The 57,671-nt window shown below is 35.2% G+C and carries 61 protein-coding genes (2 of these 61 cut by a window edge); all 61 read right to left on the bottom strand.

What is annotated here, in order from left to right:
- On the bottom strand, positions 1 to 255 hold the start of the coding sequence (folD, locus tag GX308_01765) for a bifunctional methylenetetrahydrofolate dehydrogenase/methenyltetrahydrofolate cyclohydrolase FolD (GenBank protein ID NLK20820.1). The gene continues 588 nt to the left of window position 1, outside the view; only the first 255 of its 843 coding nucleotides appear in the window; its start codon is at positions 253 to 255; the stop codon falls past the left edge of the window.
- Positions 256 to 264: 9 nt separating this feature from the next.
- On the bottom strand, positions 265 to 1,935 hold the full coding sequence (locus GX308_01760; GenBank protein ID NLK20819.1) for a formate--tetrahydrofolate ligase: 1,671 nt from the start codon (positions 1,933 to 1,935) through the stop codon (positions 265 to 267).
- Between the two features lie 56 nt (positions 1,936 to 1,991).
- The gene (locus GX308_01755) at positions 1,992 to 4,358 is read right to left on the bottom strand and encodes a DNA translocase FtsK (GenBank protein ID NLK20818.1); all 2,367 of its coding nucleotides are present in this window, start codon (positions 4,356 to 4,358) and stop codon (positions 1,992 to 1,994) included.
- A gap of 106 nt (positions 4,359 to 4,464) precedes the next feature.
- Complete coding sequence (locus tag GX308_01750) at positions 4,465 to 4,692, bottom strand: hypothetical protein (GenBank protein NLK20817.1); 228 nt, start codon at positions 4,690 to 4,692, stop codon at positions 4,465 to 4,467.
- Positions 4,689 to 5,414, bottom strand: coding sequence for a translocation-enhancing protein TepA (locus GX308_01745; protein NLK20816.1), 726 nt, complete (start codon positions 5,412 to 5,414; stop codon positions 4,689 to 4,691). Before GX308_01745 ends, GX308_01750 begins: the two co-directional genes overlap by 4 nt.
- A gap of 115 nt (positions 5,415 to 5,529) precedes the next feature.
- Positions 5,530 to 6,123, bottom strand: coding sequence for a dipicolinate synthase subunit B (locus GX308_01740; protein NLK20815.1), 594 nt, complete (start codon positions 6,121 to 6,123; stop codon positions 5,530 to 5,532).
- Positions 6,120 to 7,004, bottom strand: a complete 885-nt coding sequence (gene dpsA, locus GX308_01735; protein ID NLK20814.1) for a dipicolinate synthase subunit DpsA — start codon at positions 7,002 to 7,004, stop codon at positions 6,120 to 6,122. The genes GX308_01740 and dpsA overlap by 4 nt, the downstream gene beginning before the upstream one ends.
- Before the next feature lie 161 nt (positions 7,005 to 7,165).
- On the bottom strand, positions 7,166 to 7,618 hold the full coding sequence (dut, locus tag GX308_01730) for a dUTP diphosphatase (protein NLK20813.1): 453 nt from the start codon (positions 7,616 to 7,618) through the stop codon (positions 7,166 to 7,168).
- On the bottom strand, positions 7,603 to 8,871 hold the full coding sequence (locus GX308_01725; protein NLK20812.1) for an insulinase family protein: 1,269 nt from the start codon (positions 8,869 to 8,871) through the stop codon (positions 7,603 to 7,605). The genes dut and GX308_01725 overlap by 16 nt, the downstream gene beginning before the upstream one ends.
- Positions 8,872 to 8,970: 99 nt before the next feature.
- A complete protein-coding gene (locus tag GX308_01720; protein NLK20811.1) occupies positions 8,971 to 11,100 on the bottom strand; it encodes a polyribonucleotide nucleotidyltransferase in 2,130 nt (709 codons plus the stop codon).
- A gap of 182 nt (positions 11,101 to 11,282) precedes the next feature.
- A complete protein-coding gene (gene rpsO, locus GX308_01715; protein ID NLK20810.1) occupies positions 11,283 to 11,546 on the bottom strand; it encodes a 30S ribosomal protein S15 in 264 nt (87 codons plus the stop codon).
- 148 nt (positions 11,547 to 11,694) lie between these two features.
- Positions 11,695 to 12,618, bottom strand: coding sequence for a bifunctional riboflavin kinase/FAD synthetase (locus GX308_01710; GenBank protein ID NLK20809.1), 924 nt, complete (start codon positions 12,616 to 12,618; stop codon positions 11,695 to 11,697).
- Positions 12,619 to 12,629: 11 nt separating this feature from the next.
- The gene (gene truB / locus GX308_01705) at positions 12,630 to 13,541 is read right to left on the bottom strand and encodes a tRNA pseudouridine(55) synthase TruB (GenBank protein ID NLK20808.1); all 912 of its coding nucleotides are present in this window, start codon (positions 13,539 to 13,541) and stop codon (positions 12,630 to 12,632) included.
- 5 nt (positions 13,542 to 13,546) lie between these two features.
- On the bottom strand, positions 13,547 to 14,500 hold the full coding sequence (locus GX308_01700) for a bifunctional oligoribonuclease/PAP phosphatase NrnA (protein NLK20807.1): 954 nt from the start codon (positions 14,498 to 14,500) through the stop codon (positions 13,547 to 13,549).
- Complete coding sequence (gene rbfA, locus GX308_01695) at positions 14,500 to 14,871, bottom strand: 30S ribosome-binding factor RbfA (GenBank protein ID NLK20806.1); 372 nt, start codon at positions 14,869 to 14,871, stop codon at positions 14,500 to 14,502. Before rbfA ends, GX308_01700 begins: the two co-directional genes overlap by 1 nt.
- Positions 14,872 to 14,908: 37 nt before the next feature.
- A complete protein-coding gene (gene infB / locus GX308_01690; protein NLK20805.1) occupies positions 14,909 to 17,017 on the bottom strand; it encodes a translation initiation factor IF-2 in 2,109 nt (702 codons plus the stop codon).
- Between the two features lie 4 nt (positions 17,018 to 17,021).
- Positions 17,022 to 17,333: a 50S ribosomal protein L7ae gene (locus tag GX308_01685; protein NLK20804.1), complete on the bottom strand. Its 312-nt coding sequence runs from the start codon at positions 17,331 to 17,333 to the stop codon at positions 17,022 to 17,024.
- Positions 17,326 to 17,598, bottom strand: coding sequence for a YlxR family protein (locus GX308_01680; GenBank protein NLK20803.1), 273 nt, complete (start codon positions 17,596 to 17,598; stop codon positions 17,326 to 17,328). The genes GX308_01685 and GX308_01680 overlap by 8 nt, the downstream gene beginning before the upstream one ends.
- A 15-nt stretch (positions 17,599 to 17,613) precedes the next feature.
- Positions 17,614 to 18,708 (bottom strand): transcription termination/antitermination protein NusA, encoded by a 1,095-nt coding sequence (nusA, locus tag GX308_01675; GenBank protein NLK20802.1) that lies wholly within the window; start codon positions 18,706 to 18,708, stop codon positions 17,614 to 17,616.
- Positions 18,709 to 18,746: 38 nt separating this feature from the next.
- A complete protein-coding gene (gene rimP, locus GX308_01670) occupies positions 18,747 to 19,211 on the bottom strand; it encodes a ribosome maturation factor RimP (protein ID NLK20801.1) in 465 nt (154 codons plus the stop codon).
- A 203-nt stretch (positions 19,212 to 19,414) separates the two neighbouring features.
- Positions 19,415 to 23,743 carry a PolC-type DNA polymerase III gene (locus tag GX308_01665; GenBank protein ID NLK20800.1) on the bottom strand — a complete coding sequence of 1,443 codons (4,329 nt, stop codon included), beginning with the start codon at positions 23,741 to 23,743 and terminating at the stop codon, positions 19,415 to 19,417.
- Between the two features lie 55 nt (positions 23,744 to 23,798).
- On the bottom strand, positions 23,799 to 24,830 hold the full coding sequence (rseP, locus tag GX308_01660; GenBank protein NLK20799.1) for an RIP metalloprotease RseP: 1,032 nt from the start codon (positions 24,828 to 24,830) through the stop codon (positions 23,799 to 23,801).
- 5 nt (positions 24,831 to 24,835) lie between these two features.
- Positions 24,836 to 25,972, bottom strand: a complete 1,137-nt coding sequence (locus tag GX308_01655; protein ID NLK20798.1) for a 1-deoxy-D-xylulose-5-phosphate reductoisomerase — start codon at positions 25,970 to 25,972, stop codon at positions 24,836 to 24,838.
- 57 nt (positions 25,973 to 26,029) lie between these two features.
- Positions 26,030 to 26,845: a phosphatidate cytidylyltransferase gene (locus GX308_01650; GenBank protein ID NLK20797.1), complete on the bottom strand. Its 816-nt coding sequence runs from the start codon at positions 26,843 to 26,845 to the stop codon at positions 26,030 to 26,032.
- A gap of 17 nt (positions 26,846 to 26,862) precedes the next feature.
- A complete protein-coding gene (locus tag GX308_01645) occupies positions 26,863 to 27,597 on the bottom strand; it encodes an isoprenyl transferase (protein NLK20796.1) in 735 nt (244 codons plus the stop codon).
- 111 nt (positions 27,598 to 27,708) lie between these two features.
- A complete protein-coding gene (frr, locus tag GX308_01640) occupies positions 27,709 to 28,266 on the bottom strand; it encodes a ribosome recycling factor (protein NLK20795.1) in 558 nt (185 codons plus the stop codon).
- 12 nt (positions 28,267 to 28,278) lie between these two features.
- Positions 28,279 to 28,980 (bottom strand): UMP kinase, encoded by a 702-nt coding sequence (pyrH, locus tag GX308_01635; protein ID NLK20794.1) that lies wholly within the window; start codon positions 28,978 to 28,980, stop codon positions 28,279 to 28,281.
- 155 nt (positions 28,981 to 29,135) lie between these two features.
- Positions 29,136 to 30,056 (bottom strand): elongation factor Ts, encoded by a 921-nt coding sequence (locus GX308_01630; GenBank protein ID NLK20793.1) that lies wholly within the window; start codon positions 30,054 to 30,056, stop codon positions 29,136 to 29,138.
- 115 nt (positions 30,057 to 30,171) lie between these two features.
- Positions 30,172 to 30,888 carry a 30S ribosomal protein S2 gene (rpsB, locus tag GX308_01625; GenBank protein NLK20792.1) on the bottom strand — a complete coding sequence of 239 codons (717 nt, stop codon included), beginning with the start codon at positions 30,886 to 30,888 and terminating at the stop codon, positions 30,172 to 30,174.
- Positions 30,889 to 31,116: 228 nt separating this feature from the next.
- Positions 31,117 to 31,602, bottom strand: a complete 486-nt coding sequence (locus GX308_01620) for an endolytic transglycosylase MltG (protein ID NLK20791.1) — start codon at positions 31,600 to 31,602, stop codon at positions 31,117 to 31,119.
- Positions 31,603 to 31,607: 5 nt separating this feature from the next.
- A complete protein-coding gene (locus GX308_01615; GenBank protein NLK20790.1) occupies positions 31,608 to 32,102 on the bottom strand; it encodes a hypothetical protein in 495 nt (164 codons plus the stop codon).
- A gap of 14 nt (positions 32,103 to 32,116) precedes the next feature.
- Positions 32,117 to 32,419, bottom strand: a complete 303-nt coding sequence (locus GX308_01610) for a hypothetical protein (GenBank protein ID NLK20789.1) — start codon at positions 32,417 to 32,419, stop codon at positions 32,117 to 32,119.
- 17 nt (positions 32,420 to 32,436) lie between these two features.
- Positions 32,437 to 34,080: a DUF342 domain-containing protein gene (locus tag GX308_01605; GenBank protein NLK20788.1), complete on the bottom strand. Its 1,644-nt coding sequence runs from the start codon at positions 34,078 to 34,080 to the stop codon at positions 32,437 to 32,439.
- 12 nt (positions 34,081 to 34,092) lie between these two features.
- Positions 34,093 to 34,860 (bottom strand): FliA/WhiG family RNA polymerase sigma factor, encoded by a 768-nt coding sequence (locus GX308_01600; GenBank protein ID NLK20787.1) that lies wholly within the window; start codon positions 34,858 to 34,860, stop codon positions 34,093 to 34,095.
- Positions 34,861 to 34,898: 38 nt separating this feature from the next.
- Positions 34,899 to 35,159 carry a hypothetical protein gene (locus GX308_01595; protein ID NLK20786.1) on the bottom strand — a complete coding sequence of 87 codons (261 nt, stop codon included), beginning with the start codon at positions 35,157 to 35,159 and terminating at the stop codon, positions 34,899 to 34,901.
- A gap of 10 nt (positions 35,160 to 35,169) precedes the next feature.
- A complete protein-coding gene (locus GX308_01590; protein NLK20785.1) occupies positions 35,170 to 35,664 on the bottom strand; it encodes a chemotaxis protein CheD in 495 nt (164 codons plus the stop codon).
- Positions 35,661 to 36,284, bottom strand: a complete 624-nt coding sequence (locus GX308_01585) for a chemotaxis protein CheC (GenBank protein NLK20784.1) — start codon at positions 36,282 to 36,284, stop codon at positions 35,661 to 35,663. The genes GX308_01590 and GX308_01585 overlap by 4 nt, the downstream gene beginning before the upstream one ends.
- Positions 36,285 to 36,378: 94 nt before the next feature.
- Positions 36,379 to 36,855 carry a chemotaxis protein CheW gene (locus tag GX308_01580; protein ID NLK20783.1) on the bottom strand — a complete coding sequence of 159 codons (477 nt, stop codon included), beginning with the start codon at positions 36,853 to 36,855 and terminating at the stop codon, positions 36,379 to 36,381.
- A gap of 13 nt (positions 36,856 to 36,868) precedes the next feature.
- Positions 36,869 to 38,932, bottom strand: coding sequence for a chemotaxis protein CheA (locus tag GX308_01575; GenBank protein ID NLK20782.1), 2,064 nt, complete (start codon positions 38,930 to 38,932; stop codon positions 36,869 to 36,871).
- Position 38,933: 1 nt separating this feature from the next.
- Positions 38,934 to 40,001, bottom strand: a complete 1,068-nt coding sequence (locus GX308_01570; protein ID NLK20781.1) for a chemotaxis response regulator protein-glutamate methylesterase — start codon at positions 39,999 to 40,001, stop codon at positions 38,934 to 38,936.
- Positions 40,002 to 40,005: 4 nt separating this feature from the next.
- Positions 40,006 to 40,650, bottom strand: coding sequence for a hypothetical protein (locus tag GX308_01565; GenBank protein ID NLK20780.1), 645 nt, complete (start codon positions 40,648 to 40,650; stop codon positions 40,006 to 40,008).
- A 22-nt stretch (positions 40,651 to 40,672) separates the two neighbouring features.
- Complete coding sequence (locus GX308_01560; protein NLK20779.1) at positions 40,673 to 41,557, bottom strand: MinD/ParA family protein; 885 nt, start codon at positions 41,555 to 41,557, stop codon at positions 40,673 to 40,675.
- Entirely contained in the window at positions 41,554 to 42,765 is a 1,212-nt protein-coding gene (flhF, locus tag GX308_01555) for a flagellar biosynthesis protein FlhF (GenBank protein NLK20778.1), read from the bottom strand. Before flhF ends, GX308_01560 begins: the two co-directional genes overlap by 4 nt.
- A 34-nt stretch (positions 42,766 to 42,799) precedes the next feature.
- Positions 42,800 to 44,845 carry a flagellar biosynthesis protein FlhA gene (flhA, locus tag GX308_01550; protein ID NLK20777.1) on the bottom strand — a complete coding sequence of 682 codons (2,046 nt, stop codon included), beginning with the start codon at positions 44,843 to 44,845 and terminating at the stop codon, positions 42,800 to 42,802.
- A gap of 35 nt (positions 44,846 to 44,880) precedes the next feature.
- The gene (flhB, locus tag GX308_01545; protein NLK20776.1) at positions 44,881 to 46,005 is read right to left on the bottom strand and encodes a flagellar biosynthesis protein FlhB; all 1,125 of its coding nucleotides are present in this window, start codon (positions 46,003 to 46,005) and stop codon (positions 44,881 to 44,883) included.
- Positions 46,002 to 46,787, bottom strand: a complete 786-nt coding sequence (gene fliR / locus GX308_01540) for a flagellar type III secretion system protein FliR (protein NLK20775.1) — start codon at positions 46,785 to 46,787, stop codon at positions 46,002 to 46,004. The genes flhB and fliR overlap by 4 nt, the downstream gene beginning before the upstream one ends.
- Positions 46,788 to 46,799: 12 nt before the next feature.
- Positions 46,800 to 47,066 (bottom strand): flagellar biosynthesis protein FliQ, encoded by a 267-nt coding sequence (gene fliQ, locus GX308_01535; GenBank protein ID NLK20774.1) that lies wholly within the window; start codon positions 47,064 to 47,066, stop codon positions 46,800 to 46,802.
- Between the two features lie 15 nt (positions 47,067 to 47,081).
- On the bottom strand, positions 47,082 to 47,882 hold the full coding sequence (gene fliP, locus GX308_01530) for a flagellar type III secretion system pore protein FliP (GenBank protein NLK20773.1): 801 nt from the start codon (positions 47,880 to 47,882) through the stop codon (positions 47,082 to 47,084).
- The gene (locus GX308_01525; GenBank protein NLK20772.1) at positions 47,875 to 48,285 is read right to left on the bottom strand and encodes a flagellar biosynthetic protein FliO; all 411 of its coding nucleotides are present in this window, start codon (positions 48,283 to 48,285) and stop codon (positions 47,875 to 47,877) included. The genes fliP and GX308_01525 overlap by 8 nt, the downstream gene beginning before the upstream one ends.
- Positions 48,286 to 48,362: 77 nt before the next feature.
- Positions 48,363 to 48,725 carry a response regulator gene (locus GX308_01520; GenBank protein ID NLK20771.1) on the bottom strand — a complete coding sequence of 121 codons (363 nt, stop codon included), beginning with the start codon at positions 48,723 to 48,725 and terminating at the stop codon, positions 48,363 to 48,365.
- Positions 48,726 to 48,842: 117 nt separating this feature from the next.
- Positions 48,843 to 50,015 carry a flagellar motor switch phosphatase FliY gene (gene fliY / locus GX308_01515; protein ID NLK20770.1) on the bottom strand — a complete coding sequence of 391 codons (1,173 nt, stop codon included), beginning with the start codon at positions 50,013 to 50,015 and terminating at the stop codon, positions 48,843 to 48,845.
- The gene (gene fliM, locus GX308_01510; protein ID NLK20769.1) at positions 50,015 to 51,001 is read right to left on the bottom strand and encodes a flagellar motor switch protein FliM; all 987 of its coding nucleotides are present in this window, start codon (positions 50,999 to 51,001) and stop codon (positions 50,015 to 50,017) included. The genes fliY and fliM overlap by 1 nt, the downstream gene beginning before the upstream one ends.
- Before the next feature lie 51 nt (positions 51,002 to 51,052).
- Complete coding sequence (locus GX308_01505) at positions 51,053 to 51,541, bottom strand: hypothetical protein (protein NLK20768.1); 489 nt, start codon at positions 51,539 to 51,541, stop codon at positions 51,053 to 51,055.
- A 13-nt stretch (positions 51,542 to 51,554) separates the two neighbouring features.
- On the bottom strand, positions 51,555 to 52,340 hold the full coding sequence (locus GX308_01500) for an OmpA family protein (protein ID NLK20767.1): 786 nt from the start codon (positions 52,338 to 52,340) through the stop codon (positions 51,555 to 51,557).
- A gap of 2 nt (positions 52,341 to 52,342) precedes the next feature.
- Positions 52,343 to 53,140, bottom strand: a complete 798-nt coding sequence (locus tag GX308_01495; GenBank protein ID NLK20766.1) for a motility protein A — start codon at positions 53,138 to 53,140, stop codon at positions 52,343 to 52,345.
- 23 nt (positions 53,141 to 53,163) lie between these two features.
- Positions 53,164 to 53,355, bottom strand: coding sequence for a flagellar FlbD family protein (locus GX308_01490; protein NLK20765.1), 192 nt, complete (start codon positions 53,353 to 53,355; stop codon positions 53,164 to 53,166).
- Between the two features lie 78 nt (positions 53,356 to 53,433).
- Positions 53,434 to 54,774 carry a flagellar hook protein FlgE gene (locus tag GX308_01485; protein ID NLK20764.1) on the bottom strand — a complete coding sequence of 447 codons (1,341 nt, stop codon included), beginning with the start codon at positions 54,772 to 54,774 and terminating at the stop codon, positions 53,434 to 53,436.
- Positions 54,775 to 54,868: 94 nt separating this feature from the next.
- A complete protein-coding gene (locus tag GX308_01480; protein ID NLK20763.1) occupies positions 54,869 to 55,246 on the bottom strand; it encodes a flagellar biosynthesis protein in 378 nt (125 codons plus the stop codon).
- Between the two features lie 15 nt (positions 55,247 to 55,261).
- Complete coding sequence (locus GX308_01475) at positions 55,262 to 56,071, bottom strand: hypothetical protein (protein NLK20762.1); 810 nt, start codon at positions 56,069 to 56,071, stop codon at positions 55,262 to 55,264.
- A 27-nt stretch (positions 56,072 to 56,098) separates the two neighbouring features.
- Entirely contained in the window at positions 56,099 to 57,472 is a 1,374-nt protein-coding gene (locus GX308_01470; protein ID NLK20761.1) for a flagellar hook-length control protein FliK, read from the bottom strand.
- An 18-nt stretch (positions 57,473 to 57,490) separates the two neighbouring features.
- A protein-coding gene (locus GX308_01465) for a hypothetical protein (GenBank protein ID NLK20760.1) crosses the window boundary here: on the bottom strand, positions 57,491 to 57,671 show its final stretch. Its footprint extends 533 nt past the window's final position; only the last 181 of its 714 coding nucleotides appear in the window; its start codon lies off the right edge, out of view — the gene reads right to left on this strand; it ends in the stop codon at positions 57,491 to 57,493.

Below are 57,671 nucleotides of genomic sequence, written 5' to 3'. Positions count from 1 at the left end.
GAGTACATCTATAAGTTTTAATAGCTCTTCTTCCGTTGTTTCTTTTGGAAGCTCATAGGAAAATGAACGGACTCCTATGTATTCACAGGCCTTTTTTTTATTGTTTACATAGACCTTAGAGGCAGGATTTTCCCCAACCAATACAACGGCTAATCCTGGGGTTATTCCTCTTTGTTTAAGGGCTTCGACTTCCGTTTTTAGTTCATCTTTTATATCCTGTGCTATTTTTTTCCCATCTATTAAAATCGTATCCATAAAATCCTCCTAGAATAATCCTGTAATTTGTCCATTGCTATTAATATCTATATTCATTGCTGCTGGTTTTTTAGGAAGCCCTGGCATTGTCATGATTTCTCCGGTTAAAGCAACGATAAATCCAGCCCCAGCAGATAATTTCAATTCCCTAACGGTAACTTCAAAATCTTTCGGCCGTCCAAGTAAGGCGGGGTTATCCGATAGGGAGTATTGTGTTTTGGCAATGCATATGGGCATCTTATCCAAATTCATATCCTCGATTTGTTTCATATCTGCCCTTGCCTTAGGGGTAAATACAACTCCCTTTGCCCCGTATATTTTCTTTGCTATGGTTTCTATTTTTTCTGTTATAGTATCATGGGCATCATATAGGACTTGGAAATTTGAAGGTTTGTTTTCTAGGGTATCGATGACTTGATGTGCCAGTTCCAATCCACCTTCCCCTCCTTTTTCCCATACTTTAGAAATAGCAAAAGAACATCCCATGGCTTCACATTTTTCTTTAACATAGGCAATCTCTTCATCCGTATCTGTAGAAAAGGCATTAAGGGTCACTACAATAGGGGTCTTATATTGATTTATGTTTTCTATATGTTTTTCAAGGTTTACAAAGCCTTTTTGAAGGGCCCCTAAATTTTCTATACTTAGTTGGTCCTTGGCAATTCCCCCATTATACTTTAAGGCCCTGATGGTAGCTACCAATACCACTGCATCTGGTTTTAATCCCCCCAAACGACATTTAATGTCCAAAAACTTTTCTGCTCCTAAATCTGCTCCAAAACCTGCTTCTGTTACTACAATATCAGAAAGTTTTAAGGCCAATTGAGTTGCCCTAATGCTATTGCATCCATGGGCAATATTTGCAAACGGACCTCCATGCATAATAACAGGGGTGTTTTCTAAAGTTTGAACTAAATTAGGCTTTAGGGCATCCTTAAGCAGGGCTGCCATTGCCCCATTTACTCCCAAATCATTAGGGGTTATTGGATCCTTATTAAAATTATAGGCTACAATAATTTTCCCCAGTCTTTCTTTTAAATCTTCTAAATCCTTGGAAAGACAAAGTATCGCCATGACTTCTGAGGCCACTGTAATCATATATCCGTCTTCCCTAGGCATTCCATGGGCCCTGCCCCCTAAGCCCACTACTATATTTCTTAAAGCTCTGTCATTCATATCTATGACTCTTTTCCAAAGGATTTGTCTTGGATCAATTTGCAGTTCGTTGCCCTGTTGAATATGATTATCTATAACTGCCGAAAGCAAATTATGGGCTGTTGAAATAGCATGGATATCCCCTGTAAAATGAAGGTTGATGTCTTCCATAGGAACCACCTGGGCATATCCACCCCCAGCTGCTCCCCCTTTGACTCCCATACAAGGCCCTAGGGAAGGTTCTCGAAGAGCCACAATAGCCTTTTTATTTAGTCTACAAAGGGCTTGTCCGAGACCGACAGATATGGTGGTCTTTCCTTCTCCAGCCGGAGTAGGATTAATTGCGGTTACTAAAACTAATTTCCCATCCTTATTGTTTCCTACCTTTTCCCATAGGGTATTGGATAACTTCGCTTTGTATTTTCCATATAGTTCTAAATCATCCGTATTGATGTTAAGGTTTGAAGCAATTTCAGTAATAGGTTTTATGGCTGCTTCCTGTGCAATTTCAATATCACTTTTCATTTGTTATCCTCCCTCAAAACTTTAAAATGTTTCATTTGCAAATGCTGTTTACAGTATTACAAATTAGATGCTTTTTGTCCAGTGTCTAATTTTATTTGTTCAAATTCTTCCTTGCTAATAAGGACTTTTCTTGGTTTGCTTCCCTCATCGGGACCTACAATATTTCTTTGCTCCATTTCTTCCATTATCCTTGCTGCCCTATTAAATCCGATTCTTAGGTATCTTTGAAGCATAGAAATAGATGCCTTTTCTTTATCGATGACCATTTCAATTGCCTGGTCTAAAAATTCATCCACCGCCTCTCCCTCTGAGGGTAGACTGCCGGAGGATGTTATTTTTTCAAGTACATCCTCATCATATTCTGCACTTCCAGTAGTTTTAATACTTTCTACTATACTTTCTACTTCTTTATCAGAAATAAACGCCCCCTGAATCCTTACAGGTTTTGAAGCTCCTACGGGGTAAAATAGCATATCACCTTTTCCTAGGAGCTTCTCTGCCCCCACCATATCTAAGATAGTCCTAGAATCCGTTCCTGAGGAAACCGCAAAAGCAAGTCTTGAAGGAATATTTGCCTTAATAACCCCTGTGATTACATCAACTGAAGGCCTTTGGGTAGCAATCACCAGATGTATGCCTGCTGCCCTTGCCATTTGTGCTAAACGGCAAATAGCATCCTCAACATCTCCCGGGGCGCTCATCATTAAATCCGCCAATTCATCAATGATTATCACCATCTGGGGCATTGTTTCCACGTTATCTTCTTCTGTCTGATCTTTTTTCATATTATTATAACCCTTAATATCCCTAACATTATTTTCTGCAAAAAGTTTATAGCGATTAGTCATTTCCTGTACTGCCCAGTTAAGGGCCCCTGCTGCTTTTTTAGGATCTGTGACAACAGGAATCATAAGATGGGGTATTCCATTATATACACTTAATTCAACCACCTTAGGGTCAATCATTAATAACTTTACTTCATTAGGGTTAGCCTTATAGAGAATACTTGTAATTAAGGTATTAATACATACACTCTTACCTGAACCGGTTGCCCCTGCAATAAGCAAATGGGGCATCCTAGCAATATCTGTCACTACAGAATTACCGGCAATATCCTTTCCTAGGGCAAAAGCCAGTTTAGATGGGAACTTGTCAAATTCATCCCCTTCAATCACTTCTCTTAAAAATACGGACTGTGCTTCCTTATTAGGCACCTCTATCCCCACAGCGGCTTTCCCGGGTATTGGGGCTTCTATCCTTATTCCTGCCGCAGCTAAGTTAAGGGCGATATCATCTGCTAAATTTACAATCTTGCTTACCTTTACTCCCTGACTGGGCTGCAATTCGTATCTTGTTACAGCAGGTCCCCTACTAATCTGTAGCACCTTTGCATTTACCCCAAAACTAGATAAGGTTTTTTCTAACTTTTTGGCATTATCTAGCATCATCTTCTTAGAATTAGATGTTACAGTGCTTTCGTTTAGTTGTAACAAACCAATAGAAGGAAATTTATAATTTATTGGACTATTTCCAGAAGAAATATTATCCATGGATTTTTCGACATCTGGATTTTGTTTTGTTTCTTTTTTTATAGGTTCCTTATTGCTTTTTTGATGTTCTTGTTTTTGGGCAAAATCCAATACTTTTATTTCCTTATCTTTTTCTACTGTATCCCTAGTAGCTTCTATATGTACATGTTCATCTTGCGGTGTATTTTCTTCCCTGGATATGTTTTTATTTTCTTCTTTGATTTTGTGCTTTTCTTTCCTTTTTAAACTTCTGTCTTCTTGAACCTTTTGATAGCTATGTATTAGATTTTTTATCTTGCATATTTGTTTTGCAAGCAATTTTGAAATTAAAATAATCCCTTCTACGAAGGATCTACCAGTTAATAAAATAAATATTATGATAAAAAGGGTGATAATTAAAATATAAGTACCATATATGCCAATTATCTTTAGTAAAAAATTGCCTAATGCAGCACCTATTACTCCCCCATTATTCCAATTACCTCTGCCGTAAAAATACTTTATTTTCTCCCACAAATTTATCCCCACTATGGAATATGAAGCTAAATTCATACTGTGGACAAATGTAGATACCAAAACCAATAAAGCAAAACTCATAGCCATTTTAATCCTAGTATAATTGTTCATTTTCTTAAGAAGCATAAGCATCCCTGCTATGGAAATAAGTATAGGTAATCCATAGGCGGCAATACCCATAATCCCCATAAAAAAGTGATGAATCCATCTTCCGATTAATCCACCCTGTTTAGTATATATACCCACTCCAAAAATAAGTGCTATGGCAAAAATAAATATCCCTTGGATTTCTTGGGACAATGGTCCCCTAGGAGATTTTACTTTGCTTATAGGTTTTTTAATGTTTTTTTTAGTACTGCTGCTTGTCTTTCTTTTCATATTTGTCCTTCCCCTTTTTAAATAAAAAGTGCTAGCTTTTGCTAACACGTTTAACACAATTATAACACTGTTTAAATGTTTTTGTAATATGATTTTATATTTTTGTTCAGAATCTGTTGATTTTTTCCATAGAAAAGATAGTGCCCGGTTGTAATTCCTGATTTAGATAATCTCTTGGATCTGTGGATATGATTCTTTGTATACTTGCTCCTTTATCCCTATCTACAGCAATTTGCAATAAGCATCCTCTGTATTCTACTTCTTCAAGTTTAAAACTTTCATCGCTTTTTAAAACACTAAAGATGACCTCATTAGGTATGATAGAGTAAATCACTTTTTATCCTCCTTGGATTTTTTGTCTTCTTCAATTAAGGCATATAGTTTTTTTAAGGCATCATCCAATCCACCCACCTCATCAATTAGCTTTTCTTTTACAGCTTCTTCCCCTATGACGATTGTCCCAACGTCCTTTGCCAGCTTCCCGGTATCAAGCATGAGTTCTTTAAAACGCTGTTGAGAAATTTTTGATTTTCGCGAAACAAAATCAACAATCCTTTCTTGCATTTTATCGAAATATTCAAAGGTTTGGGGGACTCCTATAACCGTACCACTCATACGAACAGGATGAATGGTCATAGTGGCACTGGAGGCTATAAAAGAATATTTTGCGGATACTGCCAGGGGAACCCCAATGGAATGTCCTCCGCCCAGCACTAAAGATACCGTTGGTTTCCCCAAGGAGGCAATCATCTCTGCAATGGCAAGCCCTGCTTCCACATCTCCACCAACGGTGTTTAGTACCAAAATTACCCCGTCAATTTCATCATTATCCCTTATTGCCACCAATTGTGGAATCACATGCTCATACTTTGTTGTTTTGTTTTGAGGCGGTAGGGCGATATGCCCTTCAATTTGACCTATAATAGTGAGACAGTGAATCCTTTGTTTATTTCTATCATTATCTTTTGGTAAAGGCATCTGACCAAATTCTTTTATGGATTCAGTTACAGGGTCTTGTTCCTTATTGCATTCCTTGGGTATGGTTTCATTGTTCATAAAATTTCTCCTCTTTAATAATATAATGTTTATTTTTAGTATGGGTCGTTTAAGAGGAGTTCATTCAAAAATATTATGCCATATTCTTTACCTCAGATGCAAATAGAAATACCTATCACTTATTCATATCAATAATCACCGGCTGGATTTGTTCGCCTTTCAAGGCTTTTATTATTGATTTTGATATCAAATGCATATCTGCCACTATAGAGTTTGGCTTTTTTTTATAATTATCCTGACCCATAGGAACAAAATATATCTTTTTACTATTCATAAGAATTCCGATATTTCTTATATTAGCCCCTAGGCCATCATTGGTAGCTACAGCCAATACAACAGGCTTGTTATTTCTAAGAATTGCCTTAGCTGCCATTAATACAGGGGTGTCGGTTATGGCATTGGCAAGTTTTGCCAAGGTGTTTCCTGTACATGGGGCAACAATCAATATATCAACTATATTATCAGGACCTAAAGGCTCTGCTTCTGTAATTGTTTTAATTATACTTTTTCCTGTTATTTTTTCAATTCTATCTATATGGTCCTTAGCCGCACCAAATCTTGTATCCGTTTGATAGGAATTATATGACATAATCGGAAACACTTCCGCCCCTGCCTGAACTAAATTTTCTATTTCTGGTATCACTTTAGCATAGGTACAGTAGGACCCGCATAATGCAAATCCAATCTTTACATTTTTTAAACTACTCATTTAACTACCCCCATCTCGCTATATATGTTAAATATGGTATCGCGAATAATTAATGCTGCTGTTTTCGGTGCCACTTTGCCCGGTAAACCTAAAGCAAGGATAGCCTTTAATCCCAGCTCTTTTGCACCGTCATAATCTACTCCCCCAGGCTTTGAGGCTAAATCAATTATTAAAACATCCTTTTTCATTTTTTTAAGCATTTCTAAGTCCAAAATCTTAGAAGGAATTGTGTTAAAAATAAAATCAAATTCACCTATAAATTCCTCCAAACGACTAAGGTCCATTGGTTGATATCCATAGCTTTTGATATAGGCTAAATCTTCGGCTTTCCTGGCCTCCACTGTGAGATTAGCACCAATACCTTTTAGTATATGAGCTAGTATTTTACCACATCTCCCAAAACCCAGTATCAGACTTCTACTGCCATGGATTGTAATCTCGCTATTTTCCATAGCACATTGGATGGCTCCTTCTGCTGTAGGTATGGCATTTAAAATCGACAATTCTTCTCTTTTTAATAAATCAACTATTTTAAAGTCATAAGATCTTGCGATTTTTTGTATTTCAGGAGTAATCATTCCTGCCATAAAAAGCTTGCCCTTGGGAATATGTTTGAAAACATTTTCCAAGTTTATGGGTGAATCCTGATATTTAGAAAATAATGTGGTATTGTCAGAAGAACAAGGAATAGGTCCAATAATCATATCTGCTCCCGCAAGTGCTTGATGAAGGGTGTCAAAAACGAGTACATTATCCTTAAAATCAATTCCATTTAATCCAAATACCCGGACTTCCATTCCTTCTTCTATTAAAAGATTGATTAATTTTATTTGCCGTAGGTCTCCTCCAATAATGGCAATTTTAAGCCTTTTAAGGTTCAATCCAATCCCTCCTGCCAAAACCTTACAAATTTTTTATTTATCCTTAGGGGATATCGATAGTATAGTTTATGTAATAGCTACTGTATTTGGTGCTAGTCCATAGGAAGCAATAGGATTCCCCAGATATTAAAAGCCGTATGAACATAAAGTTCATACGGCTTTTAATATCCTGTGTGTCCAAAACCCCCGGAGCTTCTCTCTGAATCCTCCAATTCTTCCACAAGGGTCCATTTTATTTGTTCGATTTTATTAATAACCATTTGGGCTATCCTATCCCCTCTTTTTATGACAAAATCATCCTCGCCAAAGTTAATCATGATAATTTTGATTTCTCCCCTGTAATCTGCATCTATTGTTCCTGGACTATTTACAATACCTATCCCGTATTTGTACGCCAATCCACTTCTAGGTCGAATTTGGGCTTCGTACCCCCTAGGAAGTTGAATACAAATTCCTGTTGGAATTAGCTTAATGGCTCCTTTTTTTAAGGTTATTTCTTTTTCTATATTGGCATAAAGATCCATCCCTGCAGATTCCCTTGTCATATAGTGGGGCAGTGGGATATCTTCTGCTCCCTCCAACCTTTTTATTTTTATTTTTAATGCATCAGACATATTTTTTTAATCTCCTTAATATCCACATGTTCTATTTTTCCCACTAAAGATAAGCTAATTTGAGAAAAATCAAATACTCTCTCTATAACATGATGATTTTTTTCCATGGTGACTTCATCCACCCTTCGAATAATTTCATCCGGTGTATTAATCCTATTTAATAGTAGTTGAGATTTTCCTATGCTAGACATCCTACTGCTAGTACTTTCCAGTCCCATAATATAACTACTTTTTAATTGTTCCTTTGTCCTTATTAGATCTTCTATAGATATTTGCTCTTTTTTGATTGCTTCTATTTCTTTCATAATTAGTTCGATTGCCTCTAAAGTTTGCAGAGGATTCATCCCAGCATAGATGGTAAACAGCCCCGTATCTTTATAATTAGTAGGATAGGAGTAGATGGAGTAAGCCATACCCCTATCTTCCCTAATTTTTTGGAAAAGCCTTGAACTCATTCCCCCTCCTAATATGGTATTTAATATAATTAGGCTATATACGAATTTTGAGTCTGAAGGGATACCAGGAAAACTTAAGCATAGGTGTACTTGTTCTATATCCTTTGATTTGCTTATTATTTTTGGGATGTATTTTGGGGTCATAAGAGGATTATCCTCCTTATCCCCAAAGGTCCAATGGCTAAATTTTTCTTCTATTGTATTTATCATTTCCTCGTAATTAAAATTCCCTGCCACTGCTATTACTGTGTTTTCCGGACGATATCTTTTCTTATAGAAGGATATCAATCTCTCATTATCAAAGTTTTCTATAGTTTTATGAGTTCCGAGGATGGGTTTCCCTAAGGGATTATTAGGCCATACGGCTTCCTGCATTAAATCATGAACCAATTCTTCTGCAGAGTCTTCATACATATTGATTTCTTCTAGTATAACCCCTTTTTCTTTTTTAATTTCCTTATCCTCAAAATGAGAATTAAAAAACATATCTGTAAGTATATCTAAAGCTTGGTTAAAATGATTATCTAAGGATCTAAAATAATAACAGGTGTATTCCTTAGTTGTATAGGCATTAAGTTGCCCTCCAATGGAATCCATTTCATCTGCAATTTCCTTTGAGGTTCTGTCTTTTGTGCCCTTAAACATCATATGTTCGATAAAATGAGAAATGCCATTTTCATAGTTTTCCTCATGGCGGGAGCCATTGCCAACCCAAAGTCCAAAAGCAATCGAACGAACAAAGGGCAGTTTTTCTGCTACGATGGTAACACCATTGGGTAATTTTTTAAGCTCAAACATGGGGTTCTCCTTTTTAATTACAATTCTATTGATTTATTATAACCTCTTTTATGAAAAATAAAGAATAATACAAGAAAACATAAACCTCTGGGTTTATGTTTATTCTTTGGTTTGTTCTTTGGTTTCTTCCTTTTCAGGTTTTGGAAGGGTGTCTTTTCTAGATAAGTTAATCCTTCCTTGCTTATCTATATCTGTTACTTTAACTAGTATTTCATCTCCCACATGAACAACATCTTCAACATTTTTAACATGTTCATGGGCTAACTTTGATATATGAACCAAGCCTTCTTTTCCTGGTGCAACCTCAACAAATGCACCAAAGTTCATAATTTTAACTACCTTACCAAGGTATATTTCCCCCGGTTCAATTTCTTTTGTAATACCTTCTATAATGGATAGAGCTTTTTTTACCCTTTCGGAATCTACACCGCATATGAATATGCGTCCATCATCTTCGATATCGATTTTTACCCCTGTTTCATCAATAATCTTATTAATAGTTTTTCCCCTAGGCCCAATAATTTCACTGATTTTTTCAGGGTCCACATTGGTTCTAACAATCTGCGGAGCATAGGAGGACAAGGATTTTCTAGGTTCAGGAATAGCCCTTAACATAACTTCGTCTAGGATGTATGCCCTTGCTCTTTTGGTTTGTTGTAATGATTGTTCTATGATTTCTTTTGTTAGTCCTTGGATTTTCATATCCATTTGTATTGCAGTAATTCCTTTATGGGTCCCGGCAACTTTAAAGTCCATGTCTCCAAAAAAGTCTTCAAGCCCTTGTATATCGGTAAGAAGTACAAAATCATCGTCACTTTCCCCCGTTATAAGGCCTACAGAAATCCCTGCTACAGGAGCTTTAATCGGTACCCCTGCCGCCATCAAAGACAATGTGCTACCACATACACTGGCTTGGGAAGTGGAGCCGTTAGAGCTTAATACTTCTGAAACCAGACGGATAGCATAGGGAAATTCCTCTTCACTAGGGATAACAGGAAGAAGTGCCCTTTCTGCCAAAGCCCCATGACCGATTTCTCGTCTTCCTGGGCCTCTTGAAGGTCTTGTTTCTCCTACAGAATAGGATGGAAAATTATAATGATGCATGTACCGTTTGGTATCTTCTAGGGCATCTAGACCATCTAATATTTGTACATCTCCCATAGCTCCTAGGGTTGTTACGGTTAAAACCTGAGTTTGTCCTCTTTTGAATATAGCAGAACCATGGGTTCTTGGAAGGATATCTACCTCTGCTGAAAGGGATCTAATTTCTTCTAGTGACCTTCCATCAGGACGTTTATTATCTTTTAAAATCATCTTTCTAACTGTTTCTTTTTCGTATTTATATATTGCTTCATTGATATAAGGTTCGTATTCAGGGTTGTTTTCCATAAAATACGCCATAACTTTTTCTGTAAGGGCTTTCATCTGCTCGTCCCTTTGTTGCTTATCATCGGTGAAAACAGCTGCTTCCATTTCTTCCCCACTTACTAAAGCCTTAACTGCATTGTATATTTCTTGGGGAATTTCGTGCTTTTCGTAATCATGTTTTGGCTTTCCACATTCTGCTTGGATTTCTTCTATGAATTTTACAATCTTTTGGTTTTCTTCATGACCCCTAAAGATTGCCTCTAACATAATACTATCCTCGATTTCATCTGCCCCTGCTTCTATCATCATTACCTTATCCTTTGTAGAAGACACCGTTAAAGAAAGAGTGCTCACTTCCCTTTGTTCCGAGGTAGGATTGATTACTATTTCCCCATCTACATAACCCACATTAACAGAGCCTGTAGGTCCAAAAAACGGAATGTCAGATATAGAAAGTACAATGGAAGATCCTATCATCGCAGCTATTTCTGGGCTACAATCTTGGTCTACGGAGAGAACCGTAGATACAACCGAAACATCATTACGATAATCTTTAGGGAATAACGGCCTAATCGGACGGTCAATAACCCTTGAAGTAAGTATTGCTTTTTCTGTTGGCTTCCCTTCTCTTTTTATAAATCCTCCAGGAATCTTACCAACTGCATATAACCGCTCTTCGTAATCAACGCTTAATGGAAAAAAGTCTATTCCTTCTCTTGGTTTATCTGAAGCTGTCGCCGTAACTAAAACTACTGTATCTCCATATCTTACAATGGCAGCACCATTAGCCAATTCTGCTACTTTGCCTATTTCAACTACGAGTTTGCGTCCAGCTAAGTCTGTTGAAAATGTTCTAGACATATAGTGTGTTTCTCCCTTCTAAATTAGTCTTATGTATAGATTTACAATTATAGAATTTAATTATTCATATTATACCATGTAAATCCCAATTATGATAAATAATTTATAATAATTATGATAATTTATATTTTAGTTACTTTTATTGCAAAATAAAGAAGCGGATTATCCCGCTTCTTTTCTTATTATTTTCTTATGCCAAGTTCAGAGATAATTGCACGATATCTCTCAATATCCTTTTTCATAAGATAGTTTAATAAACCTCTTCTTTGCCCTACCATCTTAAGAAGTCCTCTTCTTGAATGGTGGTCCTTTTTGTGAGACTTTAAATGTTCTGTTAAATGATTAATTCTTTCTGTAAGAATAGCAATCTGAACTTCTGGAGAACCTGTATCGTTTTCAGTTCTTCCGTGTTTTTGAATAATTTCTTGCTTTTGCAATTTGTCCATTATAAAATCCTCCTTAATTTATAAACCCCTTTTGCTAAGAATAGGTCGGAGATACCTGAATCCGAGCAAAGGTTATTCTACAAAGGTGATTATATCACTTTATAGTCTTTCTGTAAACTTTATTTTTCATTTTAAAAATGAGGCTATTTTACCAATTCTCAAAATATCTCTTGCTTTCGTTGACATCTAATTTTAATTGGCTCATTAACCCCTGTAAATTTGAGAACTTTTGTTCTTTTCTAATCCATTTATGGAACTCAACTTCTATCTCTTCATCATAAATAGATTTATTAAAATCAATCATATGGGTCTCAATATTTTTAACTTTTCCATTTACCGTAGGATTAAAGCCAATATTGGTTACACTATTATATACTTTAGCCTTATATTTTGTTCGAGTTATAAATACTCCCTCTGGAGGATATATCCTGTCTTTATACGGCAATATATTAGCTGTGGGATATCCTAATTTATGCCCTAGATTTCTCCCTTTTACTATTTTTCCGATTATACTGTAGGAAACTTCTAATAATTCATTTACCTTTTCAATATTTCCTTTTAGTAATTCTTCCCTTACTCGGGTGCTGCTTACTATGGCATTATCGTATAAAACGGGGGTCATTTCGATAACGGATATTCCCCATTGTTTTTCCCTTTCCCTTAGGAAATGGATATCACCTTTTTGTTTTTTGCCGAATTTATTATTGGTACCTATAACAATTATTTTTGTATTTAGCTCTTTTATAAGTATTTTCTCAACAAATTCTTCAGGTGAAATATTTGCAAACTCTTTTGTAAAAGGGTGTTCTATATAAGTATCTATACCTATTTCTTCCAATCTTTTTTTCTTCTCATTCCTAGAAAATATCATTCCCGGAAAATTACCCTTATTTAAAACAATTTGTGGATGGGGATAAAATGAAAAAATGATGGATTGTAAACCCATATCCTCTCCTACCTTTTTAACAGTATTAATAAGTTTTCTATGCCCCAAATGAATTCCATCAAAATTTCCTAGGGTTATGACACTAGGTAGATTTTGAGATATATTTACATTAGATATATATTTCATAATAAAGCCCCTTACAAAAATAATTTCAATGGTTTTAGGTAATATTCCGTCCCCTCAGCTTTGATTTTGTACAACCCCACAAATTGATTAGAAAAATCGTATACCTTAAAAATTTCACTGGAATTGATTTTTTCTATCTTTTCCATTGCATAGGAAATATGAAGCTTGTTTCCGTTTTTTAAGGCCTTTTCACCGGTCGATTGGATTTTTATCTTAGGGTAGGTATCAAACAACTTTTCCACCTTAACCATTGCTCCATCAACTTTTCCTTTTAAAACTAATTCTTTCAAATCACCTAATTTAATGCTGTTTTGGATATTGAATATCCCTACCTCTGTTCTAATTAAACCATTCATATGGGCTCCAAACCCTAATTTTTCACCGATATCCGCGCAAAGCGTCCTAATATAAGTACCCTTAGAACATTTTACATCTATTTGAATTTGATCTGGGGGCATGAAGGCGTGGATGTCTATATTATAAATGGTAATCTTCCGTGGCTTTCTTTCGATGGTTTTACCCTGTCTTGCCAATTCATATAGCTTCTTGCCATTTACTTTAATAGCTGAATACATGGGGGGAATTTGTTCATGTTCACCTACAAATGTATCCACTGCCTGCCTAATATCTTCTTCATTAAAAATCACAGGTTTTTTTGTAATAATATCTCCTGTATGGTCTTCGGTTGTGGTAGTGGTTCCAAGCTTAACCACTGCTCTATATATCTTTTTTTGGTCAGTTATATATTCTACGGCTTTTGTAGCCTTTCCTATACAAATTGGCAAAACCCCTTCTGCTTCAGGGTCTAAAGTTCCTGTATGACCTATTTTTTTTTGGTTCAATATTTTTCTAGCTACAGCTACTACATCATGGGAAGTATATCCCTTTTCTTTGTAAATATTTAAAATACCATTCAAGTTCATATCTCCTAAAATAATTCTTTTAATACTACATTGAATACCTCTTCTTTAGCCTTATGAATAGGCATACTTAAAGAGCAGCCGGAAGCCTTTTTATGTCCGCCTCCTTTAAATAATTGCGCTACACTACATACATCCTTATCTCCTGAAGAACGAAAGCTTACCTTAATATCATTATCTTTCTTTTCGTATATAAGGATAGCCACCGTTACACCTTCTATATTTTTCATGAAAGAAATGATTCCTTCTGTGTCATCTGTACCGGCGCCTAGGGCATCCATTTCTTTTCGGGTTAAGGTGCATATACAAATTTCATTATTATAGGCAATCTCCATCTTATTTAGGGCATATCCTAATAATTTTGCAGAGGCTAAAGACCTTAAATGAAATAATTTATCAAGAATTTTTGTGAAGTCAAAATCATATTGTAGCAAATCCGAAATTACCCTATGGGTAGAGGAAGTTGTGCTGCTATGTCTAAAGTTTCCTGTGTCATAGGCTATGCCTGCATAAATAGATTGTGCTATTGTCCCATCAAAAGGAATGCCACAATCTTTTATGAGCCCATATATCATTTCAGATGTTGAAGATGCTTGGGAATCGACATAATAATAATGTCCATATTTGGGATTGCTTATATGATGGTCAATATTAATTGAAATAGGGGCATTATCAAAGTAGGATATATAATCCCCCAGCCGCTCTTTATCTCCACAGTCTAAGGCTATGAATAACTCTAGGGGAATATCCCTAGGATATTCTTCAAAAATAAATTCTTCCCCAGATAAAAAAGCATATTTTTTAGGCCGTTCATTGATAAGAATTATAGGTTTTTTACCGTTTTTATAAAGAGCCAATGCCAAGGCAGTACAGGAGCCGATAGCATCCCCATCAGGATTTATGTGGGTTGCTATCGCTATGTACTTATGATTTTGTATTTGTTTTATGATATCCTTTTTCATTATTTGATATCCTCTTTTGCATCTTGGTTTATATCATCTAATATCTTTGAAAGATGTATACCATATTCAATTGAATCATCCAGTTTAAATATAAATTCCGGGGTATTTCTTAAGTTAATTCTTCTGGCAATCTCTCTCCTTATAAATCCCCCGGCGCTTTTTAGTCCTTCCAAAACTCCTTCTTTTTGATTCTTATCTCCCATGACGCTGATGTAAACCTTACAGTGCTTTAAATCATTGGTTGTATCAACATTGATAACACTTACCATCAACTGATTAATTCTTGGGTCTTTTAAATCTTGACGGATGATATCACTTATTTCTTTTTTAATTTCTTCATTGATTCTTGTCATTCTTGAACTTTTCGACATATTCAACCACCATTCCGCCCTTATGGCAAATATTTGTTTAGGCCCTTGGGATTTCCTCCATAATAAAGGCCTCTGCTATGTCTCCTTCTTTTATATCATTGAACTTTTCAAAGGTTAAACCGCATTCATACCCGCTGTTAACTTCTTTTACATCATCTTTAAATCTCTTAAGGGAACTAAGCTGCCCTTCATATATAACAATACCATTTCTAACAATACGTACTTTGCTATTCCTAGTAAATTTACCGTCTTGAACATAGGCACCGCCGATGGTGCCAATACCCGATACCTTAAATGTCTGACGAATTTCTGCATGACCTATTACCTTTTCCTTGTATTCCGGATCGAGCATTCCTTTCATAGCTGCCTCAATATCTTCGATTGCATTATAGATAACGCGATATAGCCTAATGTCTACCTTCTCACTATCAGCTACTGATTTTGCCCCTGTTTCCGGTCTAACATTAAATCCAATGATGATTGCATTAGAAGCTGATGCCAGCATAACGTCAGATTCGGTAATAGCCCCAACGCCCCCATGAATTGTATGGATTCTAACTTCCTCATTAGATAGGCGTTCTAGGCCCTGTTTTACTGCCTCTACAGAACCTTGAACATCGGCTTTAACTACAATATTTAATTGTTTAACATTACCGGATTGTATTTGACTAAATAAATCGTCTAAGGAAACCTTATTAGGAGTTGCCCTTAGGGATTGCTCTCTATCATGGATAGCTAGGGTATTTGCAATTTGTCTTGCCTGTTTATCATTTTCAGTTACATAAAACATATCCCCTGCTGTTGGTACCTCTGATAAACCTAAAATTTCAACTGGGGTAGAAGGTCCTGCTTTTTTAACCCGACGGCCTCTATCATCCATCATTGCTCTTATTCTTCCAAAAGCTGCCCCTGCAACAATGGGATCCCCTACTTCTAAGGTGCCTCCTTGAACAAGAACAGTTGCTACGGGACCTCTGCCTTTATCTAATTCTGCTTCAACGATGGTTCCTTTTGCTTTTTTATCAGGGTTAGCCTTTAACTCTCCCATTTCTGCTACTAGTAAAACCATTTCTAGTAAAGTATCCAAGTTGGTTTTTTGGAGAGCTGAAACAGGTACACAGATTGTATCACCGCCCCAATCTTCTGCAAGAAGTCCATGATCGGCCAATTCTTGTTTAACACGGTCGGGGTTTGCTCCTGGTTTATCCATTTTATTGATTGCTACTATAATTTGGATGTTTGCAGCCCTTGCGTGATTAATGGCCTCTATCGTTTGGGGCATTACACCATCGTCTGAAGCTACAACCAATATGGCAATATCCGTTACCTGGGCTCCTCGCATTCTCATGGCAGTAAATGCCTCATGACCCGGTGTATCAAGGAAAGTAATCTTTTTACCTGCAATCTCAACCATGGAAGCTCCTATGTGCTGAGTAATGTCTCCTGCTTCCCTGGCAGTTACATTACTTTGTCTAATAGCATCCAAAAGTGAAGTTTTTCCGTGGTCAACATGCCCCATTATAACAACTATAGGAGGTCTTTCTGTAAGATCTTCTGGATTATCTGGCTCCTCATTAAGAAGTTCTTTTGCTAGATCTATTTCCTTTTCTTCCTCTACCAAAACATCAAATTCTTCTGCCACTTGGGAAGCCATTTCAAAATCTATTTCTTGATTAATAGATGCCATGATACCTTTTGATATCAATATTTTTATTACCTCTGTAGGGGATTGATTTAGCTTATCTGAAAAATCTTGCACAGTAATTTTGCTTGGTAGTTCAATCACTTTTAAGGTTTCTTCCTCTAAATTACTTTCTGTAGAATCCTCTTTTGCAGCAGGTTTATTTTTATTACTTTCTTCATTTTTACTTTCTTTATCTGCTAAGTCATTGGACTCTTTTTCAAATTCTTCTTTATCATTTTGTTCTTCTTTTGATTTTTTTGCTGGTTTATCTTTTACTAATTCGTCTTCTTCGCTGGTATAAAAGTCAATAATGAGCTGCGCCTCCTCGCCTTTTAGGGTTCCCATATGACTATGTACTTCAATCCCGAACTCTTTTAACTGTTTGATTAATTCTTTACTACTTATATTTAACTGTTTTGCAATTTCATATACTCGGATTTTTGACAAATAATCCACCTCCAAATATTCATATAACCTTATGATCTAGTAACTGTCTTATTTTATATGAAAGGTTTTTATCGGTTACAGCCAGAGAAGCTCTTTCTTCCTTACCTATGGCCTTCCCCAATCTTTTTTTAGTACCAAATTCATATAAAGGTATATTTCTATAATTACATTTGTCTTTAAATAACTTTTTCGTATTCGCCGATGCATCCTCCGCAACAATAACAAGTTTTGCTTCCTCGGATTTTATTGCCTGCTCACATTGGTATTCTCCGGATAAGAGCTTTCTTGCTTTTTGACATAGTCCCAACATAAAAAATATCGAATCACTCATTATTATTTTTCAGCTCACTTTTTAATGTTTCATATATTTCATTTGGAACATTTATCTTAAAAGATCTTTCTAAGCCTTTTATCTTTTGTGCTTTTAATAAACATTCTTCATTAGGGCAGATATAAGCCCCCCGTCCCGGCTTTTTACCCGTATAATCTAGGGATATTTCTCCTTCTTTGTTTCTTACAATCCGTATTAATTCTTTTTTGTTTTTCATTTCTTGGCAGCCAGTACATTTTCTAAGAGGAATTTTTCTTTTTTTCATACTCTCACTCCTCGTTTATTCTATGCTTGTTTCAAGCTCTTTTTTACTTTCTTCTGTTTCTTCAATAAACCCTGCTTTTTCAGCTTGGGATTCACTTTTAATATCAATTCTCCAGCCTGTTAATTTTGCGGCTAATCTTGCGTTTTGCCCCTCTTTACCAATGGCTAAGGAAAGTTGATAATCCGGTACTACGACCTTAGCACTTTTTTCTTCCTCGTTAACTACTACATTAATTACTTTAGAAGGACTTAAAGAAGCAGCAATATATGCTTTTGGATCTTCATCCCATTGAATGATATCTATTTTTTCTCCCCTGAGCTCATTGACAATCACATTTACTCTTTGTCCATTTTGTCCCACACAGGAACCTACAGGATCCACCTCAGGATTTTTAGAATAAACTGCCATTTTAGTTCTTGAACCGGCCTCTCTTGAAATACTCTTTATTTCGACAATACCTTCATATACCTCAGGAACCTCCTGTTCAAAGAGCCTTTTAACAAGTTCAGGATGGGTCCTTGATACATATATTTGTGGTCCTTTTGTGGTTTGTTTTACTTCTAGTACATATATTTTGATCCGTGTATTAAATTCGTAGTCTTCTCCGATAATTTGTTCGTTAGGGGGAAGAATGGCTTCTGTTTTTCCTAAGTTAATCATAACATTTTTTCTTTCTTTCCTTTGAACAATCCCTGTTATGATATCCTTTTCTTTGGTAATGTATTGATTGTATATTATTTCTCTTTCGGCTTCTCTTATTCTTTGAACCACTACTTGTTTAGCTGCTTGGGCAGCTATCCTCCCAAAATTTTTCGGAGTAACCTCAATATCTACAATATCACCTAATTCATACTCTGGCTTAATTTTTTTTGCGTCTTCCAACAAAATTTCCAAGGCATCATTTTCTACCTCTTCGACCACTATTTTTTGTGCATAAACAGCCACATCTCCCTTTTCTCGATTGATAAGCACCTTAACATTTTGTGAAGTACCAAAATTCTTTTTACAAGCTGATACCAAGGATGTTTCGATTGCTTCAATAAGAAGTTCCTTATCAATCCCCTTTTCTTGTGCTAACTGTTCTAATGCATCGATGAAGTCGCCGCTCATCTTCTTTACCTCCTCAATATAACAATGATAATCTATAATTAAAATAAAATTGCCAACCGAATCATAGCAATATCATCTCTGTCAAAATTCAATTCATGACTATCTTCATCTGTGATAGTTACAATATTATCCTTTAATCCTTGCAACTCACCTCTGTATTCCTTCTTTTTATTAAAGGCCTTGTAAAGCTTAATATCTACAATGTCTCCCTTAAACCTTTTAAAATCTGATTCTTTCTTAAGGGGTCTATCTAACCCTGGTGAACTTACCTCTAAGATATAAGCATTATCTATAGGATCCTCTTCATCTAGTATTTGTTCTAGTTCTTTTGAAACGATTTCACAATCATCGATTGTGATTCCTCCTTCTTTATCAATAAAAACCCTAAGGTACCAATTGGTTCCTTCTTTCACATACTCTAAATCTACCAATTCAAATCCATGCTCCTTCGTAATTGGTTCCAAGTAAGATTGTACAATATGTTCAACCTTTTGTTTTGACATATTTTCATCCTCCCATATTCATCTTCTTTCTTTATAGTCTTTTTAAAAAGTCCCTTTACTATGCATCTTGTTTATCCAATGCCATAATACAATAGAAAGAGTGGGCGAAAACCCACTCTTTTGACAAACTTCATATTAAAAATACCCACTATCAATCATTATAGCATTAGCTGTTAATAAATGCAAGGATAAGTCTATAGTATTTAAAACAGGCTTAATTGACTGGTTTCGGGCATTCCTGAAAGCATATTATTTTCTTTCATAATTTCTATAACCGTTCTGCTTATCCTTGTTCTTTCTCTTAAATCTTCAATAGATAAGAACTCCTTTTGGTTTCTTGCCTCAACTATGCTACATGCTGCTGTATTACCTAAACCTTGCAGTGCATTTAGAGGGGGTAAAAGCCCTCCTTTTGTTATTTTGAATTTTAGGGCATCGGATTGATACAAATCAATGGAGGTAAATGTCAATCCCCTTGCGTACATTTCTAATACAATCTCTAAAACTGTAAGCGTTCCCTTTTCTTTTGTAGTAAGGTCATTTCCTTTTTCCTCAAGTTCTTTTATGATAGATTTTACTCTATTCGGCCCCTTACACATTAAGGTATAATCGAAATCCTCTGCCCTTACTGTAAAGTAGGTAGCATAAAAAGCTTCTGGATGATACACCTTAAAATAGGCTATTCTAAATGCCATCATAACATATGCCGCCGCATGGGCCTTTGGAAACATATATTTTATCTTTTTACAAGAGCTAATGTACCACTGTGGAACCCCACAAGCTTTCATTGCTTCTTCATCTTCTGGATCAAGACCTTTTCCTTTTCTTACCTTTTCCATGATTTTAAATGAGAGCTTTTTCTCTACCCCTTTAATAATCAAATAGACCATAATATCATCTCGGGTAGATATCACCTCTGAAAGGGTTGCAGTGCCTTCTCGGACCAAATCCTGGGCATTGTTTAACCACACATCCGTTCCATGGGACAATCCTGAGATACGAATAAGTTCCGCAAAGGTCTTAGGCTTCGTATCAACCAACATTTGCCTTACAAATTTTGTACCAAATTCAGGTAGACCAAATGTTCCTACTTCGCTATTAATATCTTCAGGAGTAATTCCTAAAGCCTTTGTAGAGGTAAATAAAGAAATAGTTTTTTTATCATCTAAAAGGATTTCCGTAGCATTGATCCCTGTTAAATCTTCAAGCATTTTAATAACCGTGGGGTCGTCATGGCCTAGTATATCTAATTTTAGTAGCCTTCCGCTAATGGAGTTATAATCAAAATGAGTAGTGGTAGTAGTTGACTTAACGTCATTAGCAGGTCTTTGAACAGGACAAAATTCGTAAATCTCATGGTCCCTTGGTACAACCATTAGTCCTCCGGGATGCTGACCTGTTGTCCTTTTTATTCCCGTGCATCCTTTAATCAGACGGTTTATTTCTGCATTTCTAGCAATAATATTTTTTCCTTCTAAATATTTTCTTACGAATCCATAGGCTGTTTTTTCAGCTAAAGTGCCTATGGTTCCTGCCCTGAACACATGGCCTTCCCCGAACAGTTCCTCTGTATAGGCATGGGCCCTAGGCTGATAATCCCCAGAGAAGTTAAGATCAATATCCGGCTCCTTATCGCCATCAAACCCTAGAAAAGTTTCAAAAGGAATATCATGGCCGTCCTTATTCATTACTGTACCACAATTCGGACAATTTTTATCCGGCATATCACATCCTGAGCCCCCTGCAAAGGATTTAACAGTTTCAGAATCGAAATCTGAGGTCTTACATTTTGGACAAATGTAGTGAGGGGGAAGTGGGTTTACCTCTGTGATGGATGCCATGGTGGCAACGAAGGAGGAACCTACAGATCCCCTTGAACCAACTAGATACCCGTCTTCTAGGGACCTCCAAACCAATTTTTGTGCAATGATATATAAAACCGCAAAACCATTTTTGATGATGGAGCCTAACTCCCTATCTAATCTTTGCTGTACCGGTGGGGGTAAAGGAGTCCCATATATATCCTTTGCCTTTTTCATAGTAATCTTTGTGAGTTCTTCCTCTGCTCCATCTATTTTGGGTGGGAATGTTTCATCAGGAATAGGTTTTATCTCTTCTACCATCTGCTCAATCTTATTAGGATTATCTATTACGACTTGTCTTGCAATTTCCTCGCCTAGGTATGAAAATTCTAAGAGCATTTCATCCGTTGTACGCAGGTATAAGGGGGCCTGATTGTCTGCATCGGAAAATCCCTGACCTGCCATAATAATTCTTCTAAAGACCTCATCCCTAGGGTCTAGAAAGTGAACATCGCAGGTAGCAACTACAGGTTTTTTAATTTCCTCCCCTAACCTAACGATATTTTTATTAATCTCTCTTAATCCTTCTATTTTTTCTATGGTTCCATTATCAATTAGAAATTGATTATTCCCTAGGGGCTGCACTTCTAAATAATCATAAAAAGAAGCAATTTCCTCTATTTCTTCCTTTGTTTTTTTATTAAGAAATGCCCTATATAATTCCCCTGCTTCACAGGCAGTACCGATTATTAAACCCTCTTTATGTTTTAGGTATAAACTTTTAGAGATTCTAGGCCTTTTATGAAAATAATTAATATGGGATTGGGATACCAATTTATATAAATTAACTAAACCTGTTTGATTTTTAACCAATATCACTGCGTGATATGTCTTTAGTTTCTTTATATCTATGGTATCGCTGGCTAGAGTATTGATTTCATTTAGATTTTTAATTCCTTGTGCCGTTAATATTTCCATGGAGCTTATTAAAATCTCCGCTGTTGCTTTTGCATCATCCACGGCCCTATGGTGATTTTCCAGTGAAATATTTAAATGCTCGGCAACCGCATTTAATTTATGTCTTTTTAATGTTGGAAATAATAACCTTGATAATTCTAGGGTATCTAATACAGTATTATTAACGGTTGTATCATACAAATCAGCAAAATATCGTATAAACCCCATATCAAAACTGGCATTATGGGCCACAAGGATGCTATCTCCTACAAAATCTAAAAATTGAGGTAATACTTCCTTTACTGTAAGGGAGTCCTTTACCATTTCATCGGTGATTTTCGTTAATTCTTGTATTTTTTCCGGTATAGGCATTTCGGGATTTACAAAACTATTGTAGTAATCGACTATTTCCCCATTTTTAATTTTCACAGCACCTATTTCTGTTATTTTATCCCTTCCTACATGCAGGCCTGTTGTTTCAATGTCAAATACAGTAAAAATATCGTTTAAGGTTTGTCCCCTTGGAGATGATACAATAGCCCTCAAATCATCTACTAAATAAGCTTCCATGCCATAAATGATTTTGATTCCATATTTTTTTCCTGCAGCCGCAGCATCGGGATAGGCTTGGACAACTCCATGATCAGTGATTGCGATGGCACTATGCCCCCATTTTGCAGCCCTTTGTACCAAAGCCTCTACAGATGTTATCCCATCCATACTGCTCATTTGTGTATGGGTATGAAGTTCTACCCTTTTTTTATGTGCCTTGTCTACTCTTATTTTTGTTAAAGGAATTTCGACAATATCCCTTGCCATAACAACAAATTCTCTAGAATAGGTATCAAACTGTACAAATCCCCTTATTTTAATATGCGCATTTACTTTTAATCTTTCTTTGACTGAATTTTCGAAGACATCTTTTTTCAAAAAGGCTTTGACTGTAACGGAATCCTCATAATCTGTAATATCAAAAACAACTATATATTTGCTATTTTTGATTTCCCTATACTCACTTGAGATGATATCTCCTTCAATGATAACTTCCCCTAATTCTTCAGAAACTTCTTTGATTTTTATTGGGGTACCAGTTATATCCTTCCCTAAGATAAGAGGAGTTATTAACTCATTGATACCTGACTCGCTCTTTTTACCTAATTTCAATATAGGAGCCATTGCCATTTCACGGATAATATCTTGTTCTTGGGAGGATAAATTCTTTTCGTATTCCTCTTTCTTACCTTTTGATATTTTATCCTCCTTAAAAAGAACTTCGATATTAAGTCCTAAACCACTGTTTATTATGGACTTAATATGTTTATCAAGGCCCTTTTTCTTCAAATAAAATAATTGGTGATTATTAACCGATATAATAAGATTGTTTTGCTGGAGTTTCCATTCACAATCTTTTAAAATCCCAGTGCAAATTGGATTTTGATTATAAATGGAGTAAATGATATTATCCCAATACAAATGCAACAGCTTCTTGGGAGATAAATCTGAAATCTTGTTGCTTTTTTCTATGGGAATCTTAGCCTTTAAGGAAACATCACTGATACCGGGGAATTGGTTTTTTATTTGAAATCCTAAACCATCTAATACCCCTTGATGTATGATTGTATCGGTTAGTAGGAATATCTCCATGGACTTTGATTCTTTAATGATACGAATATTACTTATTTGCGCTTCTTTTAACGTTTCCTTAATAGAATCATCCATATGAACCTTAGGAAATACATTTATAAAATGACGACAGTTTTCATTTTGCTCCATTGAAAGGCCCCCTGTATCTCATTACATCCAATAGAATAAGTATATGACCCATCTTTTAACTGACTACCATTCTAACAATATCATTATATACAATAAAGACCATCAATATCATTAATAAGACAAATCCTGCAAAGTGAATAAAACCCTCTTTCTCAACATCTATGGGTTTTCCTCTTATTGCTTCGATAATGAGGAATACTAATCTTCCACCATCTAGGGCGGGAATTGGCAGTAAGTTCATAACTCCTAAATTAGCACTAATTAAGGAAGCAACATACAAAACATACTGAACTGCTATAAAGAAACTGGATTTTAAGCCGGTTTCATAGGCTTCACCAATAATACCAATTACCCCTATAGGACCTGCTACCTGATCTTTGCCTATTTGTCCTGTGATAATCCTAACAAACCCAATGACTGTTTGTTTAACAAGAAAGGCTACCTGCCAAAATCCTTCCCTTATAGTACTGGCAAAATTCCCGCTACCTTCCTCTAAGCTAAATCCTAGAAGCCATTGATTGTATTTTGGGTCTAAGGCGGGGCTGACTGTCTTTTTAATCTTTTCCCCATTCCTTAGTATAATCACTTCAACAGGCCTACCCTCTGTCTCGTTTATGATAAAGTTCATTTCTTCCCTTACATGAATTTTTTGATTATCGATTGAAATCACCTTATCTCCCGATTGGAAATCCGCCCTTTCTGCTGGTGTATCAGGGTAAACCTCCCTAACAATTGTGGTGGAATAACCATTAACAGTCAAAAACCAAATGGTAATCCCTAGGGCTAAAAGTAAATTCATAATAGGACCGGCGGCTATGATTGCTATACGAACGCCTACGGATTTATTAGTAAAGGATCTCTCGTCCTCAGAAGCATCATCTTCCCCTAACATCTTGCAAAACCCTCCGAGGGGCAATGCACGAATAGAATAAACAGTTTCTTTGTATTTTTTGCCAAATAGTTTAGGTCCCATCCCGATAGCAAATTCCTCTACCTTAACCCCATTTTTTTTTGCTACGATATAATGCCCAAATTCATGAATTAAGATAATAATTCCAAATACTATAATTGCTAGTAATATGGTCAATACAATCACCTGCCCTTAGAAATTTTCCTTGCCCATAAATCTACATCCAAAACATCCGATAAGGTCGGATGTTTTATTACATTATGCATATTCATTGTATCTTCAATGATTCTAGAAATATCTAAAAATTGTATTTCTTTTTTTACAAATCTTTCTACCGCTATTTCATTGGCTGCATTCAGCACTACTGCCATAGTACCCCCTATATTTAAGGCATCATAGGCCAATTGTAAACATTTAAAAACAGATGTATCCGGTAATTCAAAGGTAAACAGATTCCTTTTCGTGAAATCCACCCTGGGCCAATTATTTTTAATACGCTTGGGATAGGTAAGAGCGTATTGAATCGGAAATCTCATATCAGGTTCTCCTACCTGGGCCATAATAGAACCGTCTTCAAATTCCACCATGGAATGAATCATGCTTTGTGGGTGAACTACCACCTCAATTTGACTAAGTTCTACATCAAACAGCCATTTTGCTTCAATAACTTCTAACCCCTTATTCATCATGGTGGCAGAGTCTATAGTTATTTTTGTCCCCATATCCCAATTAGGGTGCTTTAGGGCTTCTTCAACTGTCACTTCCTTAAGTTCCTTAATAGTTCTGCCGCGAAAGGGTCCCCCTGAGGCAGTTAGTATAATTCGCTCTATAGGGTTGTTCACATTTCCCTGTAAACACTGAAATATCGCCGAATGTTCACTATCGACCGGAAGAATATTAACCCCATTTTTTTTAGCTTCATTTATTATAATTTCCCCTGCCGTAACTAGAGTTTCCTTATTGGCTAGGGCAATATCCTTTTTATTTTGGATAGCTTTAAAGGTCGGGATTAATCCGATTATACCTACAACAGATGTAACGACCGTATCAATTTCTTCCATTGTAGCCACTTCAACTAAGCCTTCCATGCTGGTTAATATTTCTGTGGTATTTCCTATTCTTCTTTTTAGTTCATAGGCTTTATTTTCATCCATCACAGCAACCTTTTTAGGATGAAATTCTTTAATTTGTTTTTCTAATAAATCTATGTTTTTATCTGCTGTTAATCCTTCTACCTTAATATTCCCCAAATTTCTTACAGCATCCAAGGTCTGAGTTCCAATGGAACCGGTTGAGCCTAATATAGAAATAGATTTCAACGTCTTCACTCCATTTGTCCATCCTTAAATTCGGATATAAGTATTTTACTGCAAATCCTAAGATATTTTCAAATAAGCATCTGCTAAAACGATTAAATAATATACCAAAGGAGCTGTAAATAGGATGCTATCAAATCTATCTAATACGCCCCCATGGCCTGGGAATAATTTTCCATAATCCTTTATATCCACCAGCCTTTTAATTGAGGATGCCGTTAAATCACCTAATTGGGATATGATTGCCCCCATGGCTCCTATCACTGCACATACCATAAGGAAATTTGGTATGGATATATTTCTAAAATATAAAAGGACTCCCCCGTATAATAATGCCAATAAAGCCCCGCCAACCACTCCACCTAATGCACCTTCAATGGTTTTTTTAGGGCTTACATTGGGGCAGAGTTTATGTTTTCCAATGGTAATACCTGTAAAATATGCCCCTGTATCACTTCCCCAAGCGCTAATAAAAATCAACCATATAAATACATCCCCATATGCATAGTTTCTAACTTTGAGAATATAGGAAAACAAAACGCATATGTAGAAAAACCCTATAAAAGTAATAGCCCCATCAATAATAGTATATTTTTCATGAAAAAATATAATACTTAAAAATATACAAAATAAAAAGCATACCATAAAGGCAAAATACCATTCTACCTTGGGAAACGTAAACAAAATAAAACTTAAAGTAAAAACATAACCTACGGGCTTTATTGTATTAACCTTTTTGTCCATAGCCCTATAAAATTCATATATACCAACCAGGGAAATAAAGCAAACTGCTGCTTTTAACACCCATCCCCCTACGATTATTATTCCTAAAAGTAATGGTATACCCAATATCGCTGTAATTATACGTACACGCAATACAATCTCCTCCGATATTAAACTCCTCCGAAACGGCGGTTTCTGTTCTGATATTCATAAATTGCCCTATAAAAATCATCTTCATTATAATCCGGCCATAATATATCTGTAAAATATAATTCACTATAAGCAATTTGCCATAATAAAAAATTACTGATTCTTTGTTCCCCACTGGTTCTGATTACAAAATCAGGATCGGGCATATCCCTTGTATCCAAATATGTAGGAATGGTCTCTTGAGTAATGGCATCGATAGTGATTTTACCCTCTAAAATATCTTGCCCTATCTTCCGCATCGCCCGAGTTATTTCATCGCGACTGCCATAGTTTAGGGCTATATGCAGATGGAGGCCATTTTTATTAACCGTTATTTCCTGGAGTTTTTTGATTTGATTTTGGATATCCGCATCTAACTTGTTTGTATCTCCCATTATATCTATTTTAATGTTATTTTTACCCGAGTCCCTCAAATATTGATTTAGGTATTCCCTAAGCAACTTCATTAGGCTGTTTACTTCATCTTCAGGTCTATTCCAGTTTTCCGTAGAAAAGGCGTACACCGTAAGGTGCTTTATACCTAAAGAGTTAGCGGCATCCGATATTTTTTGTAATGCTTTTGTTCCTGCCCTATGCCCGGATGTCCTTGATTTGTTTCTGATTTTTGCCCAGCGACCATTGCCATCCATAATAATGGCTATATGCCTTGGTAGGTTGTTTAGTTGAATTTTTTCTTTATAGCCACTTTTATCCATTACTACCTCCTAAATATTCAGTTAAAAGATAAAATAATGCTAAGCCCAATTTGACTGCTAAAGGCAACCATCAATAAAATACCCCTCCAAGGAAGGGGCATATGTATGCTGCTATACTGAAAGAATATCTTTACTTTTATTTTCTACATGTTTATCAATATCTTCAATGTAGCGGTCTGTTAATTTTTGTATGTCTACTTCTGCATCTTTTAAATCATCTTCGCTGATATCCCCAGCCTTTTGGAGCTTTTTAAAATAATCAATTGCTTCTCTCCTTGTGTTTCTTATAGCAATTTTGGCTTCTTCACCTTTTTTCTTTACATCCTTTGTTAATTCTTTTCTTCTTTCTTCAGTTAATTCAGGAAAAACCAATCGAATAGATTTCCCATCATTATTAGGGGTTATTCCAATATCCGATATCAAAATAGCCTTTTCAATATCCTTAAGGACAGAGGTATCCCAAGGTTGTATCAGTATCACTCTTGCTTCTGGTACGCTGACATTTCCAACTTGTTGAAGTGGAGTTTGGACACCGTAATAACTTACTGAAATTCTGTCCAATATATGTGGATTAGCTCTTCCAGCTCTAATGGTGTTATATTCATCCAACAATGAAGCAATCGTTTTTTTCATCTTTTCTTCATATGCAGCATATTGTTTACTATCCATAATATTTCCCCCTTAATTATTTATTATTGTTCCTATATTTTCACCAGAAACTGCCTTTATTATACCATCCATTGTATTAAGACCAAATATTAATATGGATAAATGCTGATCCATACAAAGACTAGCTGCAGTCCCATCAATAACTTTTAATTGCTTTTCTATGATTTGTTTGCCAGTTAGTTCCGTATATTTTGTTGCATTAGGATTGCATTTAGGGTCTGAGTCATAAACCCCATCAATATTTTTTGCAAATAAAAGAACATCTGCCTCTATTTCACATCCGCGAAGCGCAGCCCCTGTATCTGTAGAAAAAAACGGATGACCGGTTCCCCCGGCAAAGAAAACCACGGTTTTATTCTTCATATTATTTAAGGCCGACTCTTTGGTAAATAATTCTGTCATCGTTCCAACTGAAAAGGGAGTTTGCACAACTGCATTTAACCCTATGGATCTACAGGCTTCTGCCACATACAATGAATTCATCACTGTTGCCAGCATTCCTATTTGATCTGATTTCGTACGGTCCATTTTCTCGTTGCTTCTGCCTCTCCAAAAATTACCGCCCCCAATCACAACAGAAACCTCTACCCCTTGTTCTACAATCTTTTTAAGCTGCTTAACCACTGAAATAACTATTTCAAAATCAAATCCATTTCCCTTAGTTCCGGCAAGGGCTTCACCGCTTAGTTTAATGAGTACACGTTTATATTTCATCATAGAATAACTCCTCCGTTATTAATGTATCATATTTTCATATATTTTTCCATATAATTATTCAATTTTAGTAGTTCTTATTTTAAAAATTACTTATATATAAATCCATATAAAAGGGGAAACACATTGTGTTCCCCCACCAAATTTTTAGTTAATTATACATTCATCTGTTTTGCAACTTCTTCTGCAAAATCTTCTTCTTTCTTTTCTAGTCCTTCACCTGTTTCATAACGGGTAAATGCTTTTATGGAAACATCTGCTCCAACTTCTTTAGCAACACTTTCCAAGTATTTAGCAACAGTCATATCAGGATCCTTGATATAAGCCTGATCAACGATACATATTTCTTTTAAGTTCTTTGTTAAGCGACCTTCTATCATCTTTTCAACAATATTTGCTGGTTTGCCTTCATTAAGCGCCTGTTGTTTTAAGATTTCTTTTTCTTTTTCGATAAAATCTGCGGGTATTTCATCTCTTGTGATGTATTTTGGACTTGCAGCAGCAATTTGCATTGCTACATCCTTACCTGCTTCTTTTAATCTGTCTGAGGAATCTGTGCTGTTTAATTCAACCAATGCACCGATTCTTCCAGCGCCGTGGATATAGGAAACAAGAATTCCGGATTTTGCTTCATATTTAACAAAACGTCTAATATTAAGGTTTTCACCAATAACAGAGATTTTTTCAGTTAATACATCTTGCACAGTCTTGGTATTATCCAAAATCCAAGCTTCTTTCATGAAATCTTCGATATTATTTGTTTTGGTCATTGCTGCTTGTTTTGCCACCTGTGCAGCAAAAGATTTGAACTCTTCGTTTTTAGCAACGAAATCTGTTTCACTGTTTACTTCTACTAGGGCTCCTATTTTTCCATCTTCGGAAATATAATCAACCACTAATCCTTCTGCAGCTATACGACCTGCTTTTTTAGCAGCTTTCGCTAATCCTTTTTCCCTTAAAAGTTCAACTGCCTTTTCAAGGTCGCCATTGGTTTCTGTTAATACTTTTTTACAATCCATCATTCCAGCGCCTGTCATTTCTCTTAATTCTTTTACCATACTAGCTGTAATTGCCATAATAAAACCTCCAATAATTTATTTTATCACATAATGTATAATTTGTATTTTTTATGCGTTTATTCAATATATAGAAAATGCGGCAACTGCCGCATTTTTTTATAGGTCTATGCCATTATTCTTCGTCTTTAGCAACAGTGGTATCTTGAACGCCTTGCTTTACTTCGATTACAGCATCTGCCATTTTACCAACGATTAATTTTACCGCTCTGATTGCATCATCATTACCTGGTATTACATAATCTACTTCTTCAGGATCACAGTTTGTATCTACGATTGCAATTATTGGAATACCTAAGATATGAGCTTCTTGAATTGCAATTCTTTCTTTTCTAGGATCTACAACAAAAAGTAAATCTGGAATTTGTGTCATATCTTTGATTCCGCCTAAGTTTCTTTCAAGTTTTTCTTTTTCGTGACGAAGTTTTATTACCTCTTTTTTAGGCAATAAATCAAATGTTCCGTTTTCTTCCATTTCTTCTAATTTTCTTAAATGACTAATCCTCGCGCGGATAGTTTTAAAGTTTGTAAGCATTCCACCTAACCATCTTTGGTTTACGTAGAACATTCCAGAACGTTCAGCTTCTTCTTTAATAGAGTCTTGTGCTTGCTTCTTAGTACCTACAAAAAGTACATTTCCTCCATCTTCTACAACATTTCGAACTACCTGGTATGCTTCTTCAATCTTTTTTACTGTTTTTTGAAGGTCTATGATGTATATACCATTTCTTTCAGTAAAAATGTATTCTGCCATTTTAGGATTCCAACGTCTTGTTTGATGCCCAAAATGTACCCCTGCTTCAAGTAATTGTTTCATTGAAATTACGCCCATTATAATTTTCCTCCTAGTTTTGGTTTTTCCTCCGCATTCGTCATCTTCCTGAAGGACTTTTCAGCACCCCTTCAAAAAATCCGATGCGTGTGTTTTAATTCCACATGGAAGTATATCATACTATTGCTATTTTATCAATATTTAATTATTATTATTAAAATTTTCCCTCTATATAAAAACTATTAATAATAAAACCACAATTTATAATACAATCAAATTGTGGTTTTATTATTCTATTAGGGTTTTAGTTATCTTTTCATAATTACTTCCCTTGGAAATATTAAAATATCCATCACCTATAACCCTGTCTACATTAACTTTTCTAAGATATAAATCAAATTCTTCTGCATCATCAATTAAATGATTTTCAAACAATATAATGCTTATATCTTTTGATTTAAGCCCCCTTGGAATAAAAATAGTAACTATTTCTTCTTCATCCCCGTCGGGTTTCACATCTTCTTGCTCTAGGTAATTGGTATTTTCCGTTTTAAATATCATCCCTATTCTTCTAGCTCTACTTATAATTTCTTCCTCTGATAGAACAAACTTTTCTGGTGCCAAGTCCAATGGATCAAGCATGCCTAAGTCTTTAGCCCTTTCGATAATATCTTCATTAGTTAAGGATTCCTTGGGGATAAATATAAGAAAAGTAGCAGTTAAAATAATCCCTAATCCTAAACCTATTATTAAACTCTTAGCCGATAAATCCAATATACTCACCCCATTTTTGCAAGCCCTAAAATCAATTCTACTTCACCTTTGCCTATTTTTAATTGTCTAGCTATGGTAGATGTATCCTTACCCATTTTATATAGCTCAATGATCTTATTGTAATTTTTATTGTTTAGGAATACCGATGCTTTTAAGTCTTCCTCATCATTCTTAGGAACCGATTCTTCATTATTTATTGTTTTCTTCAAGGAAGAAGCCTTCTTTTCATCAATCATTTGATACAAGAACAATAATTCCTTATGTTTTTTCTCCAATTCGGATTTGATATAAGAAGATAATTGGCTTAATTCTTGCAGCATCTTATCTGCCTCATCTATTCGTGTTTTTAACATATTGTCCATTTCTATCTGTTTATCAAAGGACTTATTAGAAGCATTGCTTGTTTTATCCTTCATAAAGATTAAGCCTATGATTAATATAATAATCCCCACGGCTATAAGGAAAAAAATCATTGTATTCATAATTTCACTATGTGGCATACCCTACACCTCAATCAAATTCTAATGTCTATAATACTACTTTTTGTTGAATCCTCTTTTTTATCCTTTTGGTTTTTATTCTTTTGTTTTTTTGAATGATTCTTTTGGTATTGGCTTTTGTTACGTCCATCCTGATTTACTGTGCTTTCTGGCTTGTTAGAGCTTACTACCTGTTGCTGGTTTTGATACACCTGTTTTTCCATCTGCTGGGCAAATTGATGCTGTTCAACTTCTCCCTTTTGAGCCTCTCCATGGTGCTGCCTAGATATTTCGGATGTCTTAGGAATGATAACTTGCATATCTATAGGACGAATCATACTCCCCCCCCTTTTCCCTAATCATAGCTGCTTGTTCTAATATCTGCTTTGTCTTTATATAAGGAACAAAACTTTATTTCTTCCCTTACATACATACAAGCAGTTCCAATGGTTATTTTAACTCCAGGATGTATAATATTATAAGCCTTAACCTTTCCGTCTTCTTTTTCCTCTAGCAATGGCTCTAATTCCACAATTTCATTTTTAACACTCTTTAGGCGATTGTCAAGAAATACCTTCGTACGTATGGATTTTATCAGCATATCTCTTTTTGAATCTGTTAATTTATCAGCATCTTTCATTTTATTAAGTAAGTCTACAATTTGTGTAGTTTTTATAATCTCTTTTTTTATATTACTTAATTCATCTTTTAAAAAACGGTATCTTTCAAGTATTGCCGGATCTATACCTACCTCTATTTCTGTCGCAGTAGCCATATGAGAACCTATGACCTTGGCATCTACTTCTCTTCCAGCCCTAATTACACCGCCGACAATAAGGCCTTTTCTTCCATCTGCCCTAATACTCCCCCCGCATTTAATCTGACTATGCATAATGGCATCGCTTTGTATATCTCCTGCTGCTTCTACAATACTATTTTCGATGTATTTGGCTACTACATTTCCCATGGAACTTAAAATTCCCCTACTCATTCCTTGAATTCCTCTACGTAAAATTATATCTCCTTGGGCTTCAATCTTTGCCCCTTCAACAACACCGTATACCTCAACATTTCCTCCGGCCTTTATGTAAAAACCCGTTAATACATTTCCTCTTACAACCACATTTCCTATAAAATTAATATTTCCTACTGAATTATCGACATTGTCGGGAACCTCATAGGTTTCATAAACGTTTACTTTTCCATTTGTGTAATTTACCTGTCCATCGGTAGTTGCTACTAGTTTCGTGCCATCCTCTGAAATTTCTGTGTTTTTTCCCTTTGGAAGTTTTATATTTTTCCCTTTGATTGAGGGGATTTCAACCCCTAGGACATTTCTACCAGGAGTTCCCTCTACAGGAGGTATTAGTGTAACTAAATCTTGACCTTTTACTACATTCTCAATTAAATCTAAATTATAAAAGTCAACGGTTCCATCTTCCAAGACCTTAGGTTTATTGTCTCTTTTTTTATTGAAATGAAAATCTAGTTTAGCGTTTTGCCCATTAACCGGTTTTAATCCCTGAGCAATAACATATTTATGGTTTATTTTTTTCTCTTCGACTGCTTTTTTAAGCTCCTCTTTGTTTATTCCAAAATTCACCTTATTTTCTTCAATTTTATGAAGTACATCATCATAGGAAAGGATTTTCCCTTCGTTTTCTGGAGGAGTAAATGATATAACTGCAAACATCTTGTCTTTTGAAATTTCGACATATAGTTTTTCATCTATTGGCTTTAACTTTGTTTGAGTGGAAATCAAAACTTCCAACTTTTCCTGTGAATGGATATCCCTAACTGACTTTTTTATAATTTCTAAATCGTAATCCATAACCTTTTTGTTATTTAGTCTATTAACGATTTCTTCAAGTTTGGGAAATTCCCCCTCCCCTTTTGGAGCGTATAGAATAAGATAAAATCCATCGTCTTTTATTTCGAAATCAAAGAAGCCATCATAATTGCTACTTGCATTTGGCGTAGTATTTCCTGTATTATTCATTTTATCCCTCCTTTATAATTCAAATAAGATTGTTCTATACTTTCCTAATTTACCCTTTAACCTCATGATGCCCTTTGTGTGAAGTTGGGATATCCTTGATTCAGAAACACCCATAATAGAGCTGATTTCTTTTAGGGTTAATTCTTCAAAGTAATAAAGTATCAAAACTCGCTGTTCCCTTTCAGGAAGTTTTTCAATAGATTCTTTAAGTATTCTTTTAAGTTCTTGTTTTTCTAAATAGGCTTCTGGCTGTTCATTGCCCGGTTGCTTGACAGAACCCATAGATGGCTCATTGTTTTGTTCCACATACTCCTCTAGGGATATGAGTGATAAAAGGTTTACTTGCTTTAACATCTCCCGTAATTCTTCTACAGTTATCCCCATTTTCACTGCCATTTCCTCGTCTGTCGCACTTCTTCCTAGCTCCGTTTCAAGTTCTGCATAAGCCTTTTCTATTTGCTTGTTTTTTTGTCTTAATGTTCTAGGAACCCAATCTAATTTTCTAATATTGTCTAGTATTGCTCCTCGAATCCTAAGGGAAGCGTAGGTTTCAAATTTTACCCCTTTTTTTAGGTCAAATTTATCGATTGCATCGATTAGCCCAAATACCCCGTAGCTAATGAGGTCTTCATACTCAACATTTTGACCTAGATAAACATTAAGCCTTCCTGCAACATATTTTACCAAAGGGGCATATTCTATAATCAATTTTTCTTTTATAGATGAGAGGTTGGTCCGTTTATATTTTTCCCATAGTTCTTCGAGATCTCTTTCAATCATATAATTCCTCCTGAAACCAATTTGAGTTCAGTAGATGTTTATTGTATAGTATCGTTTCTATCCTCATTTGATTCTTTCATCGGTTCTTCCATCGTTTGAGTATTATTATAATTACTTTTTGAGCTAGAATATATTCTTTGTAGTACAGTACTTATCATCAAGCCAAAAATATAAAATACAGTGATAACAACAATCAGTTTAATAGTCATAATGTTCAAAGAATCCCTTTGTAATAAACTAATTCCTCCAATAATTATAGCCGATATTAAAGGAAGAATTACATCCAACTTTTTAACCATTGTAAACTCCTTATATTTGTTTTATGCCATGCCCTATCGTTTTAATAAGCAATCTTCCATCTTCTGTATACAATTCTATGGTTCTACCATAATTTGCACCCGTATCGGAAGATATTATCGGGATTCCCAATTCATTAAGTACTTTTTGAGATGCAGATACATTTCTAAAACCGATTCTCATTAAGTCATTTGTATTATTAAATGCAAACATTTGAGCGCCACCGGCTAGTTTTGCAACCATTCTCTCTTTTCTTGCCCCTAGATAAATCATATCTTCTATTAGTTTAATCACAGCAGTGTCAGCAAACTTTGCAACATTTGAATTATTTTTAATTTGTGTGCTATCCGGAAGCATTATATGGGCGAGGCCACCTACCTTAGCCACTGGGTCATATAATGCAATCCCGACGCAAGAACCTAAACCTAATGTAGTTAGGATACCAGGATGTATTGTCGTATTTAAATCTGCCATTCCAACTTTGATGATTGTATGGGAATCTATCATATGCTAACTCCTAGGGATGTTAATATTTTTTCATATGAATTGATATCAGGTATTAATATAAAGTATCCTGTAACGTGGTCTATACCTTCCGCAAACTCAGTCTCTATAAATAAAACCTTATCCCCAACCTTTCCAAATTCTATAGCAGGAACACTGAGTATCGCCCCTGCCATATCAAAAGCCATTTGAGGGATTGAGGGTATTACTGATAGTTTTGTTAGGGCAGATAATGATGACAAATACGATCCCGTTAATATATTACCAATTTCTTGTAGTGCAGAAACATCCATTTCTGTAAACTCGGATATATCATGAATTTCCCTTCCCATTAAAATATTAACCAAAACATGGGCTGAACGCTGTTCAAGAACGAACATCATCATTCCATTAATATCACCAGAGACACTAAGTAATATCCCTACTACTAAATTTTCCGGTCCCCCTAAAACATCGGCAACATTTTTAAATTCCAAAATATTGACCTTAGGCACTCCCATGTCAATCTTTTTATTTAATATTTTAGCTAGGGCAGTTGTTGCATTTCCTGCACCAATATTGCCTATTTCCCTTAGAACATCTAGGTGCAGGGTATCTAACATATCAATGTCGATATTGGACATGTTTTCACTCCTTCAAATAATGATAGATTTCCAACCTGAATATAAAATGCACATTCATGTTGGAAATCTTATTAGGTCAAATATTGTCAATCAATCATTGGGCTGGTTGGTTTTCCTTGGGGTTATTAAGTGTAGAATCAATTAGATTCTTTAAGTTTAGGAGGGTAACTATATGATCATTAACCTTTCCAACCCCTTGAATAAAGTTTAAATTGATATCCGAAGTAAAGCCTTGTACATTCTCTATAGCTTCTGTTGAAAGCTGTAATACTTCTTTTACCTGGTCAACAATCATCCCTACTTGGTTTTCATCAATTTTAACAATGATTATTCGTGTTTCATCCGTATAATCATCCGGCTCCAATTCAAATTTAACTCTTAAACTCATTACTGGAATGATTTCTCCCCTAAGGTTTATTACCCCTTTTATAAAGTAGGGAGATTTCGGCACTCTGGTTATATTTTGAATGCGTTCAATTATTTGTACCCTTTGTATATCTACACCATACTCTTCATTACCCAATTTAAAAACTACATACTGTTTAATTTCGTGATTGGTATTGTTATCCATTTTATCCCCCCTACTATACTAGTGTATTAATATCTAAAATAAGTGCTACTTCACCATTCCCCAAAATGGTTGCCCCAGCAATCATTCGAATACCACTTAGATATTTTCCTAGGGATTTTATTACTATTTCCTGTTGGCCAATTAAACCATCAACTACAAATCCTGCCTGTTTTTCTCCCTTTTTAACGATAACAACGGTGATAAGTTCCTTTTGCTCTTTTTTGGGAACATCAAGTACCCTATCCAAACGTATAATCGGAATAACTTGATTTCTTAAAACTATAATTTCTTGTTTTTGTATATATTGTATATCGCTAATTTTTACATCCTCAATATTTTGAATTGTATTAAGTGGAATAGCATATTTTTCTTCTCCGAGTTTAACCATTAAAGCTTGGATGATTGCCAAGGTCAATGGTAGTCTAACGATAAACTTGCTACCTTTGCCTAAGGTAGTTTTAACTTCTATATCCCCACCAAGGGCTTCTATTTTTGTCTTAACAACGTCTAGACCAACACCTCTTCCAGATACATCAGAAATCTTTTCTGCGGTGCTAAAACTAGGATTAAATAAAAGTTCAACGATATCTTGTTCTGACATATTTGAAGCCATATCAGAAGTAATTGCTCCCTTTTCAACTGCTCTTGCCTTTATTTTCTTTGTGTCTATACCTTTTCCGTCGTCTTCAACTTCTATTACTACGTTATTTCCATCTTGATAAGCTCTTAAATAGATATTTCCTATTTTATCTTTTCCTTTTTGTAGTCTTTCTTCTGTGGTTTCTAACCCGTGATCCGCTGCATTTCTTAATAAGTGAATTAATGGATCGCCAATTTCATCAATAACAGTTCTATCTAACTCTGTTTCTTCACCGGACATGGTCAATTCGATTTCTTTATTTAGCTTTCTTGATAAATCTCTTATCATCCTTGGGAACCGATTAAATACTCTTTCAACAGGAACCATCCTAACCTTCATTACAGCATCATGGAGACTCGTTGTAATTCTTTCTAGATATTCCACTGCCTCATTGTAATTTTGGGTATTGTTTCCGCCTTCGATTCCCTCAAGTCTTGTTTTTATAATAATTAATTCACTCACGAGATTCATTAATGTATCTAATCTATCAATATCTACACGAACAGTTTTCCCAGCCTTAGGCCTTGATTTTCCTACTATAGATTTTGACTCGCCCCCATCTTTTTCATGGGTATCTTGTGGCGTATGACCCGGTAAACTATCTTGTTTATTTTCAGTATCGGGTATGTTTACCAGTTCATCTTCCCCACCTGATACAACAATATCTCTAATAATTACTTGTTCAACCTCTGCAATTGAAAGCAATTCTTTTTCGAACATATCCTTTGCTTCTTTTGAAATAACCACTACAGTAAAATCAAATTCAAACTTTTCATCTTCTATATCTTCAACCTTTGGGAGGGATTTAATGATTTCCCCTAAGCTCTCTAAGGATCTAAAGACAATAAATGCCCTAGCTGATTTAAGTACACAAGCTTTATTTAAGTAAATGCTGATTTGATATACATTGTAACTTCTTGAGAGGGCATTCTTAACTGCATTGTTTTCAAAATCAGTTAAATGAACATCTGCAATCTCCAAGTCTGAATTAGTAGAGCTTTCTTGTTCCACATGGACAGTTCCTTGTTTTTCAGTTGTTTCTCCTTGGTCAAAATTATTCGATAATATATTACCTAGCTCATTGATAATTTGAGTATATTCTTCACTGCCTTCATTTCCTGTATTTATAATTTCATCAACATAATTTTCAAGAGCATCTAGGCATTTAAAAAGTGTATCCAGTAAGTTGGAATCAACTAAAATACGACCATTTCGAATTTCCGAAAGGACATTTTCCATGTTGTGGGTTAGTTTTTGCATCTTTGTAAAACCCATAGTTCCAGCCATGCCCTTTAATGTGTGGGCTACGCGGAAAACTTCATTTAGGATAGGCATATTTCCAGGTTCGTTTTCTAATTGAAGCAAACTTTCATTTAAACTTTGAAGATGTTCTTTTGATTCTTCAACAAAAATTTCCAAGTATTGACTCATATCCATATTAACGCACCTCCACCACTTTAATAATCTCTTTTGCTATCTGTTCTAAAGGTACTACCACATCTGCAACTCCTGCCTCTATTACAGCCTTAGGCATACCGTATACAACACAACTTTTTTCATCCTGTGCAATAATATAAGCCTTATTTTTAAGTTTTAAATTTTTCATACCTTCGCATCCATCATTACCCATTCCCGTCATAATAACTCCAACTACGTTGTTTAAATTTGTTTCTGAAATAGAATTAAACATTACATTAACTGAAGGTCTATGTCCTGATACTGAAGGGCTGCTTGATAATCTAATCCAGTACATATTTTTTCCTGGGATTTTTTCAATTAAAATATGGTAATCTCCAGGTGCTATATATGCAACTCCGGGGTGTAATATATCTCTATCCACCGCCTCTTTTACCATGATATCGCTTAGATTATTCAGTCTTTCTGCCAAGGACTTGGTAAATCCTGGAGGCATATGTTGAACAATAATATAGCTGGCGGGTAGGGATTTGGGGATATAGGGTAAAATTTCTTGTAAAGCCCTAGGTCCCCCTGTTGATGTTCCTATGGCTATTATGTTTTTAATGTTCGTATCTCGTGGAGTCAAAGGTTGGGTACTTCCTATAACTTCATCCCTATGTTTTTTTACCTTTATGGGGAAGTTTTTAATTTTAGAGGCTACATATATTTTTTGAAGAATCTGCAGCTTAATTTCTTCTTCATTCATCTTAAAAATGTTTTTAGGTTTTGTTATAAAATCTACTGCCCCTGCCTCTAATGCCCGAATGGTTGTATCTGCTCCTTCATTGGTTAGAACACTGATTACCAGTACAGGCTTAGGATTTGTTTTCATTAAATCATCTAGCATTTCTAATCCGTTCATCTCTGGCATTTCTATATCCAGGGTAATCATATCTGGATTTAACTCTTTTATCTTTTTTAGACCTTCTTCGCCATTTCTTGCAGTGCCCACTACAATAAATCTGTTGTCACTATTAATTATATCAGAAATAACCCTTCTCATGAAAGCAGAGTCATCAATTACTAATATTTTTATTTTTTCTGCCATACAATCACAACCCTCTATGCTGTTGTACCCTTTTTCTTTGTTGTAAAAAGATGTATTGGATTATTTTTTCCCGCTCAATCTTTGAAAGTTCTTCAAAGGAAACCCTATATTGATACTTATAAGTCTCAGTGTTGGAGTCTTCTCTGCTGATTAATCTTCCCCTTGCACTTATTTCTTGGCCATCTAAGGGAATATCGCATATAATCAACTCCGATATTTGCAATTTTACATTTGTAATAAATCGAAGTCCTCCGCCGCTTATATCCTTAATAATGCTTTCTTCCCAAGAATCATTGATATTGTATTTAAATGGTATGATGCATTCACAGCGGAAGAATTCTCTTCTTTGAATTTTTTCAAGTTGGGTTATGATTTCGACCTTTAACATTTCAACTAAACCCTTTTTAAGCCTATTTTTGATAAGAATTTTACAACGATAAAGGGTCGTATCTGAATAAATTATTAAAGCATATTGATTACCAACTCTTAAAGGTACAATTTGCCCTCCCACAATAGGAGTACCTATTATTAATGTCTTATCATCTACATATTCTTCAATTTGACTAATATATCCATAACCCTTTTTTTTATTTCTAGTCTCTATATTTGTTATTTCTAGCTTTAATCCTGGGGTTAATATTTTTTTCACCGACGGACCTCCTTACCTAGTCTTAAGAACCAAATATATTCATTAATCGTTTTACAAACAGTGTAAGGCCTGTATTTTTCTTTTCTTTATATTCTGTATCTAATACCCTATTAGAAATTATCTCGAAGGCTTTGCTCACATCACTTTTTGGAAAACTGATGGAAACTGGTTCTTGCAACTTTACTGACTTTACCAATGCCCTATCATAGGGTATATATCCTAAATCATCGATTTCCACATTTAGGAACCTCTTTGATACCTGCTTTAACTTATAGTATATTTCTCTGCCCTCTTCTTCATCATCTACCCTATTAACCAGTAATTTTATATTGGGAGTAGCATTATTTTTTTGGCTACATAATGTTTTTATCAATGCATAAGCATCGGTGACTGATGTTGGCTCCGGGGTGGTAACAAGGATGATTTCATCTGCCGCCTTAGAAAAGCTAAGGACAGCATCTGTTAGTCCCGCCCCCGTATCGATTAGTATAATATCTGCCATCTGATCAAGAAGACTCAAATTTTTAATAAAAAAAGATAATTGATGTTCATTTAGATGTATCAAATCCTGTACCCCAGAACCTCCTGAAATGAATTTTATATTCATTGGTCCCTCTGTTATGATATCGGTAATAACTTTTTTTCCATGGATGACTTCTCCAAGGTTTGATCTAGGTACAATTCCCAAAACTACTTCTATGTTTGCTAAGCCAAAATCAGCATCAATTATAACAACTTTTTTCCCTGCTCTTTGAAGTTGTACAGCTAAATTGGCTGTTACATTCGTCTTTCCGACGCCGCCTTTTCCGCTTGTAACGGTGATTACTCGCGAAGTTCTAGGCTCCGATATGGCCTGCTCTAGTTGATTATTTACAATTCTTCTTAGTTTCTCTGCTTGGTCCATCATTCATCCATACTCCCTAATAAGGCTTTTGTCATTTTTTTAGGACTGATAAGTTCTATATCATCCGGAACATCTTGCCCAAATGTTATATAGGATAAGGATTTTTGCGTTAGGTATCTTACATTTAGAATTGTTCCGAGAGATGTCGTTTCATCAGCCTTAGTAAAAATAATATCATAATCTGAGATTGAAGAATATTGATTCAAAATATTTAACATATCTTTATACTTAGTGGTTGCACTCAGCACCAAAAATATTTGTTTTTCATCTACTAAAGAAAGCAAATTATCTAATTCTTGAAATTGCTGTGCATTTTTATGAGATCTTCCAGCTGTATCTATAAAAACAATATCAACATCCTTTATTTTTTCAAGGGTTTCTAATAATTCATCGGAAGAATATATCACTTCAACAGGTACGTTTAGTATTTCTGCATAGGTTTTTAACTGTTCAACCGCAGCTATCCTATATGTGTCTGCTGTAATTAAGCCAACTTTTTTCTTTTCATTCAAAGAAAAATGGGCGGTTATTTTTGCGATAGTTGTCGTCTTCCCAACCCCTGTGGGTCCGACAAAGAAAACTATTTTAGGTTTTTTATTATCCATTTCAATTTGGGTTGGATTCCCCATTATTTCCATAATCCTATTGTAAACAATAGCGATGAGGTTGTTGACATCGTTTTTTGTTTCTTCGTCCATTTCATCTAAATCTTTTAAAATAGTCTCTGCCAATTCGGGCATCACTTCGTTTTTAATGAGATTATCATAAAATAATTGCAAAATCGTACTATTATATTTCCTACATGTTTCATTTGTATAGGATGCCTGAATTTGATTTTCCGTACTTACCCTTTCCATGACCTTTGTAAGAAGCCCTTCTAGGTGATCTAATTTGCTCTCCAAGCCCTTTATTGTTTCTTTTTGTTCATCTACTATGGTTTTTTCAGATTGCTTGCTGCCATTACTAATGTTTCTTATGGTCTCTTCTACTATATTATTAAAATTGCTCTCTTGCTGTTTGAAATCATTAGTCTTATTTAGTTGCCCGTCTAGAGCTGCTAATACTTCCACCGTAGGTTGTCTAAACAGTTTAAAAATACCTTTTGGATTTATCTTTTTTATATTTAAAATCAATGCCTCTTTACCTAAGTCATCTTTTACTTTTTCTATTGCTTCCTGTTCAGTTTTAGCCTCATATTTTTTAACCTTCATGGCAATTATCATTCCTCCACAACTATTATAGCCCTTATGCTATGCTAACCATTCCAATTGATTGTATCTCAATGCTTGGGTCAATTTCATTATAGGATAGTACGATTAAATCCGGTGCAATTTGTTCAGTTAATCTCTTAAAATAAATTCTTGCAATAGGCGATGTTAAAAGAATTGGCTGCTGTCCTATGGAATTAAATCTATGGATTTCCTGACTTAATTTCTCAAAAATCTGTTGTGTGGTTTCCGGGTCTAATGCCAAATAAGACCCCTGTTCGGATTGTTGCACAGCATCCATAATCTGTTGTTCTAGAGAAGGATCTAGGGTGATAATATTGTTAGTTTTTTGAACTAAGAACCTTTTAGAAATTGCCCTTCCTAAGCTTTGACGAACATATTCTGTTAATAAATCTATATCCCTGGTTATAGGACCATAATCAGCTAAAGTTTCAAATATGGTCACTAAATCCCTTATGGATACATGTTCCCTTAATAAATTGGATAATACTTTTTGAATATCCCCTATACCAAGGACCTTTGGCACCAATTCATCAATAAGGGCTGGATGCGTTTCTTTTACATTATTAATAAGGATTTGAACATCTTGACGGGTGAGTAATTCGTCTAAATGCTTCTTTATAATCTCCGTTAAATGGGTTGCTATGATTGAAGGAGGGTCAACGACCGTATAACCCATCATTTCGGCTTTTTCCCTTTGGGTTTCTGATATCCAAAGTGCCGGTAGCCCAAAGGCCGGTTCCAATGTTTCTATACCATCTATTTCCTCTTCCACATATCCCGGATTCATTGCCATATAGTGGTCAAATAGTATTTCACCTTTGGATATTTCTACCCCTTTAATCTTTATAAGATATTGATTGGGACTTAGTTGAATATTGTCTCGCAGTCTGATAATAGGAACAACAGCTCCTAATTCCAAAGCGATTTGTCGTCTTATCATAACCACCCTATCTAATAAGTCTCCCCCTTGGTTTACATCCGCTAGGGGAATAATTCCATACCCAAATTCTAATTCTATGGGATCAACCTGTAAAAGCGAAACTACATTTTCTGGCTTTCTTATTTCTTCAGCCTCTATGTCTTCCGTAGATATTTCTTCATTAATGGTTTGTAACTTAAGATTTTTATCAATCGTACTTGCACCTAAAATTAATAACATACCGACTGGAACAAAAATCAAAATAGGCAAAGGGGTAAAAATTCCTAAAAGTATTAAGGTTCCCCCTGTAATTTGCAATACCCTTGGGGTACTTCCTAGCTGCTTTAATAAGTCACTGCTCATATTTGTTTCTGTAGCTGTTTTCGTTACCAATATACCTGTGGCAGTTGAAATAAGAAGGGCAGGAATCTGACTTACCAGTCCATCTCCTATGGTTAAAATAGTATATATCTCGAAGGCTTCCGCTACTGGAAGAGGTTTTCCTGTGGTAATGCCTGTAGTACCTAAAATAAGCCCACCGATAATATTAATAAATGTAATGATAATTCCTGCTATAGCATCGTTTTTAACAAACTTACTAGAACCATCCATTGCCCCATAAAAGGCAGCTTCGTCCTGTATTTTTTTTCTTCTTGCCTTTGCTTCGGCCTCATCAATTAAGCCCGTGTTTAAGTCAGCATCTATTGCCATTTGTTTTCCCGGCATTGCATCTAATGTAAAACGAGCCGATACTTCAGCTACCCTTTCTGCACCCTTTGTGATAACCAAAAACTGTATCACTATAATAATTATAAATACTATTACCCCAAGAACAATATTTCCTCCGGCCACAAAGCTTCCAAAAACTCTCACAACTGAACCTGCATCCCCTTCCCCTAATATTAATCTAGTAGAGGATACATTAAGAGCTAACCTAAATATTGTAGAAATTAAGAGTATGGTCGGAAACATTGACATGTCGAGAGGTTCTTTCGAGAATAGTGTATTTAATAAAATTATAAGTGCAATAGCAATATTTAAAGTAAATAATGTATCCAACATCCATTGTGGAAGCGGAATTATAATCATAACAATAATAACAATAACAAATATTCCAAGAAATGCATCTCCAAATTTCACAAAACCATCCTCCTTCACTACTATAATAAGCTCATTTAGTAGTTGTTCTTTAGGCTATAAACAAATGCAAGAATCTCTGCAACAGCCTGGTATAAATCAGGAGGAATTTCTTGACCTATATCGACCGTTTGGTAAAGGGTTCTAGCAAGAGGTTTATTTTCGACAATCTCAATTTCACTTTCTGCAGCAATGGTTTTAATACGCATTGCTAAATAATCTACCCCCTTAGCAATAACTATCGGGGCAGAAGCCACATTTGAATCATATTGTATCGCTATGGCATAGTGGGTCGGGTTTGTAATGACAACATCGGCTTTAGGTATTTCCTGCATCATCCTCCTCATGGAGGCTTCTCGCATTTTTTGTCGGATTTTACTCTTGATTTGAGGATTACCTTCTGTCATTTTATATTCTTCTTTTATTTCTTCTTTCGTCATCTTTAAGTTTTCCTCATGTTCAAATCTTTGATATGCATAATCTGCTGCAGAAATAAATAGAAAAAACATGCCTACCTTTAACCCTATATTTATAATAACTTTTCCGATGTATTTTATCATTTGCATTAAATCCATATCTAGCAAAAGAATGATGTTTTTTACTTCTCCAATAACAGAGTTGTATATAACAAGACTAACAATTGTAATCTTAATAATTGATTTTAACAACTCCACCAATGAATGTTTTGAAAACAATCGGCTCATTCCAGATATGGGGTTTAATCTGCTAAACTTGGGCTTTAGAGGCTTGAGGGTAGGATGCCATCCCACCTGAACAAAATTTACAGTTACACCAACTATCATGGCAACAGCAAAAAGTGGAGCAATAATAATTAGAATTTGTGTTAAGATATAAGGAACAAATTTCAAAATATATGATTCAACAAATAAATCATCTAATTTAGGATAGAGAATATATGTTCTTTCAAAAATCGAAGTTAGTCTACCATACATGAATGGGGCAAACAGTCTTATTGCCGCAAACATAAAAATAAGCAGAAAAGCAGTGTTTATTTCCATGCTTTTTGCTACTTGTCCTTCTTCCCTTGCTTTACTACGTTTTCTAGGGGTGGCTTTTTCTGTTTTCCCATCTTTGTCTGCAAAGAACTGGAGATTATAATCCAGCCAATTAGATTGATTATCAAATCTTATTTTCTTATTCATGGAACCAATCCTTTAATAATACGAAATAGATCTCTTAGCATTTCCTGATAAACAAAATCATATATTATTCTAAATAAGGGCATTACAACAATTAGGCATAATAGACCCAGTATTAGTTTTAAAGGAATACCTATTACAAACATATTCATTTGGGGGGCTGTCCTAGCTAAAATACCTAGGGCAACATCGAGGATTAAAATCGAACCAATTATTGGAGCCGCTATTTTTATTGAAATCACGAATATATTAGATAAAATAACAATATAATTCCCTATTAATTCATTATTAAAAACTGCTTCTCCTATGGGAAGTACCTGATAGCTATAGAACAATGCCTGAAGTAATTTATGATGACCATTAGTGATAAGGAGTATTGCAATAACGATAAAATAATACAAATTCCCCGTAATAGGCATTTGAAAATTACTTAATGGATCTAGAACGCTTACCATGCTAAACCCTATTTGATAATCGATTAACTGACCTGCTAAAGAAAATATACTTAATAATAAGTATACTACAAAACCAAGTAGCATTCCTATGACCATTTCCTTCAAAATAAGTACAGCATAGCCTATAATATGATTGTCATAAGTTATGATAACATCAGGCATCGTTGAAAGCAAAATAGTACTCATAATAAAAGAAAGTCCAATTTTTGAATAAGTGGGCACATTACTGCCTCCAAAAATAGGAGATGTAACAAAAAAGCCCAGAAACCGTATAAAAACTAATAATAAAATGTCAATTCTCAAAAATACATTACTCATTAAAAAGCCCATATGCATTTTCCTTTAACGAATATAAAGATTCATATTCCTATATAAATTATTAAAAAACTCTAGCATTGTTGTGAGCATCCATGGTCCAAATATTAAAATTGCAGCTAGGACCGCTAAGATTTTGGGTATAAAGGCCAAAGTAGGCTCCTGTATAGAAGTAGTCGTTTGAAATATACTCACTGCCAATCCCACGATAAGTCCCATTAAGAGCATCGGGGCTGAAACCTTTATAACAGTCATCAATGCGTCCTGGGCTAAATCTATTATCAATTGTTCCATTACACCTTCTCCTTTTTACCTAAAAGTTTGAACAAGTTGCCCTATAACTAGATTCCATCCATCTACCATAACAAAAAGCAATATTTTAAATGGAAGGGAAATCATAACTGGAGGAAGCATCATCATTCCCATGGACATAAGGGTTGAAGCAACAACCATATCGATAACTATGAAAGGAATATATAATAAAAACCCTATCATAAAACCTTTTTTTAATTCTCCAATAATAAAAGCAGGTATTAGTACTCTAGAAGGAATCTGGTCGGTAATTGAAATATTTTCTGTATTTTCTATAGGCTCCATTCCTGAAATACCCATGAATAAATTAAGGTCGCTTGTTCCCACTTGCCTGAACATAAAATCCCTTATTGGTTCCATCCCATTATCTATTGCCTCTTCCTGAGATAATTGACCTGCCGTATAAGGTTTTATGGCTTGTTCATTAATTTGGGTAAGGGTTGGGCTCATAATAAATAATGTTAAAAATAGGGCCAGTCCAATTAAAACTTGATTAGGAGGGGCCTGCTGGGTTCCCAAGGCAGAACGTAAAAAATGCAGAACAATTATAATTCTTGTAAATGAAGTCATCATTATTAATATAGAAGGAGCCAAAGAAATAACTGTTAGAATAAATAAAATCTGCAAACTGCTGGCTACTTCCCTTGGACTTTCTGCCGGTTCTATGTTAATTCCAATTTGCGGTATTGGCAGCGTTGTTTCATCAACTGGTTCTGCAAATATTGTAAGACTAAAAAGAATTTGTACAGCCAATATTATTGTTATTATAAGGATTATATTTCTAGACTTTTTACTCATTTTCATCGCGAACCTCTCCATCAGAGCCAGTGTCTTTATTTTTGCCTTTATCCTTAAACTTATCAAGCCATAGATTTAAATATTTATCAAATTTAGGATTAAGTACACCTACATCATCCAATTCCAGCTCATGAATTATTTCACCATCAATTTCCGATAAATATACGATATTGTCCTTGGTAATACCGATTAGGTAAACCTTATTACCTACTTTTATAAGCTGCAATGTTTTTTGGGGAGCAATTGCTATAGATTCTATTATTTTAATATTACAGGTCTTATACTTTTGATGCTGGAATCTTCCTAAAAGCCTAGTTACATAATAGGCTGCAGCTAGTATAATCATAAATAGGACTATTAGGAAAAAAAACTGGCCTAACATATTAAACCAGTTTATATTCACCTGCCCTCCACTATCTGAAGAAGTATTACCCTGCAGTAATAGAAAAGACAAACACACATTTAGTTGAGTATTCATTTTTAACCTATAACCTTCTTCACGGCCTCTACTACCCTATCTGCTTGGAATGGTTTTACTATGAAATCCCTAGCCCCTGCCTGTATGGATTCTATTACCATAGCCTGTTGTCCCATGGCAGAACACATAATAATTGTAGCTGCACCATCAACTTTCTTAATTTCTCTTACAGCCTGAATACCATCCATTTCCGGCATTGTAATATCCATTATAACCAAATCAGGAGCTAATTCCTTAAATTTATCCACAGCTTTAACACCGTTTTCTGCTTCTCCGGCAACTTCATATCCATTTTTCGTTAAAATATCTTTAATCATCATTCTCATGAAAGCCGCGTCATCAACAATTAATATCCTTTTTGCCATTAAATACCCTCTCCTTTGAATAGTATAGTACATTAATCTAGTTATATGCTTTAATAGGTATTATAATATATTTATCGTTTAAATTCCATCTTTAAAAACAAATTTAGTGAACAGAATTTATATTCTCTTTTCTGGGTTGATTATATCTGTCACCCTAATTCCGAAATTTTCATCAATCACTACTACTTCACCCTTTGCAACATACTTACCATTTACTAAAATATCGATAGGTTCTCCTGCCAATTTATCCAGTTCAATAATGGTTCCCGGGCTAAACTCTAATATTTCTTTTATTACTTTATGAGTCCTGCCTAATTCAACAGTGACCTCTAATGGCACATCCATTATTATATCAATATTTTCTTTCTGCTGCATCACAGCCCCAACATCGAAGTTTTGAAATTGTGCAGGCTGTACATTAATATTTTGTTGGTAATTACTTGAAGGCATCATTTGTGGTTGCATAGTAGGCGCTGGATAATTTGGCTGTTCCTGTTGACTTTGTTGATTAAAGTCTAATTCTGGTTGTACTATATCTACAGGTTTTGGTGTAGGCTTGGTTGGCTTTTGAGACGGCTGCTCTACCTTCACGGGATTAGGTTGTTCTTTTTGTGCATTCATAAGATTTTCCACAAGTCCCTTGGCAAAGTCCAATGGAAGTATCTGCATAATTTCACTATCTATTAAGTTTCCTATTTCCATCTTAAATGAAATCCTTACAATCTCATCATTATCAAACCCTATATCTTCTGCAATGATACCTTGATGAAAATGAGTAACAAATGCATGGGGAGGATTGATATCAATTTTCTTATTAAACATTGAGGACATGGAAGTTGAAGCAGAACCAACCATTTGGTTCATTGCCTCACTGATTGCACTTAGGTGCAATTCTGAAAGTTCGCCTTCTGAAATTTCTCCTTCTCCGCCCATCATTAGATCAGCTATAATCTTAACATCGTCTTCTTTTAAGACTAATAGATTAACACCCTTTAAACCCTCTTTATATTCTACATTAATTGCAACAAATGGTTTCTTATATTCATTGCACAATTCATCCCAGGTCATAGCTTTAACCCTTGGAGTGGTTATCGTTACCTTTTGATTTAGCAAGGTAAAAAGCGTTGTTGCCGCAGTGCCCATACTTATATTACCAATCTCACCCAAAGCATCCTTTTCATCCTCTGTAAGTGGATCGACAGCTATTACATGTTCTTCATTATCATTTAAATCGTCATCAGTTCCCCCCAACAACGCATCTATTTCCGCTTGTGATAACATATCTCCCATTATTCTTCCTCCTTTCTTTCAATAGAAGTGATTTGAATCGCATTTCTATTTTTAAACACTCCCGGCTTTGCATGAAACTTTAGGAGATTTCCAACCATGATATCTAAATCAGAATTTGTATATGAGTCCAATTTAATAACATCTCCTACTTGAAGATTTACAAATTCCCCTACGGTAATATGAGTTTTTCCCAAAATAGTCTTAATAGGGATTTTTGCAATCTGCAACCTTTTTTCTAAATGTTTTCTATAAATCGTTTGATCTTCTTGCTCTATAATAGTAAACCAATACTTTGTATTTAGTTTATCCATTATTGGTTCAATAACTAAATGGGGAATGCAAATATTCATCATACCTTCTACTTCCCCTATTTTAATATTTAATGTAACAAGAGCAATCATTTCATTAGGAGAAATAACCTGTGCAAATTGTGAATTTGTTTCTATTTTATCTAATCTAGGTCGAAGGTCAACTACGTTTTCCCAAGGTTCTCTTAATAAGTTAATCAATTGAGAAATTATTCTTTCTAAGAGTATTCTTTCGATTTCAGTAAATTCCCTTATTTTATCAATCATTGAACCCTTTCCACCTAAAATTCTATCTATAATCGAATACCCAATACTAGGTGAAAGTTCTAGTATAACTGAACCTTTCAAGGGGGAAAAATCTACAATTGATAAAATGACTGGATTAGACAATGAATTACTAAACTCATAATACGTCACTGCCTCCGCGTTAATAACGTCTATTTGCGTACCCGCACGCAAGTAACCAGATAAATATGTTGATATAATCCTCGAATAGTTATCAAAAATAATTTCTAGGGTTCTTAATTGTTCTTTTGCAAATTTTGAAGGCCTGGCAAAGTCATAATTTTTTACATGCTTTTCCCGGTCAGTGGTTTGTATATCTGTTACATCCAGTTCCCCCGTATTTAACGCATTTAACAATTCATCAATTTCGTTTTGCGATAAAACTTCACCCATTTAACCACCTCCCATGCCAAATAGTATTGCTTTCTTAGAAATCCTATTAAATTACTGTACAAAAAATTCTCCAAAGTAAATATTTACGATTGCATCCGTTTGAAATTCTTCTTTAAGTTCATTTAATATTTCCTGCCCCATTAATTCCTGTGCATTCGGCTGCAGCATTTCCTCATAGGTTTTGTTGCGGATTACCTTTATTATCGTATGCCTTAGAACAGAGATTTTGTTTTCTAATTGTTCTTTTAGTTTTTTGTAATTCTTTTGTTTTGTATCCATCCCTACTCCTACGGATATACGAAGCATATGTTTGCCTTCATCGTCATTGTCTTGTATAAGATTTGCCGTTATGGGTTCTGTGATAGAAAAAATTTCTATGTCATCCTGCCTATGGGCTTCTTGTGCCAAAACCTCCTGCCCATTACCATTGGTAATAGATTTTAAGGAACTAAAGGTAAAGACCAATGCAACTGTGACTGCGATTACAGTTGTAAACAAGATGCCGATAATTATAAATACGAGCGTTTTACTTTTTTCCATAATGTGTCACTCCTTATTGAATCAATGGTTCATTGATTCCTGAATATGAAGCATATTCACTTAGTATTTTTATCTCAACTCTTCTATTTTTTGCTCTACCTTCCGGGGTAGCATTATTAGCTATGGGTACATATTCTCCAAATCCCTCTGTTGAAAATTGTTTTGGATTAAATTTTAATTCATTGATATAATATTTTGCTACTGCTATAGCTCTAGCAGCGGATAATTCCCAATTACTTGGAAATTGAGCAGTATTGATTGGGCGATTATCCGTATGTCCTTCAAATCTAATTCTATTATTAGGGTATTTAGATAGCTGCACTCCTAGTTTATCTAATATATCCACAGCACTGGGCTTAAGATTAGCTTGTCCACTATCAAAGAGAACGCCATCATCAAAGGTTAATGTGACATAATAATCACTTAATTGGGCAGCAATTTTTCCCTCTAAATTATTTTCCTTTATATAGGTCTTAAAATCAGCATGCATTTTTTTTAATTCCTCTATGCTTTGCATTTCTACTTGTTTCGTGGTTTCTTCTAGGAATTTTTCAAGATCCGGTAATTGATTAATTCCATTGCCAACCTCGCTACCATCTCCTATGGTGGAACCACCTGCTAATATCCCAATCGAACCTTCCATAGAGTTAATAAAAGCCCTGAACTTTGCTATATCTACTGTTGACATCGAAAAAAGAAGAATAAAAAAAGTTAATAGCAAAGTAACCATGTCACCATAGGTATTCATCCACTCCGGTGCCCCTGCCTTTACTTCATCCTCAGTTCTTTTCCTAGCCATCTTTATTCACCTGCCCTTACTTCCTCTTCAGTTCCATCTTCTTTCATCGTTTCACGAAGTGTTGGTGATAAGAATGCCTTTAATTTTTCTTCAATTATTCTTGGATTTTCCCCAGCCTGAATTGAAAGAAGACCCTCTATCATAACCTCTTTTAAGAGTATTTCTTCATTACTTTTTAATTTTAATTTATTGGCGGTTGGATTAGCTAAAAAGTTTGCTAATATAGAACCATAAAATGTAGTTATTAATGCAACTGCCATCGCCGGCCCTATAGATGCTGGGTCATTGAGCTGGTCTAGCATATTAATAAGACCAATTAAAGTTCCTATCATCCCCCAAGCGGGACCCAAACTAGCAATAGTTTCCCAAAACCCTTGAACTTCCTTATGTCTTCCTTCGATGAATGCCAATTCGGTTTCCAATATATTTCTTACCAATTCAGGGTCGGTACCATCTACAATTAAAAGGACCCCTTTTTGTAAAAATTTATCTTCCATAGACTGGGCTGCTTCTTCCAAGGCAAGTAATCCTTCCTTTCTAGCAATATTAGCTAGATCAATTATCTTTTGGATGAGATTACCTGTATTCATCTCTTTGTTATGAAAAATCAGACGTATTGTTTTGAGGGAATTAATAAATTTATTTAAAGGATATGAAATCAGTACTGAAGCAAATGTTCCCCCAATGGTAATCATTACGGAAGGAAGGTCAAAGAATAAGTTTAATCTCCCCCCTAGCAAAATTGATACTACTACAAATACTACACCACTTATAAGTCCTATAATGGTTGAAATATCCAATTATCCCCACCTCACTCTGAGTGCTAATCCATTCTTATTAAAATTTTTTGTTTATATTGTACCACTATGTCGATAATATCATCAACTGTTTCCTTTACTACAATTTTTCTACCTGTTGTCATCGTAATAACCGTATCGGGGGTTGCCTCAATTAATTCAATCAATTCCGCATTAATTATAATCTCCGAATCGTTTAATCTTGTTACCTTAATCATACCCATCCCTCATTTTGAACAGCAAATTTTCCCGCACCTTAAGAATACTTGTTAAACTCAAAGTGCGGGAATTCTATACTAACGTTTTAGATTAACTAACTCTTGAAGCATTTCATCAGATGAAGTAATAATCCTCGAATTAGCTTGGAATCCTCTTTGAGTTGTAATCATCTCTGTAAATTCCTTGGCAAGATCGACATTAGACATTTCAAGAACGCCCCCCTGAAGGTTAGGTTCATTGCCGATACCATCAAAATCCCCTGAGTTTGGAGTAGTAGTAAATAAGTTACTTCCTGCTTTTTGAAGTCCTGCTGGGTTTCTAAAATTGGCTATAACGATCTGACCTAACATTTTTTGTTGTCCATTGCTATATTGAGCCGTGATAATTCCATCTGCCCCAATGTCATAGCCTGTTAATTCTCCCGGCTCCCGTCCAGACCCCATACCGATTTCATTCCCCATTAAGGGATCTATATTTGTTTTTTGATTGTACTGGGTAAGTCCGGTAAAGTCTATTGTTAGTGGGCCTAAGGTAGCCTTTATCCCTACGGATTCAGTTAAATCAAACTTCCCTTCGTTATCTGAAGAGGTTATTGTAAATACTCCGTTGCCTGTTGACGCATCTGCATCCCCTATTTTAAGTTCCCCATTTTCATCAAATACAACTTTAACGGGGTTATCATCGGAAGATACTTCCCCTAATTCAAATTTATTTCCCTTTGAATCACTTATTATAAGGGGGGATGGAATATCTAAATCCCATGCCTTTTCATCCGATTTGTATTCCATATTTAAATTTGCTGTGTAAAGATTTCCCAAGCTATCATAAAATTTTAATTGTACCGGTACCCCCCCATTAGATTTGCCGTCTTCTATATTAAGATTTCCTTGAATACGGAGATTGGTGGTAGCTTCTGGTGAAGCAGTTAAATTTTCCGGTTTGTCTAACTTTAAATCTTCCACATTACCTCTTTGAATTCTTGTACCATTATCAACAGCGGGCCAACCCTTTACCTTCATTCCATTGGGAATAACTAAGTTCCCATCGTCGTCTTTACGAAATACCCCTGCTCTTGTGAAATAAGTTCCACTTTCATCTCCCACTACAAAAAAACCGTCTCCTTCAATCATAAGGTCAAAGGGGTTATCTGTCCTTTGGGCAGCTCCTATATTCATTAAAGTATCTATAGAAGAAATATTGGCTCCTAAACCTACTTGCATAGGGTTTCGTCCTCCCCTTCCTGTTTGCTGGCTAGCTCCACTAGCCCCTTGAAGAGTTTGACTAAATACTTCATTAAATGTAACACGGCTTGATTTGAATGCTGTGGTATTTACATTGGCAATATTGTTACCTATAACATCCATTTTTGTCTGATGAATCCTTAATCCGGAAATACCGGAGAACATTGACCTCATCATAATTAATGACCTCCCAACGAATAATTCATATATTTATGCTGTAAACCATCTCTTCATCCATTCCGAGATAAAAGCCTCCTCTTAGAGGTCCAGCCTATACAATCACAGCACCATCGATATTAGTAAAAACTGTTTCATTTGTTTGACTAGAATCCATTGCAGTTACCACAGTACGTTTTTTAATATTTACCACTAGGGCAACCTTATCCATGAGGACTAAAGAATCTTTAATTCCTTTTTCTTCTGCCTTTTTTATACCTTTTTCAAGTTTTTTAAGTTGCTCATTGGTGAAGCAAATGTTTCTTGAATTTAGCCTCATAGAAGCATGTTTTGAAAACTTTATTTGTCCATTTGAAGATATTTTATCTATTAATACCTGTTCAAAGGAATTAATAGGATTGGTAGCTTCTATTTTACTAGGGTTTAAAGGGGCAACAGGTGTAATTTTAACTGGATTTTGGATTATTCTCATAAAATCACCACCTAACTATTCCTCAAAAACTTGTACAACATCTTTAATCGAAAGTTCTTTACCATCCACTACTGCATACATTAAGTTATCTCTAATAAGAATATATTCTACTATGCCTTCTATGGCTTCATTTTGTGTGGTTTCACTATTAAAGATAGTGCCTTTTATCCTTTTTCCTGTTAAGGATTCTTTTTCTACAACACTTACCAAATCAGCTAGCGATGCTTCTATAGCTGACTCCCCAGAACCAATTACCACATAGGGAACGCCTTTTTTCATGTTGATATGCATTACTTTTCCTTCAACGTATTCAACTTTCTTAGTATCAGGATTTTTTACTTGTACCTGTACAACTTTTCCAATGAGTTCAAAAGCATTTGTAGGTTCATTGGTAATGCCTAAGATACTAGAATCTGTTACGATTTCTACCTTTTCTGCCGGTACTTCTTTATTGCCGACAAGTAAATATGGCTTACCATTTCTCATCTTTACAAATTCTACTTTCCCTTGAATCACCTCATAATCTGAGGTTTGCTCATTAATGATGGTGGCTTGTATTTCCTTGCCAATTAATGAAAATGCCTTAGTGGCTTCAAAATTTTGGTTCATGTTTTGCATTTGCTCTAAGGTAGTAAATTGTGCCATTTGAGCTAGGAATTCCTTGTCATTGGTTGGGTTAAGTGGGTCTTGATATCTTAATTGAGTAACCAATAAATGCAAAAAGGCATCCTTACTAATTTCATTCTTGGGTGCGGTATCTTCCTTCTTATATTGTATCTTTGAATCATTAGAGTTTATATAATTTACATTTGTTAAATCGGCCATGGTTTCACCCCCTATTGTATATTCTTGCTATGCGGAAAAATCAACTTCCCCTTCTGAACGTTTGTATGGATTATTGTAATTTCCTTCATAGCCTTCTACTGAATCTTCCATGGAATTTAGGATAATCTGACTTATTCTTTTATCCGATTTACCAGTTTTCCCATTCATTAAGTTTGAATCTTGTTTCGCTGATTCTTGCTTAACGGATACCTCTAGGTTTTGTATCTTTAAGCCTTGTTCCTGAAGAACATCTTTTAATTGGTTAAAGTTTGATTCAATAATCTCTTTTACCATTTGACTTTCTGCCATAAATTGTGCAGTTAGAATTCCTCTTTCAGTCACGATTTTTAAGGACAATTTCCCCAAATGATCTGGTTTAAGTTGCAGGCTTATCTCTGAGGATTCTTCTTTTGCGTTTATTTTTATATGTTCTACCATTTGACTTATAAGTTGCTCTGGTTCAATTGAAATCGTTCTAGATTGTGCTGATAAACCATCGGTTTTTAGAGTTTCGGTCCTAGTGTTTTGTTGGACAAACAAATTGTTGTTTATGGGTGTATCTCCAACTTCCTCATTATCGCTATTTTCTAAGCCGATATCATTAACCTGTTCCTTAGAATTATTTACTCTTCCAAAATCCTTAAGATTATCCTTGTCAATTTCAATAAAGGGTTGTTCCTTATTTGTCCCCCCGTCCTGAAATTGGTCTTCCATAGAATTTTGGTCTAGTACAACTTCATCTTCCGGTACAGTTCCCTGCTGTAGAGTTTCTGTATTTCTAGAATCTTGTTCTTCCATCCTATTATTTTTTCCTATTAAAGTTTCTACTAAGTCCTCTTCACTTTGTTCTTTAGGCATTTGATTCATTAAATCCTGGGTAATTCCATCTTCTAAAATAGGAAATGTTTCTTGTAGTTGGCTAAAGATATTTGCAATTTCCTTGTACACCTGATTAATATTTGGAATTGATAATAACTCAATAGGATCTGTCGCATTTGTGATTAGTTGTATAAATTTTTGTAGGTTTTCAGGTAAAAGCAGTTCATATACCGAAATACCCATTTGGTTTAGGGCCTCTTGAATCTTTTCTTCTGATATCCCTGTTTTTTCTTCAATCTCTGATATCAGCTCTTTTTCATTAGGCACTTCTTGATTTAGTGAGTCTTTTGATTTTGGCGTTTCTGAACTTTGAACATTTCTTGAATTTTGAACTAAGTGGGTAGATGATGTAGATTGTACCCCATCATTTTTTCTAGATTGCGTTATATTTTGCTGCTGGGTATTTTTTAGAACAATATCAAAATTACCTTCTTTTTTTGGAGTATTTTCTCTGGTAAAATTACCTAGGTTACCATTGACCCCCTTAGAGGCAAAACTTAAAACTTGAAATCCTGCATCCATATCTTTCCCCCCCTTCTTTTAATTTGGAGCCATGCTCTTGACTACTCTAGCTGCCTTTTGTGGGTTCATCTCCCCAAGTATTGCAGCTTGTTGTTCACTATCTATATTATTTAAAAGAAGAACAACCAAATCCATATCGGTGCCAACCATCTCTTCTAAAACCTTTGCTGCATCGGAAGGATCCATGGTCTGAAACGGC

The organism is Candidatus Epulonipiscium sp., assembly GCA_012519205.1.
Lineage (GTDB): Bacteria > Bacillota > Clostridia > Lachnospirales > Defluviitaleaceae > JAAYQR01.
The sequence above is the reverse complement of the archived record's forward strand: the minus strand, read 5'-3'. Positions and strand labels throughout refer to the sequence as shown.

What these genes read in the sequence shown, in the direction of transcription:
- GX308_01760 (NLK20819.1), bottom strand. Translation starts at nt 1,935, where the DNA reads ATGAAAAGTGATATTGAAATTGCACAGGAAGCAGCCATAAAACCTATT.
- GX308_01755 (NLK20818.1), bottom strand. Translation starts at nt 4,358, where the DNA reads ATGAAAAGAAAGACAAGCAGCAGTACTAAAAAAAACATTAAAAAACCT.
- GX308_01745 (NLK20816.1), bottom strand. Translation starts at nt 5,414, where the DNA reads ATGAACAATGAAACCATACCCAAGGAATGCAATAAGGAACAAGACCCT.
- GX308_01740 (NLK20815.1), bottom strand. Translation starts at nt 6,123, where the DNA reads ATGAGTAGTTTAAAAAATGTAAAGATTGGATTTGCATTATGCGGGTCC.
- dut (NLK20813.1), bottom strand. Translation starts at nt 7,618, where the DNA reads ATGTCTGATGCATTAAAAATAAAAATAAAAAGGTTGGAGGGAGCAGAA.
- GX308_01725 (NLK20812.1), bottom strand. Translation starts at nt 8,871, where the DNA reads ATGTTTGAGCTTAAAAAATTACCCAATGGTGTTACCATCGTAGCAGAA.
- GX308_01720 (NLK20811.1), bottom strand. Translation starts at nt 11,100, where the DNA reads ATGTCTAGAACATTTTCAACAGACTTAGCTGGACGCAAACTCGTAGTT.
- rpsO (NLK20810.1), bottom strand. Translation starts at nt 11,546, where the DNA reads ATGGACAAATTGCAAAAGCAAGAAATTATTCAAAAACACGGAAGAACT.
- GX308_01710 (NLK20809.1), bottom strand. Translation starts at nt 12,618, where the DNA reads ATGAAATATATATCTAATGTAAATATATCTCAAAATCTACCTAGTGTC.
- truB (NLK20808.1), bottom strand. Translation starts at nt 13,541, where the DNA reads ATGAACTTGAATGGTATTTTAAATATTTACAAAGAAAAGGGATATACT.
- GX308_01700 (NLK20807.1), bottom strand. Translation starts at nt 14,500, where the DNA reads ATGAAAAAGGATATCATAAAACAAATACAAAATCATAAGTACATAGCG.
- rbfA (NLK20806.1), bottom strand. Translation starts at nt 14,871, where the DNA reads ATGTCGAAAAGTTCAAGAATGACAAGAATCAATGAAGAAATTAAAAAA.
- GX308_01685 (NLK20804.1), bottom strand. Translation starts at nt 17,333, where the DNA reads ATGAGTGATTCGATATTTTTTATGTTGGGACTATGTCAAAAAGCAAGA.
- GX308_01680 (NLK20803.1), bottom strand. Translation starts at nt 17,598, where the DNA reads ATGAAAAAAAGAAAAATTCCTCTTAGAAAATGTACTGGCTGCCAAGAA.
- nusA (NLK20802.1), bottom strand. Translation starts at nt 18,708, where the DNA reads ATGAGCGGCGACTTCATCGATGCATTAGAACAGTTAGCACAAGAAAAG.
- rimP (NLK20801.1), bottom strand. Translation starts at nt 19,211, where the DNA reads ATGTCAAAACAAAAGGTTGAACATATTGTACAATCTTACTTGGAACCA.
- GX308_01665 (NLK20800.1), bottom strand. Translation starts at nt 23,743, where the DNA reads ATGGAGCAAAATGAAAACTGTCGTCATTTTATAAATGTATTTCCTAAG.
- GX308_01645 (NLK20796.1), bottom strand. Translation starts at nt 27,597, where the DNA reads ATGGATAAAAGTGGCTATAAAGAAAAAATTCAACTAAACAACCTACCA.
- frr (NLK20795.1), bottom strand. Translation starts at nt 28,266, where the DNA reads ATGGATAGTAAACAATATGCTGCATATGAAGAAAAGATGAAAAAAACG.
- pyrH (NLK20794.1), bottom strand. Translation starts at nt 28,980, where the DNA reads ATGAAATATAAACGTGTACTCATTAAACTAAGCGGTGAAGCCCTTGCC.
- GX308_01630 (NLK20793.1), bottom strand. Translation starts at nt 30,056, where the DNA reads ATGGCAATTACAGCTAGTATGGTAAAAGAATTAAGAGAAATGACAGGC.
- rpsB (NLK20792.1), bottom strand. Translation starts at nt 30,888, where the DNA reads ATGGGCGTAATTTCAATGAAACAATTACTTGAAGCAGGGGTACATTTT.
- GX308_01615 (NLK20790.1), bottom strand. Translation starts at nt 32,102, where the DNA reads ATGCCACATAGTGAAATTATGAATACAATGATTTTTTTCCTTATAGCC.
- GX308_01610 (NLK20789.1), bottom strand. Translation starts at nt 32,419, where the DNA reads ATGATTCGTCCTATAGATATGCAAGTTATCATTCCTAAGACATCCGAA.
- GX308_01605 (NLK20788.1), bottom strand. Translation starts at nt 34,080, where the DNA reads ATGAATAATACAGGAAATACTACGCCAAATGCAAGTAGCAATTATGAT.
- GX308_01600 (NLK20787.1), bottom strand. Translation starts at nt 34,860, where the DNA reads ATGATTGAAAGAGATCTCGAAGAACTATGGGAAAAATATAAACGGACC.
- GX308_01595 (NLK20786.1), bottom strand. Translation starts at nt 35,159, where the DNA reads ATGGTTAAAAAGTTGGATGTAATTCTTCCTTTAATATCGGCTATAATT.
- GX308_01590 (NLK20785.1), bottom strand. Translation starts at nt 35,664, where the DNA reads ATGATAGATTCCCATACAATCATCAAAGTTGGAATGGCAGATTTAAAT.
- GX308_01585 (NLK20784.1), bottom strand. Translation starts at nt 36,284, where the DNA reads ATGTCCAATATCGACATTGATATGTTAGATACCCTGCACCTAGATGTT.
- GX308_01580 (NLK20783.1), bottom strand. Translation starts at nt 36,855, where the DNA reads ATGGATAACAATACCAATCACGAAATTAAACAGTATGTAGTTTTTAAA.
- GX308_01575 (NLK20782.1), bottom strand. Translation starts at nt 38,932, where the DNA reads ATGGATATGAGTCAATACTTGGAAATTTTTGTTGAAGAATCAAAAGAA.
- GX308_01570 (NLK20781.1), bottom strand. Translation starts at nt 40,001, where the DNA reads ATGGCAGAAAAAATAAAAATATTAGTAATTGATGACTCTGCTTTCATG.
- GX308_01560 (NLK20779.1), bottom strand. Translation starts at nt 41,557, where the DNA reads ATGATGGACCAAGCAGAGAAACTAAGAAGAATTGTAAATAATCAACTA.
- flhF (NLK20778.1), bottom strand. Translation starts at nt 42,765, where the DNA reads ATGAAGGTTAAAAAATATGAGGCTAAAACTGAACAGGAAGCAATAGAA.
- flhB (NLK20776.1), bottom strand. Translation starts at nt 46,005, where the DNA reads ATGAATAAGAAAATAAGATTTGATAATCAATCTAATTGGCTGGATTAT.
- fliR (NLK20775.1), bottom strand. Translation starts at nt 46,787, where the DNA reads ATGGGCTTTTTAATGAGTAATGTATTTTTGAGAATTGACATTTTATTA.
- fliQ (NLK20774.1), bottom strand. Translation starts at nt 47,066, where the DNA reads ATGGAACAATTGATAATAGATTTAGCCCAGGACGCATTGATGACTGTT.
- fliP (NLK20773.1), bottom strand. Translation starts at nt 47,882, where the DNA reads ATGAGTAAAAAGTCTAGAAATATAATCCTTATAATAACAATAATATTG.
- GX308_01520 (NLK20771.1), bottom strand. Translation starts at nt 48,725, where the DNA reads ATGGCAAAAAGGATATTAATTGTTGATGACGCGGCTTTCATGAGAATG.
- fliY (NLK20770.1), bottom strand. Translation starts at nt 50,015, where the DNA reads ATGGGAGATATGTTATCACAAGCGGAAATAGATGCGTTGTTGGGGGGA.
- fliM (NLK20769.1), bottom strand. Translation starts at nt 51,001, where the DNA reads ATGGGTGAAGTTTTATCGCAAAACGAAATTGATGAATTGTTAAATGCG.
- GX308_01505 (NLK20768.1), bottom strand. Translation starts at nt 51,541, where the DNA reads ATGGAAAAAAGTAAAACGCTCGTATTTATAATTATCGGCATCTTGTTT.
- GX308_01500 (NLK20767.1), bottom strand. Translation starts at nt 52,340, where the DNA reads ATGGCTAGGAAAAGAACTGAGGATGAAGTAAAGGCAGGGGCACCGGAG.
- GX308_01490 (NLK20765.1), bottom strand. Translation starts at nt 53,355, where the DNA reads ATGATTAAGGTAACAAGATTAAACGATTCGGAGATTATAATTAATGCG.
- GX308_01485 (NLK20764.1), bottom strand. Translation starts at nt 54,774, where the DNA reads ATGATGAGGTCAATGTTCTCCGGTATTTCCGGATTAAGGATTCATCAG.
- GX308_01480 (NLK20763.1), bottom strand. Translation starts at nt 55,246, where the DNA reads ATGAGAATAATCCAAAATCCAGTTAAAATTACACCTGTTGCCCCTTTA.
- GX308_01475 (NLK20762.1), bottom strand. Translation starts at nt 56,071, where the DNA reads ATGGCCGATTTAACAAATGTAAATTATATAAACTCTAATGATTCAAAG.
- GX308_01470 (NLK20761.1), bottom strand. Translation starts at nt 57,472, where the DNA reads ATGGATGCAGGATTTCAAGTTTTAAGTTTTGCCTCTAAGGGGGTCAAT.